This window comes from Polyangium sorediatum, from assembly GCF_029946465.1.
GTDB lineage: Bacteria > Myxococcota_A > Polyangia > Polyangiales > Polyangiaceae > Polyangium > Polyangium fumosum.
On sequence record NZ_JARZHI010000014.1, the window covers coordinates 1 to 57,671 of the forward strand.

General features: G+C 68.6%; 34 protein-coding genes and 3 pseudogenes (1 of these 37 running past the window's edge). 14 read left to right on the top strand and 23 right to left on the bottom strand.

Going from position 1 to position 57,671, the window contains the following annotated elements; all coding sequences use genetic code 11:
- From QHF89_RS17790 to QHF89_RS17800, 3 genes and pseudogenes are all read right to left on the bottom strand, one after another.
- Nucleotides 1-2,649 (bottom strand): annotated as a pseudogene (locus tag QHF89_RS17790) (hypothetical protein); the annotation flags it as partial.
- Between the two features lie 237 nt (nt 2,650-2,886).
- Nucleotides 2,887-5,937 (bottom strand): ATP-binding protein, encoded by a 3,051-nt coding sequence (locus QHF89_RS17795; RefSeq protein ID WP_284720624.1) that lies wholly within the window; start codon nt 5,935-5,937, stop codon nt 2,887-2,889.
- A gap of 181 nt (nt 5,938-6,118) precedes the next feature.
- On the bottom strand, nt 6,119-10,684 hold the full coding sequence (locus QHF89_RS17800; protein ID WP_136970763.1) for a HEAT repeat domain-containing protein: 4,566 nt from the start codon (nt 10,682-10,684) through the stop codon (nt 6,119-6,121).
- A gap of 171 nt (nt 10,685-10,855) precedes the next feature.
- Between QHF89_RS17800 and QHF89_RS17805 the strand changes: the two genes are divergently transcribed.
- Nucleotides 10,856-11,869, top strand: a complete 1,014-nt coding sequence (locus QHF89_RS17805; protein WP_136970762.1) for a zinc-binding alcohol dehydrogenase family protein — start codon at nt 10,856-10,858, stop codon at nt 11,867-11,869.
- Between the two features lie 2 nt (nt 11,870-11,871).
- Here the strand turns inward: QHF89_RS17805 and QHF89_RS17810 are convergent, their stop codons facing one another.
- Nucleotides 11,872-12,753: a LysR family transcriptional regulator gene (locus QHF89_RS17810; RefSeq protein WP_136970761.1), complete on the bottom strand. Its 882-nt coding sequence runs from the start codon at nt 12,751-12,753 to the stop codon at nt 11,872-11,874.
- 33 nt (nt 12,754-12,786) lie between these two features.
- Between QHF89_RS17810 and QHF89_RS17815 the strand changes: the two genes are divergently transcribed.
- Nucleotides 12,787-12,930 carry a hypothetical protein gene (locus QHF89_RS17815; RefSeq protein WP_284720625.1) on the top strand — a complete coding sequence of 48 codons (144 nt, stop codon included), beginning with the start codon at nt 12,787-12,789 and terminating at the stop codon, nt 12,928-12,930.
- A 26-nt stretch (nt 12,931-12,956) separates the two neighbouring features.
- On the opposite strand, the gene QHF89_RS17820 is transcribed toward QHF89_RS17815, so the two are convergent.
- Nucleotides 12,957-16,031 carry a PEP/pyruvate-binding domain-containing protein gene (locus QHF89_RS17820; protein ID WP_136970760.1) on the bottom strand — a complete coding sequence of 1,025 codons (3,075 nt, stop codon included), beginning with the start codon at nt 16,029-16,031 and terminating at the stop codon, nt 12,957-12,959.
- A 349-nt stretch (nt 16,032-16,380) separates the two neighbouring features.
- Here QHF89_RS17820 and QHF89_RS17825 point away from each other — a divergent pair, with 349 nt between their 5' ends.
- Entirely contained in the window at nt 16,381-17,262 is an 882-nt protein-coding gene (locus QHF89_RS17825; RefSeq protein ID WP_284720626.1) for an STAS domain-containing protein, read from the top strand.
- Between the two features lie 12 nt (nt 17,263-17,274).
- Here QHF89_RS17825 and QHF89_RS17830 read toward each other — a convergent pair whose 3' ends face one another.
- From QHF89_RS17830 to QHF89_RS17840, 3 genes are read right to left on the bottom strand one after another with little or no spacing between them, the layout of a single operon-like run.
- Nucleotides 17,275-20,340: an efflux RND transporter permease subunit gene (locus QHF89_RS17830; RefSeq protein ID WP_136970759.1), complete on the bottom strand. Its 3,066-nt coding sequence runs from the start codon at nt 20,338-20,340 to the stop codon at nt 17,275-17,277.
- The gene (locus tag QHF89_RS17835) at nt 20,337-21,590 is read right to left on the bottom strand and encodes an efflux RND transporter periplasmic adaptor subunit (protein ID WP_136970758.1); all 1,254 of its coding nucleotides are present in this window, start codon (nt 21,588-21,590) and stop codon (nt 20,337-20,339) included. The genes QHF89_RS17830 and QHF89_RS17835 overlap by 4 nt, the downstream gene beginning before the upstream one ends.
- Nucleotides 21,587-22,903: a TolC family protein gene (locus QHF89_RS17840; RefSeq protein ID WP_136970757.1), complete on the bottom strand. Its 1,317-nt coding sequence runs from the start codon at nt 22,901-22,903 to the stop codon at nt 21,587-21,589. Before QHF89_RS17840 ends, QHF89_RS17835 begins: the two co-directional genes overlap by 4 nt.
- A 144-nt stretch (nt 22,904-23,047) precedes the next feature.
- On the opposite strand from QHF89_RS17840, the gene QHF89_RS17845 reads away from it, so the two are divergent.
- The 3 genes from QHF89_RS17845 to QHF89_RS17855 all read left to right on the top strand — a co-directional run bounded on the left by QHF89_RS17845 (nt 23,048) and on the right by QHF89_RS17855 (nt 27,488).
- On the top strand, nt 23,048-24,412 hold the full coding sequence (locus QHF89_RS17845; protein WP_136970756.1) for a sensor histidine kinase: 1,365 nt from the start codon (nt 23,048-23,050) through the stop codon (nt 24,410-24,412).
- A complete protein-coding gene (locus tag QHF89_RS17850; RefSeq protein ID WP_136970755.1) occupies nt 24,409-25,674 on the top strand; it encodes a sigma-54-dependent transcriptional regulator in 1,266 nt (421 codons plus the stop codon). Before QHF89_RS17845 ends, QHF89_RS17850 begins: the two co-directional genes overlap by 4 nt.
- Nucleotides 25,675-26,615: 941 nt before the next feature.
- Nucleotides 26,616-27,488 (top strand): radical SAM protein, encoded by an 873-nt coding sequence (locus tag QHF89_RS17855; protein ID WP_284720627.1) that lies wholly within the window; start codon nt 26,616-26,618, stop codon nt 27,486-27,488.
- 5 nt (nt 27,489-27,493) lie between these two features.
- On the opposite strand, the gene QHF89_RS17860 is transcribed toward QHF89_RS17855, so the two are convergent.
- Together QHF89_RS17860 and QHF89_RS17865 are read right to left on the bottom strand one after the other, a co-directional pair.
- Nucleotides 27,494-27,688 carry a hypothetical protein gene (locus QHF89_RS17860; protein WP_136970753.1) on the bottom strand — a complete coding sequence of 65 codons (195 nt, stop codon included), beginning with the start codon at nt 27,686-27,688 and terminating at the stop codon, nt 27,494-27,496.
- The gene (locus QHF89_RS17865) at nt 27,685-28,086 is read right to left on the bottom strand and encodes a hypothetical protein (protein ID WP_284720628.1); all 402 of its coding nucleotides are present in this window, start codon (nt 28,084-28,086) and stop codon (nt 27,685-27,687) included. The genes QHF89_RS17860 and QHF89_RS17865 overlap by 4 nt, the downstream gene beginning before the upstream one ends.
- A gap of 108 nt (nt 28,087-28,194) precedes the next feature.
- Here QHF89_RS17865 and QHF89_RS17870 point away from each other — a divergent pair, with 108 nt between their 5' ends.
- Entirely contained in the window at nt 28,195-28,980 is a 786-nt protein-coding gene (locus tag QHF89_RS17870; protein ID WP_284720629.1) for an endonuclease/exonuclease/phosphatase family protein, read from the top strand.
- On the opposite strand, the gene QHF89_RS17875 is transcribed toward QHF89_RS17870, so the two are convergent.
- Nucleotides 28,977-29,885, bottom strand: coding sequence for a LysR family transcriptional regulator (locus QHF89_RS17875; protein ID WP_136970750.1), 909 nt, complete (start codon nt 29,883-29,885; stop codon nt 28,977-28,979). The genes QHF89_RS17870 and QHF89_RS17875 overlap by 4 nt on opposite strands.
- A gap of 90 nt (nt 29,886-29,975) precedes the next feature.
- Here QHF89_RS17875 and QHF89_RS17880 point away from each other — a divergent pair, with 90 nt between their 5' ends.
- On the top strand, nt 29,976-31,022 hold the full coding sequence (locus QHF89_RS17880) for an aldo/keto reductase (RefSeq protein ID WP_136970749.1): 1,047 nt from the start codon (nt 29,976-29,978) through the stop codon (nt 31,020-31,022).
- A 3-nt stretch (nt 31,023-31,025) separates the two neighbouring features.
- Here QHF89_RS17880 and QHF89_RS17885 read toward each other — a convergent pair whose 3' ends face one another.
- The gene (locus QHF89_RS17885) at nt 31,026-32,123 is read right to left on the bottom strand and encodes a LysM peptidoglycan-binding domain-containing protein (RefSeq protein ID WP_136970748.1); all 1,098 of its coding nucleotides are present in this window, start codon (nt 32,121-32,123) and stop codon (nt 31,026-31,028) included.
- A gap of 83 nt (nt 32,124-32,206) precedes the next feature.
- Here QHF89_RS17885 and QHF89_RS17890 point away from each other — a divergent pair, with 83 nt between their 5' ends.
- Nucleotides 32,207-32,692, top strand: coding sequence for a hypothetical protein (locus QHF89_RS17890; RefSeq protein WP_136970747.1), 486 nt, complete (start codon nt 32,207-32,209; stop codon nt 32,690-32,692).
- Nucleotides 32,693-32,698: 6 nt separating this feature from the next.
- Here QHF89_RS17890 and QHF89_RS17895 read toward each other — a convergent pair whose 3' ends face one another.
- From QHF89_RS17895 to QHF89_RS17920, 6 genes are all read right to left on the bottom strand, one after another.
- On the bottom strand, nt 32,699-33,907 hold the full coding sequence (locus QHF89_RS17895) for an NAD(P)/FAD-dependent oxidoreductase (RefSeq protein ID WP_136970746.1): 1,209 nt from the start codon (nt 33,905-33,907) through the stop codon (nt 32,699-32,701).
- Entirely contained in the window at nt 33,904-34,101 is a 198-nt protein-coding gene (locus QHF89_RS17900; RefSeq protein WP_136970745.1) for a ferredoxin, read from the bottom strand. Before QHF89_RS17900 ends, QHF89_RS17895 begins: the two co-directional genes overlap by 4 nt.
- A 44-nt stretch (nt 34,102-34,145) precedes the next feature.
- The gene (locus tag QHF89_RS17905) at nt 34,146-34,793 is read right to left on the bottom strand and encodes a TetR/AcrR family transcriptional regulator (RefSeq protein WP_136970744.1); all 648 of its coding nucleotides are present in this window, start codon (nt 34,791-34,793) and stop codon (nt 34,146-34,148) included.
- A gap of 96 nt (nt 34,794-34,889) precedes the next feature.
- Nucleotides 34,890-37,538 (bottom strand): Lcl domain-containing protein, encoded by a 2,649-nt coding sequence (locus QHF89_RS17910; RefSeq protein ID WP_136970743.1) that lies wholly within the window; start codon nt 37,536-37,538, stop codon nt 34,890-34,892.
- A gap of 9 nt (nt 37,539-37,547) precedes the next feature.
- Nucleotides 37,548-38,609, bottom strand: coding sequence for a hypothetical protein (locus tag QHF89_RS17915; RefSeq protein WP_136970742.1), 1,062 nt, complete (start codon nt 38,607-38,609; stop codon nt 37,548-37,550).
- Between the two features lie 46 nt (nt 38,610-38,655).
- Nucleotides 38,656-40,914, bottom strand: coding sequence for a glycoside hydrolase family 3 N-terminal domain-containing protein (locus QHF89_RS17920; protein WP_284720630.1), 2,259 nt, complete (start codon nt 40,912-40,914; stop codon nt 38,656-38,658).
- Between the two features lie 156 nt (nt 40,915-41,070).
- Between QHF89_RS17920 and QHF89_RS17925 the strand changes: the two genes are divergently transcribed.
- Both QHF89_RS17925 and QHF89_RS17930 read left to right on the top strand, forming a co-directional pair.
- Entirely contained in the window at nt 41,071-42,390 is a 1,320-nt protein-coding gene (locus QHF89_RS17925) for a hypothetical protein (RefSeq protein ID WP_136970740.1), read from the top strand.
- Entirely contained in the window at nt 42,387-45,245 is a 2,859-nt protein-coding gene (locus QHF89_RS17930; RefSeq protein ID WP_136970739.1) for a hypothetical protein, read from the top strand. Before QHF89_RS17925 ends, QHF89_RS17930 begins: the two co-directional genes overlap by 4 nt.
- A 200-nt stretch (nt 45,246-45,445) precedes the next feature.
- On the opposite strand, the pseudogene QHF89_RS49975 reads toward QHF89_RS17930, so the two are convergent.
- Nucleotides 45,446-45,778 (bottom strand): annotated as a pseudogene (locus tag QHF89_RS49975) (dihydrofolate reductase family protein); the annotation flags it as partial.
- Nucleotides 45,779-46,067: 289 nt separating this feature from the next.
- Here QHF89_RS49975 and QHF89_RS17935 point away from each other — a divergent pair.
- Nucleotides 46,068-52,298 (top strand): toxin TcdB middle/N-terminal domain-containing protein, encoded by a 6,231-nt coding sequence (locus tag QHF89_RS17935; protein WP_136970738.1) that lies wholly within the window; start codon nt 46,068-46,070, stop codon nt 52,296-52,298.
- Nucleotides 52,299-52,315: 17 nt separating this feature from the next.
- On the opposite strand, the gene QHF89_RS17940 is transcribed toward QHF89_RS17935, so the two are convergent.
- Nucleotides 52,316-53,152, bottom strand: a complete 837-nt coding sequence (locus QHF89_RS17940) for a hypothetical protein (RefSeq protein ID WP_136970737.1) — start codon at nt 53,150-53,152, stop codon at nt 52,316-52,318.
- 264 nt (nt 53,153-53,416) lie between these two features.
- A complete protein-coding gene (locus QHF89_RS17945) occupies nt 53,417-53,701 on the bottom strand; it encodes a hypothetical protein (RefSeq protein ID WP_136970736.1) in 285 nt (94 codons plus the stop codon).
- A gap of 928 nt (nt 53,702-54,629) precedes the next feature.
- Between QHF89_RS17945 and QHF89_RS17950 the strand changes: the two genes are divergently transcribed.
- Complete coding sequence (locus QHF89_RS17950; RefSeq protein WP_136970735.1) at nt 54,630-55,058, top strand: hypothetical protein; 429 nt, start codon at nt 54,630-54,632, stop codon at nt 55,056-55,058.
- A 345-nt stretch (nt 55,059-55,403) separates the two neighbouring features.
- On the opposite strand, the gene QHF89_RS17955 is transcribed toward QHF89_RS17950, so the two are convergent.
- Both QHF89_RS17955 and QHF89_RS17960 read right to left on the bottom strand, forming a co-directional pair.
- Nucleotides 55,404-55,607: a hypothetical protein gene (locus QHF89_RS17955; RefSeq protein WP_136970734.1), complete on the bottom strand. Its 204-nt coding sequence runs from the start codon at nt 55,605-55,607 to the stop codon at nt 55,404-55,406.
- Nucleotides 55,608-55,760: 153 nt separating this feature from the next.
- Nucleotides 55,761-56,136: pseudogene (locus QHF89_RS17960) on the bottom strand (hypothetical protein); the annotation flags it as partial.
- 682 nt (nt 56,137-56,818) lie between these two features.
- On the opposite strand from QHF89_RS17960, the gene QHF89_RS17965 reads away from it, so the two are divergent.
- Nucleotides 56,819-57,671, top strand: the beginning of a protein-coding gene (locus QHF89_RS17965) for a terpene synthase family protein (protein ID WP_136970766.1). Its footprint extends 1,391 nt past the window's final position; the window shows 853 of its 2,244 coding nt (coding positions 1-853); the start codon lies at nt 56,819-56,821; its stop codon lies off the right edge, out of view.

The window sequence follows — 57,671 nt, forward strand, 5'->3', positions numbered from 1 at the left end:
GCCCGCGCCACCGCTTCCGCCCGCGCCACCGCTTCCGCCAGCGCCACCGCTTCCGCTTCCGCCCGCGCCGCCGCTTCCGCCCGCGCCGCCGCTTCCGCCAGCGCCACCGCTTCCGCCAGCGCCACCGCTTCCGCCAGCGCCACCGCTTCCGCTTCCGCCAGCGCCACCGCTTCCGCTTCCGCTTCCGCCGGCCCCGCCAGCGCCGCCGCTTCCGCCGGCCCCACCCGCGCCGCCGCTGCCGCCGAGCGGATCCAAGAGCCTCGCATAGGCACGGCGCGCGCTGTACGGCGCCGGGGATTCGTAGCGCGTGTACGCCACCAGCACCCTGCCCCCGCCCGGCGCGAAGGCCACGGAGCCCTCATGCTCCGGCGCCATCGACAGCGGGAAGCTCGCTCCCACGCTGCCCTGGGGATCGATCTTCGCGGCGTACAGATCGAGCGACCCGGGATCGGCCGCGTTCGTCAGCGCGTGCCAGGCGAGGACGTAATCCGTTCCGTCGAACGCCAGCGCCGAGCTGTCGAAGCCCATGCCGGCGACGAGGAAGCCCTGCGGATCGAGGATCTGCCCCGCGGGGTCGACGCGCCCCGCCCGCACCTCGTTGCCCTGGTGCCAGACGACGAGGTGATTTCCAGCGCCCCCGCCGCTGACCTGCGCTGACTGAACGGGGTCGCCACCCGAGACGATCGTGAGATCCACGTTGTCGAGCAGCGCGCCCAGGGTGTCGACACGGCGCCCCGACACGCCGTTGTTCTGGTGCCAGATGACGAGGTAGTTCGTCCCATTGTAGGCGACCTGCGCCTGCTGGGGATAGTGCTTCTCATCGGCCAGCCCCAGCACCGGCGCGACCGGCATCAGGTCGTGGTCGAGCAGCACGCCAGAGAGGCCGATATTCTCGAGCTCGCAGCCGTTGGCGAAGACCAGCGTGCGAACGCCGTCGCTCGTGGCCGTCGCCGTCAACCGGTTGAAACCCTGGCCGCAGAGCGGGATCTGCACCGGGGTCGCGTCGAGCAGGGCGCCCTGGGGGCTCACGCGCACGGCCTGGTAGGGGTTGTTGTTGTCGATGTACTTGCGCACGAAGATCACCACGAAGTTCGCGCCGTCGAAGACCACGGTGGCCTCGTCGAAGGGCAGGCCCGTGATCGCGATCGGCGTGGCGTCGAGGACCTGCCCCGAAGGCCCCACGCGCACCCCGAAGAGGCCTTGGCCGTCGATGTTCGGCATGCGCGAATCGCTCCAGATGACGAAGGAGGTCTGCCCGTCCGAGGCCGCGGCGAGCACCTCCTCCGCGTTGCCGTGCGTCGAGAAGGCCCGGGGCTGCGTGTCGATCGGCAGGGCCATGCCCGAGCCGAAACGCCTGCCCACGACCGGCGTGCTGCTGGTGTCCGACGTCCACGTGGCCAGCACGCCCGCGCCGTCCGAGGCGAGGGCCACGTCCACGCCCCTGTCGGGCAGGAGCTGCGCAGGCACCGTGAGCGTGCCGTCCTGCGCGAGGCGTGCATACGCGACGCGCGTCCAGAAGTCTCCGCCATCATCCATGCCGTCGCGGCTCCACGCGATCCGCGTGCCCGCGCCGTCGGCGGCCACGTCGAGCCGGTTCATTTCTTCGAATTCGACGAGCTCCGCCGCGACCATGATCCCGCTGGGATCGACGACGGTGCCCTGCGGCGAGACGCGCGTGGCGAAGATCTGCTCCTCGCCCACGTCCCAGTCGAGGTCGTACCAAGCGACGACGTGGTTCTGGCCGTCGAAGCTCGTGGCCAGGTGGGGGGAGCGGCAGTCGACGGTCGGGAGGGAGTTCACCGCAATGCCCCCCGGATCGAGCACGGTGCCCTGGGGCGTGATGCGCGCGCCGCGCACCGTGGCGTCGCCCGAGGAGGTGGCCCAGACGACGAAATGGTTCGTCCCGTCGAAGGAGACATCGACCGGGCTGCAGACGTCGGCGGGCACGTAGATCCCGCCCGGATCGAGGACCGTCGCGTCGGGCGCGACGCGCGCATAATAGAGGCCGCCCATGGGATCGCTGTCGATCGCCACGCGGCTCCAGGCGACGAAGTAATTGGTTCCGTCGAAATCGACGGATGGAGGGCCCCTGAGCTCGAGCGGCATGCCTCCGATATCGAACCCACCAGGGTCGAGCACGGCCCCGGCCTGGCTGACCCGCACGCCGCGGACCTTCTTGTTCTGCACGGTGACCACCAGGTAATTGGTCCCGTCGAAGGCGACCGCCGGGGAATACGGCCAGCCGCTGTAGGGATCGCCGTACCAGTCGTCGAGCAGCCGAATGCCATACGGATCGAGCACCGTGCCGTCCTGCGCGACGCGCGTGCCATAGAGGATCGGGCGGGAGGTGCGCAGGTCCGACCAAGCGAGCAGCCATTGCCCACCCCCGAACGCGGCCTGCGCTCTCGCGCCCGGCGCGGGCGTGAGAACGGCGGGCACGTCGAGCGGGACCTCGGGGAGGAGAACGAGGTTCTGCGCAGGGGTGGGTACACGCGGCGCGTGCAGGACGTCGTCGGAAAGACGCCCCGCCGAGGGCGCGGCGGAGTTCTCGGAGGAGCCACAAGCCGTGAGCAGGCCGAGCAGGGGGACGAGGGAGCGGAGGTATGCGGAGGACGCACTTCGCGAGCGCCGGGACCTGGGCGGGATCATGAGCGCGACCCTACCAAGAATGGCTCTCCTGTTGAAAGAATCGGGCCGCCACATTCATGCTATGCCCGGGTGCATCCGACGCGTGGGAGCGCCCTGGCCGTGCGCCGGACGAGACCGACGCCGAACGCGGCGAGGAGCCGCAGGGGCCGCGGCGCGGGGGAAGGCCGTCTGGGCTGGCGCTCGGAGGACGCTCGGAGGACCCGCTCCCCTGCCCCGACCGCGCGTCCTCTTCGTCTGTCAACCTGGACGCGCCTGTTCTTCTTGCGGGCGGCCTTCGAGCGGGAGCGCGATCGCGAAGGTCGAGCCCTGCCCGACCTCGCTTTGCGTCCAGATGCGTCCGCCGTGCCGCTCGACGATGTCGCGGCAAATGTAGAGGCCGAGCCCGAGCCCGCCGTACGATGTAATGGGCGCGTTCCGCGCGCGGAAATAACGCTCGAAGAGCATCCCTTGCTGCTCTCTCGGGATCCCGATGCCGGGATCGGTGACGGACAGGACGGCCTCGCGGTCGCGCTTCGACAGCGCGACGCAAATCGTGCCGCCGGCGGGCGAGTATTTGATCGCGTTGTCGAGGAGGTTTCCGAGGACCTGCGCGAGACGGCCGCGATCGGCCACCACGACGAGGTCCTCGAAGGGCTCGACGATCTCGATCGTGTGCTTCTGCAAGCCCACGGCCGCATTCGCCACCGCCTCGCGGGCGAGATCCGCGAGCGCCACTTGCTCCGCCCGGATCGTGAGCCGACCGGCCGCGATACGCGAGACGTCGAGCAGGTCATTCGTGAGCGCCGTCAGCCGGCCGATCTGCGCGAGCGCCCGGACGAGTGGCTCCTTGTCCACGGGCTGCCCATCGCGGAGGCGGCGGGATATCTGCTCGAGGCGCAACGTCAGCGTGGCGAGCGGCGTCTTGAGCTCGTGGGACGCGATGGAGAGGAAATCGTCCCGCACGCGGATGGCCTCCTGCGCCTCCTGGTAGAGCTTCGCGCGCACCTCCTCGGCGCATTTCTGATCCGTCAGATCCACGACGACGACGCCCACGCCGAGCAGATCGCCCCGCGCGGTCCGGACCGGATAATAACTCGCGAGCCAGTGCCGGTCGTGGTCGGGATCCGCCGGGATCCGGGCCGAGATCTCCACGCCGACGAGCGGCTTTCCCGTTTCGAGGACGCGGCGAATGTAGGGCTCGACGCGCGCGGCGAGCTCCGGAATCGCCTGGTGGGGCGTCATTCCGATTTCCTCCTCCGGCGAACGTCGATGAATGCCCACCGCGAGGGCCCGGTTGCTCCGGACATACCGCATGTCCCTGTCGAGGAAGGCGAGCCCCACAGGGGCGCTCGTGAACAACGTGTCGAGCAGCGCCAGCGACTCTTCCTTGCGGCGCAGGGCTTCCTGCACTTCGCCATAAAGGCGCATGTTCTCGAGCGCCGTGGAGCACCGCCGGCCGAGCTCCTCGACGAGGGCTTGATCCTCCGGCGAGAAATGGCTGCCGAGGGGCCTCGCGCCCATCGCGAGCACGCCCATCGCGCGCCCCTGGATCAGGAGAGGCACGAGCATCCGCGGCGTGGCGCCGAGGGCGCGCAGGAGCACGAGGTGCGCCTCGTCGCGCGCGACGGCGAGGAGCGCCTCGTCGGGGACGATCGACGCGAGGAGGGGCTCGCCCGAGCGAAGCACCTGCGTGAAGCCCAGCGGATCGTCGGCGCCCGGAAGATAACGCCGGAGCAACGGACACAGGCGATCGTCGATCGTCGCGCTCTCGTGTGTCGCCGCCGTCGTGGGTCGGCCGTGCGCGCCGACGCCTTCGGGCAGGACGATCGCGCACCACCGGGCCAGCGCCGGGACGACGAGCTCGACGACCGCCGCGAGCGTCCGATCCATGTCGAGCGGCGCGGCGGCGAGCTTGCGGCTCGCCTCGGCGAGGAAGGCCATACGACCGTGCGCGCGCTCCGCGTCGGCCCGCAAGCGGCGCTCCTCGACCAGCAGCCGGTCGCGCTCCGCCTCGGCGCGAAAACGCCGCGAGACGTCGCGGAAGCTCCACACCCTGCCGATGACGTCCCGCCCGATCCGCTGCGGGCGCGAATAACGCTCGAAGAGGCGACCGTCCTTGAACGCGACGATATCGTAGCTCTCCTCCTCCGGCGACTGGTAGAGCCACCGCACCTTGGCATGGAACGAGGCCGGATCGGCGATTTGATCGAGGACGGAGGCCAAGGCCTGCTCGTCGCTCCCTTGCTCGAGGATGGACAGCGGCAGCCGCCACATCTCCACGAACTGCTGGTTGTAGGCATTGATGGTCGATCCGTCCGACGCCGTGACGAGGATCCCATCCGCGGTCGAATCGAGGGTCGTGCGCAGGAGCGAGACCGTCTTTTCGAGCTCCCCCTGCACGTCCTTCCACTCGGTGATGTCGACCATCACCCCGCGCAGCCTGGCGGGCCGGCCCTGGTCGAGCACCACGCGGACATAGTCCCGCAGCCATACGACCCGGCCGTCCGCGGCGATCATCCGGTACTCGAATCGATGGGGCTCCCCTCGGGCCGTCGCCTCTTTGCAGAGCGCGACGCACCAATGGCGGTCGTCCGGGTGGATGTGGTCCACCCAGAACGTCGGCTCCGCGAGCCACTGCGCGACGGTGTATCCGAGGATCTGCTCGGCGTGCGCGCTGACGTAGGTGAAGGAGAACGTGTCCGCGTCGACCTCCCACACGATGCCATCGATGTTGTCGATGATGTCCTCGATGCGACTCAAGCGGGTCGCGCGTCGGACGCTCAGAGGTCCTCCGGCCGCGTGCACGTCCCGCTGGCCGTCCTCGGCGCGGCTCCCGTGCTCGTGGGCCTCGTCCGCCGCGCCGTTCGGCCTTGGCGCCGGCGTTTGTCCGGGAGCGACAAGCCCCACGAAAGCGAGGGCCAGGAGCGCGTCGCCGCTCTCCGCTCGTACGGCGTGCACGTGGCCCGAAAGGGGGACGAGCTGTCCGCTGGCGGAGGCGATGCGGTAATCGACCGGGCGACTCGTGCCGGTCGCGGCGACGGCTTGGCATACGTCGCGGAGGTGCGCCCGATCGTCGCGATGAACCTGGCAGAGGACGCACGAAGAGGACTGCACATCGCTCCTCGTGAGGCCGAGCAGCGCGCTCGCCTGGCGGTTCAGGAAGGACAACGACAGCTCCGTCGCGTCGGCGAGCCAGACGATCGCCCCGAGGCTGTCCAGGAGCGAGAGGCCGCTCCCCTTCGGCCCGAGCATTTCGCGCAACGTGGCCCCTGCCCCCGGCGCGTTCAAGTCGCTCGTTCCATCGTGCACATCGCCAACCTTTCCCCTTCTACATACCTGACGGATGGAGCACTTGCAGCCTTGCGAAGGGGCCCCCGCGTCGGTTCGGCTGCTGGGGTCAGTCTTGGTTTGCCTCCTCTCCTTTTTTTCCTCGCGACCGCTCCGCCTTGCACATTCTGGTCGAGGTCGATTGTCCCGGCGAGTGGTGGGATCAGCGCGTGGTGTTTCCAGCGGTGAGGCGGCTCCGGATCTCGTCGAGCACGGCGTCGAGCGCCGCGCGGCGATCGGGCCGAAGGTGGCTGCGGGCGCCGAGCAGCGGCGGCACGGCCGCTTCCCCGAGCGCGAGCAGGCCTGCGCGAGCCGCGCGCGAGACGCCCGCGTGCGGATGAAACAAGCGAGCCGCGATAGCAGCGGCAGAGTCCGCATCCCCGCCGAATGCGAGGACGCGGATCGCAAGCCGGAGGGTCGTGGGATCGGGGTCGTCGAGCAGCGCGCGGGTGGCGCGGAGATAACGTTCGCGTGTGGCCAGCGTGCGTAGGAGGCGGTGGGCGTGGAGGCTCACGCGGCGTTCGGAGGAGCGTACGTGCCGTTCCAGCAAGGTGAGGACACGCTCGCGTTCGGAGGGACGATCGGCGCGACCTGCGAAATAGGTGAGCAAGCGGCGCGCGGCTTCCGGACCGGCCGTGGCGAGCGCCGTATCGAGCGCGCGCTCCACGGCGCTGCGTAATGCAGGGGCGAGGAGGTCGAGGAGGCCGGGCGATCGCGCCTCGGCTTCGGCGAGGAGCTGAAGGGCCAATGTATCGGTGGGACGAACGATGCCCGAGAGCACCCGCGAGACGAGCTCGGGGGGTTGCTCGCGGAGCGCTTCGAGAAGGGAGCCGAGCACGGCGTCGCGACGCGCGCCGGCGAGCGCCGGATCGAGGGCGCGGCAAAGCGCCCGCGCGTGGCGTTCGTCGTACCAATCGGCGAGGCGCGCGAGGAGGGAGAGCGCTGCCGCGGGAGACGGGGACGTCGAGGCCCACGCTGCGATCGTGGCTCCGAGGCCTCCGGCCGCATAAAAAACGCCGCCGTCCGCTGCGCGCAGGCCAAAGCGAACCCACGCCGCGGCGTCGTCCGACGTGCGCGCGAGGTCTGCGAGGCGTCTGGGGATGGCGCCCGCTGCGCCGATGGTATCGAGCAGGGAAAGATCCCCGGCGCGGAGACGGGGTTCGACATGCGGGAGGACGTGTGCTGCCGGGAGCGAGCGCAACGAATCGCGGGCCGCTCCAGCGACGCGCGGATGTGGGGACGAATGGAGCGCGAGCAGCAGCGGAATGCGGGAGCCCGGGGGCAATGCGGTCACGGGACCCAAGACGCGGAGCTGCTCGGCCTCGGTCGTCGCGTCGGCGACGGCCTTTGCAACGGCGGGCGTATCCTGCTCGTCGAGCGTCATGGTGAACGATGCGCGAATGGCGCCCGCGAGCCATGTGCCGAGCACGTAGGCGCGATCGTCGTGATCTCCCGCGTGGATCAGCGCAGCCGCCGCGGCTTCGCGGACGCCGGGGTGCGCATCGGCGAGCAAGGGCCGGAGGAATGCGCGGTCTGCATGGCGTGCGCGGAACAGCTCCGTGATCGCGCGCTGCCGGACCTCTCCGCGCGTCTCGCCCTGCGCGAGCGCGCGGAGCGCGGAGTTCGTGATTTCGCCGAGGAACGCGAGATCGACGAGGCTCGGCGTTCGCTCCGCGGGACGCGCGGCCGCCCATCGCTCTGCGAGCGCCCACGCCGCGGCGGCACCGGAGCGATCGGCGACGAGCTTTGCGACCTGCACGAGCGGCAGCGCGTCCCGGCCCTCCAGCGCCGCGAGGAGGTCGTTTTCGCGACCCGCATCGATCCAGGCTTGAAGCAATGCGGCTCGCTCGCTCGGAGGCGTGAATGCAAGTGTTCCCTCCCCTGCGAGCCGGAGCACGAGCGCCGCCTGGGCGCGCACGGCGGGGCGTGGATCCGCGCTTCGGGAACGCGCGGCCTCGGGGCCGCTTTGGCGGAGCACGGCAGCAAGCAGCGGCGCGTGGCGCGGGTCGATTTCCTCTTCAATGTCGACGAAAGGGAGCACGCGGCTGGAAACAAAGGGATCCGTCGTCGTGGCGAGCAGGGCGAGGGCGTCCTTGCGCGTCACAGCGTCGAGCTGCGGGAGCAGCGCAGAAAGGACACGCTGCTCGGGGACGGCGAGCCGCGCGCCGATCGTGCCCGCCCGTTCGGCTGCCGCTCGAAGGCTCGCGACGAGGTCGGGGGAAGGTTTGTCGAGGAAGGGGGCCTCGCGGATTGTCCTTCGCAGCTCCGTGATGCATCGCTCCGCCTCGGCACCCGCGAGGCCGGCCCGCAGCGGGCTCTCCGGCGCGACATCGGTTTCGTGCGGAATGCGATCACGAACGCCCTGGCGCCGGAGCGCGGCGTCCAGGTCGGCGGCATTCTCCGCATTTGCTGCATAGGCATGCAGAACCAGGACCTTCGGGAGATCCGGCCGGCGGGCGACGAGCGCGGCGAGCTCCTCCGGGGCGACATCACGCGCGATCGTGGACGCGAGCAAATCTTCGCAGCGTGGCTCCTTTGTCGCGGCGATCCTCTCGACGATCAGCGAGCGAAAAAAGGGACCCGCGATGGCCCGGAGCGCCCGCTCCGCGAGCTCCCGGAGCCCCGGCTGATCGTGCACTGCGAGCACGTCGACGAGCGCCGGGATCACGTCGGAATCGCGGCTCCGGGCGAGCGCCTCGGCGGCCGCTTTTTTCAAATTCATGTTGGGATGCGAGAGCCATGCGGCGATCGCCCCGCCGAGGCCGGGCACGGCTGCATTCCCGAGGGCGAGCAAGGCCTGACGCGCGACCGGGAGGGGGACGTCCCTGCTCAGCGAAGGGAAAAGCCAGGCCGCGCAAGCAGGCCCCGCGGCCGAAAGGCAGGCGATCGCGCGTTTGCGTATCTCGGGGTTGTCCCGGCGCAGAAGCGGACGAACCACACGAACGAGGTGCGGATGGTCGTACCCGAAGACGGCGTCGAGCAGGAGCGTCGTTTCGGCGACGGATTCGGACCGCCGACGCAACCTCCGCAGCGCCGCCTCCGCCACGAGCGCGGCGCCGGGATCCGTCGCCCCTTCCAGGCATGCGAGCGGCGGATCCGGAATGGCGAGGCGTTGTCCCAACGTGCGCAGCGCGGCCTTGCAGAGCGCGCGGATCTCTTCGTCGCCGTCCGTCAGCAGCGCGGCGAGCGGGTCGATCGCGAGGGGCCCGCCCGTACGGCCGAGCGCGCCGATCGCCGAGGCGCGAAAGGGATGCCCGGGGGCTCTTGCAATGGCAGCGAGCGCGTCGATTTGCTCGGCGCTCGCGTGTGCCTGCAATGCATCGAGCGTCTCGGCGGAGATCGCGCCATGTTCGGCCGCCGCGGCGAGCACGCTCGGGGACGGATCCAACCGAAAAAGAACACGCAGCCCGGCCGAGAGCCAGGGAGGCGGCGCGCCCTCGAGGAGGCTTCGCAATCGCTCTGCCGTGGCCGCGCCGCCGAGGCGACCGAGGGCAAACAGGCATGCTTCGGGTTCTGCGTCGAGCCTCGCGAGGATCACGGGTTCGGCCGATCGCTCCTCCAGCCAGCCGAGCTCGCGGATCGCAGACCGCGACAGGATCGGATCCGCAGCTTGTTCTGCCATTTCGAGGAGGCGCGCGAGGGTCCGCCGTGTCCCGAAGGCGGCGAGCAAACGTGCGGCTCGCGCCTTGGACGCGCCGCAGAAGATGCATTCGTCGATCGTCGCGACGAGCGCGTCGGCCCGGCTGCTCGTGCATTCCACGAGAGGCTCGATCGGCAAGATTTCGTAGCGGAGCGCGAGCTCGATCGCGCGGCGCGCCTGGTCTTCATCCGGCGAGATGCCGCGCCGCTTGAGGCCACGCATCGCCTCGATCACCTCGGGCCCCGCGCCGGCCGGATCTTCCTCGGCCAGCACGAGGAGCAGCTCGACATCCTCGACCTCGCCGAGCGCCGCGAGTGCCACGAGCGCCGCGCGTTGAACACTACGGGCCACATCCTCGCACGTCGCGAATCGCCGCACCCACGCCGTATCCCTGCGCGAGGCCGCGAGGCGCAGCGCCGCGAGCGCGACCTCCTCTCCGTGCAACCACGCGGCGAGCGGCGGACAGGGCAAACCCTGCGCCCAGGGCTCGGCGAGGAGGCCCAGCGCGCGCGTGGCCACGGCATCCGACGAGCGGCGCGCGATGTCCCAAAGCACCTCCGCTGGTTCGACCGGCGAGAGGATCGCACGGAAAAGCCCGGCGCGCGCGAAGGTAATGGCGTGATCGTGCATCGCGGGCCGTGCATGAGCAGCCGCGCGGATCCAGAGCCCCGACGAGAGGGCCCGTTCGACGGGCGCATCCGCGACGGCGTGGAGATCCAGCGGCGACGCCTCGTCGAGCGGCAGGCGCTCGGGGGAGGCGAGCAGCGCTGCGCATCGAAAACGGCACGCGAGCGCGGGCGGAAGGTCTGCGGGGAGCTTGGGAATCACAATGGGCAAACCCATGACCGCGAGCTCGGCGAGGACCCGCTGTGCGTCGTGTGTCAGCGCGAGGAGGTCTGCCGGCACGCACGCCGCGAGTGTTTGCGGGTCGTCTTCCCCTTCCCTCGCCCGCTCCGCGAGCGCATTTGCGGCCGCGAGCGCCTCGGCTGGATCCGTCGAGGCCAGGCGCTCCGCGAGAACGGCGAGCGGCGGTCGATACGTTTCGAGCATCCAGACGGAGGCTTCGGCGCGCATTCCATCGCTGATCACGAGGCCTCGTACCTCAGCTCGATGCTTGACACCAGCGCCTTCGCGGGCTTGTCACGACGTCCCCTTCGCGCCATGCGCTGGCGCATGGCCGGCATGCGCACACGGGCCTCGCGCGGCAGACCGGAAGGCCCAAAGATGCGCGGCACCTCCACGAACCAAGGAGTCGTCCCCATGAAGGCCGTCGGCACCCACCAACCTCTCCCCATCACCGCGGACCATTCCCTCGTCGACGTCGAGCTCCCCGAACCGAAAGCCACCGGGCGTGACCTCCTCGTCCGTGTCCACGCGGTGTCCGTGAACCCCGTCGACGTGAAAATTCGCGCGAGCTTCAAGTCCGAGGACGGCAGCCCGCGTGTGCTCGGCTGGGACGCGTCGGGCGTCGTCGAAGCGGTCGGGCCGGACGTGACTTTGTTCCGCCCGGGAGACGAGGTCTTTTATGCAGGCGCCATCGGGAGACCCGGCACGAATGCCGAAAAGCACCTCGTCGACGAACGGCTCGTGGGGCGCAAGCCGAAGTCCCTCGATTTCGCCGAAGCCGCGGCGCTCCCGCTCACCGCGATCACCGCGTGGGAGCTGCTTTTTGACAGGCTCGGCGTTCCGTATGGTCGCAAAGCGCAGGCGGGCTCGCTCCTCGTCATCAACGGCGCGGGCGGCGTGGGCTCGATCCTCATTCAGATCGCGCGGCGCCTGACGGGGCTCACGGTCATCGCGACGGCCTCACGGCCGGAGACGAAACAATGGGTCCTCGACATGGGCGCCCATCACGTCATCGATCACACGCAGCCGCTCGATGCTGGATTGGCGGAGCTTGGAATTCCACACGTGCCGTACGTGGCGGGGCTGACCGCGAGCGATCGGCACCAGGACGCAATCGCCAAAGCCGTCGCTCCGCAGGGACGCGTGGTGCTGATCGACGATCCGAAATCCTTCGACATCGTACCCTTCAAGCGCAAGAGCGTGATGGTCGGCTGGGAGCTCATGTTCACGCGGTCGATCTTCCAGACGAACGACATGATCGAGCAGCATCGCCTGCTCGAAGAAGTCTCGGCGCTCGTCGACGCGGGCGTCCTCCGCACGACGCTGACCGAGCGGGCCGGGCGTATCGATGCGGCGACTCTGAAGAAGGTTCACGCCACGATCGAGAGTGGCAAGGCGATCGGCAAGAGCGTGCTCGTCGGCTTCTGACGTCAGAGCGTCTTCGGCACGGAGGCGTGCACGTGGTCGGCGAGCGCGCGAAGGCGCGGGAGGCCCTTGAGGTCACGATGGTAGCCGAGCCAGATGGTACGGCCGGGCGGCTCTTCTCCGACGTCGAGGCGCACGAGCGGGAGCGCATCTCCGATGACCCTCGGCAAGACGGCGAGGCCGGCGCCGTGTACGCACGCGGCGGCCTGCACGTCACGGCTGTTGCTCCGCACGGTCGGGTGCGCGCCGGGGAACCGCGCGCGGAGCCACGCGACGTCGGCGAGCGCGTCGAATGCGCGATCCATCGTGACGATCGCGTGGCCCTCGCCGCCGTGCGTGTCGGGCGCGCCGCGCGCATCGAGGTACGCCTGCGCGGCGTAGAGGCCATACCGGATTTGCGTGAGCTTGCGCTGCACGATGTCCGCGCGGTCGAACGCGATGAAACGAAAGACCAGGTCGGCCTCTTGCCGATCGAGGTCGAGGAGGCGTGATTCGGCCACGACTTCGACGGTGACGCGGGGATGCTCGCGGCTGAACGCGGCGAGCACGGGGCCGAGGACGTGCCGCGCGAACCACTCGCTCGTCGAGATGCGGAGCACGCCGCCCGTCTCGCGCGTCTCGCCGAAGAGGCGTCGTTCGAGGGCCACGGCTTCGTGCTCCATGCGCTCGGCGTGACGGAACATCGCCTCCCCCGCTTCCGTGAGGCGAAATCCGCGCGGCGTGCGCTGGAAGAGCGTGACGCCGACGGATTCTTCCAGCGCGCGGAGCCGCCGGCCCGCCGTGGGCTGCGTGAGGCCGAGCCGCGGTCCGGCAGCGCTCAGCGTGCCGGCCCGCGCCACGGCGAGGAACAAATGAACGTCGTCCCAGGCGACCCGCGGGTCTTTCACGGGGCGCCTTCGACACAGGAGAAGGTCATGCGCATGAAAACGAGTGCGATCGGTGCGGCTCGGACCGGGATCCTCATGACGGCGTGTGGTGGAGCCACGATCGCGCCTGCCACGCCCGCGAGCAAGACCGAAGATGCGATCGAGGTGGCGACGTATTTCGTCGCGCCCGCGCGCTGATCACGCGCGGGCGCGGAGGGCCGCACTCAGAGCGGCTTGACCTGTCCGGCAGGGTCGATCGTGCCGATCGTGGTGCCGAGCACGTAGATCTGACGAATCCCCTTCGCCGTGAGCTCGGCGAGCACGTTCGCGGGCAAACCCTCTTCGAGGGCCGGTTCGAACATGAAATCCTCGCTGAAGTTGTGGTGCTGCGGCCGGTACGTCTGCGAGAAATGCCCCTTGAGCACGATGGGCGCCGCCGTGAGGCCCTCGATCCGCGTCTCCTCCCAGCGCAGGAGCGGGGCGGTGTAGCCGGCGACGACGCCGGTCGGCGGCGACGGCCAGTAATACTTCGTCACGATTTTCACGCCACCCGCTTCAATCGTCCGCGTCTGCAAGGACGCGCCCGACGGGAGGGGTCCCTCGTCCATGCACGTGGTGAGGCGAATGGCCTCGTCCCGCGTGCGTTTCGCCGGCACGCCATCCCAGTCGACATAGGGGACCGGCGTCGTGTACTCCGCCGCGAGCTGGATCTCCAGGTCACGAAGCGCGAGGATCGGGCCGTCGGACGGCGGGAGCAGCGTGGGCACGGAGCCCGTCGAGAGCTCGAGGGTCCGCGCGTCCGCGCCGCTGCCCGACGTGAAGAGGTCGAGCGTCTGATCGCCCGCGAAGCTGTGCGCAGCCGAGGGCCACGTCCCCGGATTACCCGTGAGGGTCGAGACGCCATTCGCGGAGAGGTAGGTGAACGTGACGTCGCCGTACAATGTCTCGGCCGCAAGGCTCGCCGCGTCGACGAACCCCGTACGCGCCCGGAGCGAAGCGCGCAGCTTCAGCCGATGGAGGGCAAAGACGTCGCTTTGCTCGCCCTGGAGCGTGCAGAGCACGCGGGGCCCGGGGACGAGGAAGGGCGTGAGCGAGGCTTTGTCGTCCGGCAGCGGCAGCTCGCGCACTTGCTTGATGAGCAGCGCCCCGTTGGGTTTCATCTTCTTGTACTCGTAATCGAGCGCGAATGTCGTCTTGCTGGGATGGACCTCGGCGAACCGATCCGCCACCTTGCCGAGCAACCCGCCGAGCTTCACGTAATCGTTGTCCCACTCCATGACGTGGCCCCCGAGCGGCACGAGGCTCGATCCGGCGATGGTAGCGAACGAGTCGCCCCACTGGGAATGGAAGCCGTGGACGACCTCGGGGAGCGCGCCGCCCTCGGGGTTCGTCACGCTGAGCGCGCCGACCTGCGAGACGATTTTCATGTCGTCGATGGGATCGGTGCGGCGCACGTTCGTCGCCACGCCGTTCGCGAGCTCGTCCTCGTCCGGATAGGAGTAATGGACGAGCACGCCCATGCCGATCTCGCTCTCGTTCACGCCGTAGAGCAGGCGCGCGATGAAGGCGTTGTCGTTGTAGAAGCTAGCGTACACCTTCTGGAGCGCGCGGAACACGCCGCGCTCCTTGGTTTGGGACGCCTCGCAATGGCTCGGGCCCGTGGTGTCCGCGTCGGTGTCGTCGGCGAGGCAGCCGCTCGCGCTGTCGTAGAGCCCGGCGCCCGTGAATGCGTCGCTGTCTTCGACGTTGGTCGAGCTGCGGAAGCGGATCTTGCGCGCGGGATCGAACGAGGCGAGCGCGGCGACGACCGCTTGCCGCTGGGCATCCGAGAAGGTCGTGTCGTCCTCGATCCGGGCGCGAATGGCGGCGAGATCGACCTTGAGGGCAGCGAGGTTCGGCGGGTACTGGTAAGTCGCGAGCCGCTCGCCGATCTCCTGCCGCAGCGTCTTTCCGCCTGGCATGGTCTGATCGAGGAAGCCGTCCCAGAGGTCGAACGAGAGGGCGAGGGCCTCCTGGGAGTCGTTCGGGATCGCGTCGCGGAGCAGGCCGTAATTGGCCGCCTTGCCGCCGAAATGGACGATGTCGGCCGGGCCGAGATCGTCGGTGTTCCGGACGATCGCGCCGAGCGTCTGCTTGGGCGAAAAGGCGAGAGGCGCCGGCTTTTTCTGCGCGAGCAGCGCGTCGCGATCGGCGGCCGTGAGCGCGCCGTCCATGTCGAAGAGCGCGGCGTCGCAGCGGCCGTACTGGTTCTTGGCGCGCAGGATGATCTCCTTGCCGTCGAGGGACTTGGCCTGCGCGCGCTCCGCCTCGCTCGCGAGGTACACGAACGGGATGTTAAAGGAGGTCGCGAGGATGGCGGTGTGCGCATTCGGCGTCGACGGCGAGAGGGAGACGATCCCCGCGAGATAAGGCAACTCGGCGGGGATCGCGTCGGTGAGGAGGATGTCCTCTGATTTCAACGTCCCGTTCGTGTAGGCGGCCTCGATCTGATCGGTCGGCACGTACCGGAGCTTGCCGAGCGCCCAGCCCATCGCATAACATTGGTTGCCCCCGACCCACCGCTCGACGCTGCTCACGGGGAAGCCCGCATTGGCGAAGAAGCCTTTGTTCTCCTGCGCCGAGGCGTTTTGCTCGTACGTGGGGAAATAGAACGGCGTCACCGGCGCCTCCGCCACGACGTTCTTTTTCACGAGATCGAGGACGACACGTGCCATCTCGGGGTCGTAGGCGTCCTGCCGGACGAGCTGGATGCCGTACTCCGGGAAGCGCGCCGGATCGGGCGGGATGAGCACGGCGCCGAGGATGGCCTTCTGGCCTTCGGCGTGCAGCGAGGCGTCGTTGTATTCGGCGATCGACATGCCGAAGAACGGATCGAGGCGCTCGACGGCGAAGGGCGCGTGGAACGGGTACGCGTAGCTGTCCTGGAAATACACCTTCGTCGGGTCGTGCATCAAGACGGTGAATTTGATCCACCGGACGCCGCCATCCAGGCTGTTGCCGTTGGGCTCCGAGAGGAAGGGGTCGTAGGGGTACGAGATCTGGTTTTTCCAGGTATCGGACGGCGTGATCGAAATGGGATAGGTATCGACGGGCCAGGCGAACCCGCCGGTCCCGCCCTGTCCGCCGCCGCCCGGATCCCCACCGCCGGGGCCCACGCCGCCCTGGCCACCGCCGCCCTGGTCTCCGCCGCCGGAGCCGGGGTTTGGATTGCCGCCACTATCGCCACAAGCCCAGAGCGCCGAGGCGCTCGAGGCCGAGAGGAGCAAGAAAGCGGCGTGCCGCAGAAGGCTACGTTTCATGCCGGTCGGACGAGCAACGGCCGTGCCCCGGGGAATCTCCGCCGGGCAGGGGCGGCGCGCCTCGGGGGGCGCGGCACGGGCGCCAGGCGTGGCACAGATTGGATCAGCGTGGGAATCGTGCTTGGAGCGCCTTGGACAGGCGTGGAGGGGCGGCAACCGGCGGCATTTCGGGTGCCGAAAAGGGAGGGCGTGATGGCTCCGTGGCGCGGCAAAGGAGCCGTCCCGACACCTCCCTTCACGATCCTTCACACGGGCATCAAACCAGGTTCACGGGGATATGCTGCAATATCCCTTTCCGCGCCGATGTCCCTGGTCGGCAGGCGACCCGCGGATCGCGGACGGGAGGCCCGTGTCGAACCACGATCTGGAGCAGGAGTGCAAGGCGCTGCGGGCGCGCGTGGCGGAGCTCGAAGCGCGCCTCGCCAAGGTGGCGCCCGACGAGGCGCCGCCCTCCGAGGGGCCCAACCACAAGCTCGCGATGGCGCAGGTGCTCCGTGTCCTTCTCGATCACCTCGATATCGTGGTGTGGGCCGTCGACGCCCAAGGCACGTTCACCTTCCACGACGGCAAGGCGCTCGACCAGGTCGGGCACCAGCGCGGCCAGTTTCTCGGTCAAAACGTGTTCGAGGTGCTCGCGGGGAGCAGCCCCGGTCTCCGAAAAGCCCTCGCCGGCGCGCCGGCCCACGAGATCACGGAGGCGCATGGGATCGTCTGGGAAAACTGGCACATGCCGACGCACGACGGCCAGGGGCGCGTGACGGGGGTCGTCACGCTCTCCTTGGACGTCACGGAGGCCATGCGGACGAAGGCCGAGCTCACCACCAAGCTCGCGCTCATCGAGCGGCAGCAGGACGTCATCCGGAATCTCGAGACCCCGATCATCCAGGTATGGGATCGCGTGCTGACGGTCCCGATGGTCGGCGTCGTCGACAGCCGCCGCGCGGCGCGCGTGACGGAGGATCTGCTCGCCGCGGTGTCGCGTACGCAAGCGCGCTTCGCCATTCTCGATCTCACGGGCGTCGACGTGGTGGACACGGCGACCGCAGGCCACATCCTGAAGATCCTCGGCGCGGTTCGCCTGCTCGGCGCCGAAGGGCTCATCACCGGGATCCGGCCCGTCGTCGCGCAGACCATTCTTTCGTTGGGGCTCGATCTGTCGCGCGTGCGCACGCTCGCGACGCTGCGCGACGGGCTCGCCGTGGCCATTCGAAGCCTCGGCGAGCGCGCCTGATGCGCCGTCGGTTCAGCCGGAGGTCTGCTCCTCCACCGCGGGCGCCGCTTTCGGGCGTAGCTTCTCTTTGAGGTCGTCGGCGACCCGGTAAAACGCCGGCACCACGAGCAGGCTGAGCAGCGTCGACACCGTGAGCCCGCCGAGCACGACGACGGCCATGGGGCTGCGTGTCTCCGTGCCCGGCCCGATGCCGAGCACCGCCGGCACGGCCGCCATCATCGTCGCGATCGTCGTCATCAGGATCGGCCGCAGCCGCAGCGGCCCCGCTTTGCGCATGGCCTCGCGCGCAGACAACCCCTCGTGCTCGCGCACCTGATTGGCGTACTCCACGAGCAGAATGGAGTTTTTCTTGACGATGCCCATGAGCAAGAGCACGCCGATCATGCTGAAGATGTTCAGCGTCTTGCCCGTGACGAACAAGCCAATCGCCGCCCCCGAGAGCGCCAGGGGCAAGATCGTCAGCACCGTGACGGGGTGCAGGAACGAATTGAACTGGCTCGCGAGGACCATGTACGCGACGAGGATCCCGATCACGAGCGCGAAGACGAGGCCCCCCGTTGTCTCGTCGAACTGCGAGGCCTGGCCGCCGGCCACGGCCCGGTAGCCGAGCGGCAGCGCCTTCGAGAGATCCTTCACCGTGTTCATCGCCTCGATCTGCGAATGCCCCGGCGCCACGTTCCCCGAGATGCGGATCGCCCGCTCCCGATCGACGCGGTTGATCGATTGCAGCACCGCCGTTTCGTTTTGCGAGACGACGAGCGAGAGCGGAATCGTGGTCCCATTCTGCGCCCGCACCCGGATCTCGCCGAGGTCCTCGGGGCGCGAGCGTTGCGTGGCGAGGAGGCGCACGCGGATGTCGACGCGGCGGCCCCCGGTGGAGAACTTGCCGACGATGTTGCCGCCGACGAGCGCGCTCACCGTGTTCGCGAGATCGCTCACCGGGACGCCGAGATCCGTGGCGCGGCGGCGATCCGGGACGATCTGCACCTCGGGCGCGCCAATCTGGTAGTCGGTCGTCACGTCCGTCACGGTGCCGCTCTTTTCGAGGTCGGTCTTGAGCTGCATCGCCGCCGTGACGAGCGTGTCCCAGTCCGCGCCGCGCACCGTGAAGTCGACGGGATACCCGCGCTGCGCGCCGAAGCTCTGCTGCGAGGGATCCTGCACCGACGCGCGGATGCCCGCGATCGACTGCAATTCACGGCGGATCTGGGCGGCGAGCTCCTGCGCCGAGAGCTTGCGTTCGTTCGGCGGGACCAGGGTCAAGCTCATCACGCCGCGCGAGGCCGAGAGCGTGGTGAGGACCCGCGTGACCTCGGGCCGCGCCGCGAGCTTCTGCTCGGCCCGCTGCAAGAGCGGCGCGGCGGCCTGCACGCTGGTGCCGGTCTCCGTCTGGATGCGGACGTCGAGGCGGCTCTGGTCCTGCGCGGGGACGAACTCGGTGCCGAGGCGCGGGACGATGAACGCCGTGGCGCCGAGGAGGAGCGTCGCGCCGAGGAGGACCTTCCAGGGGTGCGCGAGCGCCTTGCCGAGCACGCGTCCATAGCCGCGTTCGAGCGCGGAGAAGCCGCGATCCATGGCCTTGCCGACGGCGCTCCGTCCCTCGCGCGAGGTGTCGAGGATCTGCGCGCAGCGGGCGGGCGCGAGCGTGATCGCCTCGAAGTACGAGAGCATCACGGCGACCGAGAGCGTCACGCCGAACTGGAAGAAGAAGCGACCGATGACGCCGCCCATGAACACGACGGGGAGGAAGATCGCGATGACGGCGACGGTGGCCGCGAGCGCGGCGAACGTGATCTCTTTGGTGCCGTCGGCCGCGGCTTTGGCGCGCTCCTTCCCCATCTCGGCGTGCCGGTAGATGTTCTCCATGACCATCACGGCGTCGTCGACGACGAGCCCGACGGCGAGCGAGAGGCCGAGCAGGGTAAAGGTGTTCAGCGTGAAGCCGAGGAAGTAGACGACCGCCACGGTGCCGAGCAGCGACATCGGGATCGCCAGGATCACGTTGACGGTGCTGGAGAGCGAGCCGAGGAAGAGCCAGCAGACGAGCGCCGTGAGGATGAGCGCGAGGCCGAGCTCGATCTCGATTTCGTGGACCGACTCCTCGATGAAGGTCGTCGTGTCGAAGAGGACCTCGACCTTCATCCCCTCGGGCAAGCTGCGCTGGATCTCCGTGACCTTCTCGCGCACCGCGCTCGCCACGGCGACGGCGTTCGTCCCGCGTTGCTTGAGCACGCCGAGCGCCTGCAAGGGGATGCCGTCGAGCCGCGCGACGGAGTTCACGTCCTCGAAGCCGTCCTCCACGACGGCGACGTCTTCGAGGTAGACGGGCGTGCTATTCACGTGCCGCACCACGAGCTTGCGCAGCGCGTCGACGTCGAGCGCCTCGCCGAGGAGGCGGACGTTGAGCTGCCGGCCGCCTGCTTCGAGCTGGCCGCCCGGGACTTCGACGTGCTCGCGGCGGATGCCGTCGATGACGTCGCTCGCGACGACGCCTTTTTCCGCGAGGCGGCTCGTGTCGAGCCAGATGCGGATGTTGCGATCGAGGTAGCCGTTCAGCGTGATCTGACCGATGCCCGGCACGGTCTGGAGTTTTTCCTGGACCTGGTAGCGGGCGACGTCGGCGAGGAGCTGGCGCGAGAACGGGCCAGAGACGCCGACGGTGACGATGGGCGTGTCGTCGGGGTTCGACTTGGAGACGGTGGCCGCAGGCACGTCGCGCGGGAGCTGCCGCTGGGCCTGCGCGACCTTGGCCTGCACGTCCTGGAGCGCGAGGTCGACGTTGCGCGAGATGTCGAAGCTCGCCGTGATCCGCGCCGAGCCCTGCCGCGCCTGGGACGAGATCTCCTTGACGCCTTCGACCTGCGCGAGGGCCTGTTCGAGCGGCTCGACGATCTCGCGCTCGACGGCCGATGGAGACGCGCCGGGCCAGGAGAGGTTGACGCTGATGTTGGGGTAGTCGACGTCCGGGTACTGGCTGATGCCGATGCGCGTGGCCGCGACGATGCCGAAGAGGATCGTGCACGCCATGAGCATCCAGGCGAAGACCGGGTTCTTGATGGAGATGTCGGTGAGATTCACGGCCGCACCCCCGCGCTGGCCGAAACGCTCGGCGTCGGGGGCGGGCTCGGCGCGGGCTCGCCCGAGGCAGGATCGGCCGGGGGCTGCGCGCTCGAAGCCTGGGCGCGGGCGCTCGGGGCGGTGGCGGTGAGCAGCGCCTCGGGCGTGATGGTCGTGGGCCGGACCTTGGCGCCGTCGGTGAGCGCTTCGGCGCCCCGCACGACGAGCACGTCGCCCGCGGCGAGGCCGGAGCGGACCTCGACCCAGCCGTCCTGCGTGCTCATCCCGAGCGCGAGCACGCGCTCCTTGGCGACGCCGTTTTCCACGACGTAGGCGACGTAGCCGTGGTCGGTGGCGCGCGCCGCGAGCCGCGGGATCGTCACCGCCTCGCGCTGGGCGCCGATGTCGACGCTGACGTCGCAGAACGATCCGGGGCGCAGCCAGTACTTGTGCCCTTCGTCGTTCACCTCGCCCGTGACCGCGACCATGTGCGTCGTCGGGTCGGCGGCCGCCGCGATGAGCGTGATCTTCGCGGTGAACTTCCGCAGCGTCTCGCGCATCGTGAACGTCGCCGTCATCCCGACCTTGAGGCGCGGCGCTTCGAGCGGCTCGACCTGGAAGCGCAGGAGGAGCGGATCGCTCTGGAGGAGCGTGGCCATCACGTACCCTGCCTGCACGTATTGCCCCGTCTCGACGGTGCGCGTCTGGATCGCGCCGACCATGGGCGCGCGCACGGACGAGTCGCGCAGGTTGAGCTGCGCGCTGCGGAGCGATTGGAAGGCGATGTCGCGATCGGCCTTGGCGGTGAGGACCTTGCTCTTGTAGCTGTCGAGCTCCTCGCCCGGGATGAGGCCGGGGTTCATGCCGCTCGCGCCCTCGCGCCGCGCGACCATCGCCTCCATGTCCCGGACCGAGGCCTCCGTCTTGGCGAGCGCCGCCTTGGCGCCGTTCACCGCGAGCAGGTACCGTTCCGAGTCGATGACGACGAGGACGTCGCCCTTCTTGACCTCTTGGCCCTCCGTGAAGGCCACGCGGTCGACGACGCCGGCCACGCGGGCCGTGACCTGGACGCGCTCGAAGGCCTCGATCGTGCCCGGCGCGTTCACCGTGTAGGTGACCTTCTTGGCCTCCACGGGCATGACGTCGGCGGCGAACGAGAGGCCTTCGCGGCCGGGCTTGCCTCCGCCGGAGGCGCCGCCTTCGGTCGGCTTGCCTTTGCAGGCGACGGCGAGGGGCAGGCAAAGCAAAAGGAGCACACGCGCGAGCTTCATTGCGCACCTCCATCCGCCTGGGCAACGCGTTCGGTGTCGTCGTCGGTGGGCCCTTGGCCGAGCGCGAAACGCAGCTCCAGGTAGGCCTGCTCCATCGCGAGCTTCGCCGTGGCGAGGGCAACCTCGGCCTCGTAGCGGCGGGCGTTCGCGTCGACGAGCTCGATCGCCCGCGCGAGCCCCTGCTGGTAGAGGATCTCGGTCTCGGCCGTGTTCTTCTTCGCCGCCGCGACCGCCTCCTCGGCGATGCGGTAGCTCTCGCGCGAGGCCTTCAGCGTGGCCCGCGCGATGCCGATGTCGGTCGCCACGGACCGCCGGATCTGCCGCTCGTCGAGGGCCTGGCTCTCGGCCTGCGCGACGCGCGTCTTGCGATCGCCGTAGCGCGCGCCCGCGTCGAAGATGGGCCACGTGAGGTTCAATTGCAGCGTCTCGTCGTGGGTCGTGTCCGGCGGGGCGGGCGCGGGGTTGAAGCGCACCTGCGCCGAGAGCGTGAGCGTGGGCGCGAGGCGATAGAGCGGCTCCTGGGCCGATGCGCGCAGGGCCGCGGTGCGCTCCTCGGCGGCGCGGAGATCGGGCCTTCGCGCCTCGGCTTGCCGGACCTCGTCCTCGGCCCGAACGCCCCCGCTCTCCGCAGCGCGCGTCGTGCGGTCCGGCGCCGAGAGCGGCCCCGTGACCGGGCTTCCCACGAGAAACCCGAGCTCCAGGTAGGCCGTGCTGACGTTGCCCTCGGCTTGCGCGACTTCCCGCGCGGCCGCCGTGGTTTCGAGCAGCGCGCGCGTCACGTCGTTCGTGCTGGCGAGGCCCGCCTGCGCGCGCGCGTCGGCGTTCTGCTGGTTGGCGCGGGCCCGTTCGAGCCTTCGTGTCGCCGCTTCGAGCACGCGCTCGCGCGTGAGCACCACGAGGAACACGCGCGCCGTGTCGAAGGCGAGGCTGCGCCGATCCTCGACGGCGCCCCAGCGCTCGGCCGCGAGCTGGCGCCTGGCCTGCGTGTACTGCGGGATCGCAGACGGGTTCAAAAGGGGCTGCGTGAGCGTGAGCGTGCCCGTGCCGAAGAGCTGGCGGCCGATCCGATCCTCGGTCCCGCGCAGCGTGGCGTTCGCGCCCGCGACCAGGCTCGGCAGGAACGACGCGCGTGCGCGGTCGAGCTGGCCTTCGGCGGCCTTCACGCGGAGCGGCGCCTTGCCGGCGCGCTCGTGGCTCGCGAGCGCCTGCCGCACGGCTTGCTCGAGCGTGAGCGAGCCGGCGCGCGCGCCGCGGGGGAAGAGCAAAAGAAGCGAGACGAGCAGCGTGGGGAAAAACGACCTTCGGACCGTCATCGAGCGTTTCCTCGCCCTCCCCCTCTACCGCCTCCCCGCGGGCCGAGGCTCGGCCCGATCGAGGCCGTCCCCTGCTTCGTCACGGGCCATGACACCTGTCAGGATTCGGGACATCATTCGTCCGCCCTGATGAGGCTCCCCCGTGTGTCGTTGAGGTGGCTGCTCGGAGCCGTCACGATCCTGGCCTCGCTCGTGTTCGGGGTCTCGGTCGTGTCGGTGAATCGCCTCATCCGCATGTCGAGCGAGCAACGCCTGGAGCGCGGCCGTGATCTCGTGCAACGCGAGCTCGCTCGCTGGGCCGAGGCGCCCGACGCGGACGGCGGCGCCGCGCGGTTCACCGTGCTCGGGCTGCGCGGCGGCACCGCCCAGGATCCGGCCGTCCCGGGAGGGCCGATCCCGATCCGCTCGGGCCTCTCCGGCGAGGCCGATCGCGCGCTCTCCACGCTCGCGGCCGTGGCGCCGCGGGATCGCGCCGAGGTCGGGGCGCTCGACGTCGAAGAAGGCACGCTCTTCCTCGGCGCGCGGCGGAGCGCCGACGGTCGTTTGCTCTGGGTCGCCTACACCGTGTCGATGTCCAAGCTCGTCGGCACCTGGCGCCTCATCGCAGGCCTCCTCACGTCGGCGACCGTGCTGCTTGGCGGGATCGCGCTCGGCACCGTGATCGCCGCCACGCGCGGGGCACGCGGGCTCAAGCGCTCGCTCGCGGCGCTGGAGGAGGATCTCACAGCCGAGGTGCCGCGCCCCGCGCTCGCCGAGCTTTCGAGCGTGGCCGAGGGCGTCGCGAGCCTGGCGGCGAGCCTCGCCGCGGCCGAGCGCGAGCGGGAGCGGCTCGCCGAGGAGCTCGGCCGCAAGGAACGCCTGGCCGCGCTCGGCCGGGTCGTCGCCGGCGTCGCGCATGAGGTCCGCAATCCACTCGCGTCGATCAAGCTGCGCGTCGACATGGCGCGCACCTCGGAGGGCGTCCCGGCCGAGGTCGCGCAGGAGCTCGACGCGGTGGACGAAGAGATCACGCGGCTCGATCGCCTCCTCACAGATTTCCTGGTCGTCAGCGGCCGCCGGATCGGCCGGCGCGTGGACACCGAACTCCGGGACGTGGTCGATCGGCGGCTCGTGTTGCTCTCGACCTGGGCGAAGGAGCGAGGCGTCTCCCTGGCCGTGAGCGGCCGCGCGCGCGCCGTCGTCGACCCCGACGCTTGCGCGCGCGCCGTGGACAACCTCGTCAAGAACGGCGTCGAGGCGTCGCCCGCGGGGGCCGAGGTGCGCGTGCAGATCGAGCGGCGCGGGGGCTTGTCGGTGCTGACGGTCGAGGACGACGGCGACGGCGTCCCCGAAGATCGCGCCTCCGAGCTCTTCGAGCCGTTTTTCACGACGAAACCCGAGGGCACGGGGCTCGGCCTCGCGGTGTCGCGGGCCATCGCGGTGGCGAGCGGCGGGCGGCTCACCTACCAGCGCGAGGGCGGCGTCACGCGGTTCGAGCTCTCCGTTCCGGCCGAAGGAGGCGCGGCATGAGCACCGTGCTCATCGTGGACGACGAAAAAGGCATCCGGCTCGGGCTCGCGACGGCCCTGGCGCGCGTGGGTCACACGACCGTCGCGGCCGCGAGCCTGGCCGAGGCGCGGACGCGGCTCGACGAGCCGAACACGTTCGACTGCGCCCTGGTCGACATCCGCCTCAAGGACGGCAGCGGCCTCGAGCTCCTGCGCGAGCTCCGGACGGGCAAACACCGCGATCTGCCCGTGATCGTGGCCACCGCGTACGACGACGGCGAGCGCACCATCGAGGCGATGCGCGACGGGGCCTTCGATTACCTGACAAAACCCTTCGATTTGCAGCGGCTCGTCGCCACCGTCGCGCGCGCCGTCAAGCAGCGGCGCGCGCCTCCGGCGGCCGCTCCGGCGCACGCGGAGAGCACGCCGCTCGTGGGGCGGAGCGCGGCCATGCACGCGGTCTGGAAGCTCATCGGCCGCGCCGCCGGATCGCAGGCCCCCGTCCTCGTCAAGGGCGAGCCCGGCGCCGGCAAGGAGCTCGTGGCCCGCGCGATCCACGAGTATTCGAGCCGCGCCAGCGAGCCGCTCGTCGTCGTGCGTGTCGATCCGTCGACAGACGCCGCCGAGCTCCGCGGGCTCCTCGCAGGCGCGCGGGCGGGCGGGACGTTGCTCGTCGACGGCACCGGGGATCTCGCGCCGGCAGCGCAAGGCGCGTTCGCCGCCTGGCTCTCCGAATCGCCGCCGGTCCGCGTCGTCACGCTGGTGCGGCTCGCGTCCGGCTCACTGGAGGTCCCTCTGATCGCGGAGCTTTATTACCAGCTCGCGGTCCTCGAAATCACCGTTCCACCGCTGCGCGAGCGCCGCAGCGACGTGCCGCTGCTCGTCTCGCGGGCGATCGTGGGGACCCGTGCACGCGCGATCTCCGAGGAAGCAATGGCCGCGCTCGTGCGTCACGACTGGCCGGGCAACGTCCGTGAGCTGTTCCTCGTGGTCCGCCGCGCGGCCGAGATGTGCCACGGCGAGGTCATCGACGAAGGCGCCCTCCCGCCCGAGCTCGCGACCCCCGCGTCCCCGACCGAGCCCATGAACCGCTACCTCGGCCTGCCGCTGCGCGAGGCCGTGGCTCGGCTGGAGCGGGACTTGCTCGCGTCCGCGCTCCAGCGAGCCGACGGCAACCGCACCCTGGCCGCGAAGCTCCTCGGCATTCCGCGCCCGCAGCTCTACGCGAAGCTCGAAGAGCACGGTTTTTCCGAGAAACGATCGGGCACGCCGTCGGGAAAGTAGGCTGCTCTACGGGCTGAGCATGGGTCTCCGCTGGGAAGTGTCGCGCCCGGGGCGCTGCCCCGGACCCCGCGGGGGGCTGTCCGCCCCCTCGACCCCGGACCAGCGAGGCGCTGGACCCAGGGTTGAAAAACTGCGCGGTGCGCAGTTTTTCAAACAGGCCGACGAAGAAGCCGGGGGGACAGCAGAAGCCGCAGCGCGGCTGTCTTGGTGGGGAACGCCGCCGCCGGTCAAGGCCAGGGATGAGCCTGCCTACCAAAGGCCGCAGCGCTGATAGGTCGGCGGCCAACGTCTCGTCGCAGGACGTCGTGGCGTGACGTGGTGGCCTCACGTTCCAAACAGCACGGCTCCGTCCCTCCACGTGATGGGGCCGTAGGTCTTCGGGCGATGAGCCGATGGTCTCCTGCATCGTGACCATCTCTCGACGCCACGAGCCCGTCGCCCCTTCCATCGCCCCCGTTCCTCCAAGGCACGGCCTCGTACCTCCGGAGGGTCGACGGCACGCCCCAGAGACACGTCCCCGTTCCTCCAAGGCACGACCTCGTGTCTCCGGAGACTCGACGTCGTCTCTTCGGACACATGCCCCCATCCCTCGCACACACGTGCCCGTCACTTTTGGGCTCGGCCCCCAAGCTTGAAGACACGGCCTCATCGATGAACTGCGTATCGCGCAGCCCATCGAACCAACGCCAGCAAACCCCCCCATGGTCTTGCCACCGGCCCGCTGGACGGCTGCGCGCCTGTCTCGGTTGGCAACGTTGCTGCCGGTCTTGACCGGGGGCCTGTTCGATGAACTGCGCATTGCGCAGTTCATCGACCTCGGGTCCAGCCCCTGGCTGGTCCGGGTGCAGGGGCGGATAGCCCCTGCTGGGGCCTGGGGCAAAGCCCCAGCGAAGCGGCTTCACGATGAGATTCCGCCTCGCCATGGTAGGCTCCTCGCGGCCATGCGTTACGAAGGCAAGCTCTACCGTCCGCCCAGCGAGGCGCACTCGTACATCTTGCAGGCCACGATCGGCTGCTCCTGGAACAAGTGTACGTACTGCGACATGTACCGGGACAAGACCTTTCGGATCCGCGACCTCGCCGAGACGCTGGACGACATCACGTCCGCGGGCGCGGCCTTCGGCGACCACGTGGAAAAGGTCTTCGTCGCCGACGGGGATGCCCTCGTCCTGCCCCTCGACCATTGGCTCCCCCTCCTCGACGCCTGCCGCCGCGCCTTTCCGAACCTCCGGCAGGTGAGTTGTTATGCGATGGCGACCAATTTGCTGGAGAAAACCAGCGACGAGCTCCGCACCTTGCGCGAGCGTGGCCTCGCGCTTCTTTACATCGGCCCCGAATCCGGCGATGACCTCGTGCTCAAGCGAATCGCCAAGGGCTCCTCGTTCGACGATCACGTCGAGGCGGCGCGCCGCGCCCGCGCCGCGGGCCTGAAGACCTCGGCGATTTTCCTCCTCGGCGCAGGCAGCACCGAGCGCACGGACGAGCACGCGCGTGCCTCGGCGCGCCTCGCGACCGCGATGGATCCCGATTACCTCGCGGCGCTCACGCTGACCGTCGTCCCCGACACCCCCCTCGCCACGCTGGAGCGACGCGGCCGCTTCGTTTTACCGGACGTACACGGCTTGCTTCGCGAGCTGCGCACCTTCGTCGCCGAGGCCACGCCCACGGAGGCGCTTTTCCGGACGAATCACGCGTCGAACTACCTGCCCATCGGGGGACGTCTCCCGCACGATCGCGCGCGGATCCTCGACGTCATCGACGCCGCGCTCTCCGGCCGAATCCGACTCCGGCCGGAGCACACGCGCGGGCTTTGAACGTCTCATCGGCGACGCTCGAGCCGCCGCAGCACGACGGCTTGCCACGCGACGACCCCGAGCAGCACGACCGTCACCACGGGCCAGAGCACGAAGAACAGGAAGGCGTTCGCGTCGCGGTACGTCGCCCCCGCGAGCGCGGCCGCGCGAATCATGAAGTCCACGCACGCGGCGTACATGGCGATCCCGAGGTCTCTCACGGCGCACCTCGCCGGAGCGCGCGAATCTTGCGCCGTTGCGCGAGGGCCACGAGGTAGAGCGCATACATGATCCCCGGCCACGCCACACAGAACACGGCGAGGTTCACCACGCCGTAGCCCACGTGGGGATCCTTGGGCACGACGGCCTTCCCCGCGGCCTTCAGGCCTGCGATCGTCGCGCCGTACACCCCCTCGTCACCCGCGAGCGCGCGCGGGAGGTGCGGCGCGTGGGTGCAGCCGTGGTTGTGGCAATGCCACGTGCAGTGACTTCGCGCGTGGGCCTCGATGGGAATCGTGGCGCGGAGGACGGGCGATCCCGTGGCGAGGACCGCGGTGAACGCCGCGGGGACCACGACGAGGGGAGCGATGGCCAGGAGAAACCAAACGAAGCGCTTCATCGTGGGCACACCCGAGGGGTCGAGCGTCGCACAAGTCGAGCGGCAGGTCGAACATGTCCGGAATCGTGTCCTGGTCGCTGCGGCCGCGGGGCCCTACGGTTGCGCTCGATGACGACGACCTTTTCGGCCACGACCTACAACGTGCTCGCCCAGTGCTACATGCGGCCCGATCGCTACCGGGACTCGCCGGCGGACGCGCTCGATCCCGCGACCCGCCGCGCCCGCCTGCTCGCGCGCATCGACGCCCTCGGGTCCGACCTTTGGTGCCTGCAGGAGGTCGAGCCCGACCTGTACGAGGCGCTCTGCGCCCGCCTCGACGCGACCCACGCGAGTGCGTACGCGCAGCGGACCGGCCGCCGCGAAGGCTCGGCCCTGTTCGCGCGTCGCACGGTCTTCGCTTGGCACAGCCACGACGTGCTGCATTTCGAGGCGCACCGGCCGGGCGACGACGACCTCGCGCTCATCACGCGCCTCACCGTGGATTCCCGGCCCCTCCACGTCGCGACGACCCACCTGACATGGCAGCCCGACAGCACGCCGACTGACGAGCACCTCGGGTACCGCCAGATGCGCGAGCTCCTCGCCTCCCGCGACGCCGCCCCCGCCGACGTCACCTGGCTCGTCGCCGGGGACTTCAATGCGACCTCGCAGAGCGTGGTGCTCGCCGCGGCCTACGAGCGTGGCCTCGCCGAGAGCTGCCGCGCGCAGCGACCGTGGGACACGACCGCGATCAACGGCCGCCCGCGCAAAATCGATTATCTGCTTCATTCCGCTGGCCGGCTCGACCCACGCCCCGGCGCCCTCCCGCGCCTCCGCCGTGATACCGTGATGCCGTCCGCGAGCGAGCCGTCGGACCATTTGCCATTGACGGTCACCTTCGCGCTCGTCTCCTAACCTTCCCTACCGACCGGCGCGGGGTACCGGAGCGCCTCGATCAACGCCCGCAAGGCCGGCGTAAGCTGGCGGCGGCTCGGATAATAGAGAAAGCTCCCCGGAAACGGCGGACACCAATCCTCGAGCGTTTGGACCAACGCGCCCGAACGCAGGTGCGGAAACGCGACCGACTCCATCACATAGGCGAGGCCCATCCCTGCGAGCGCCGCCGCGAGCAGCGCGTCACTGTCGTTCGTGATGAAGACCGGCGGCGCCGCGACGCGCACGGATCGCCCCCGTTTTTCGAGCTCCCACCGATAGAGGGGCCCCCCGGGCGAGAGCCGCGCGCAGAGGCAACGATGCTTGGCGATGTCCTGGGGCTTCTTCGGCGGAGGAAACCGCTCGAAATAAGCCGGCGAGGCGACCACGATGCCGCGCTCGTCCGGGCCGATGCGCACGGAGACCATGTCCTTGTCGACGAGCTCCCCGAAACGAACGCCGGCGTCGAAGCGGTGCGCGACGATATCGGTCCTCTCGTTGTCGACCGTGATGTCCACGACGACGTCGGGAAAAGCGCGGGCAAACGCGGGCAAGCGCGGCGTGATCGACCGCATGGCCAGCGAATGCACCGTCAGGCGCACGTGCCCGGCGGGCTTTTCACGCAGCGTCCCGAGCGACTCCACCGCCGACGCGACGTCGTCCAGGGCCGGCTTCAACGTCGCGAGGAGCCGCTCGCCCGCGTCCGTCGGGGCGACGCTGCGGGTGGTGCGGGTCAAGAGGCGCACGCCGACGCGCTCTTCGAGGGCGCGCATGGCGTGGCTCAATGCCGACGTGGACACGCCGAGGCGCGCCGCGGCCCGCGTAAAACTCTGCTCTTCGGCGATGGCCACGAAGGCCACGAGATCGGGCCAGTCTTCTCGTCTCATCGTTGAACGTGGCTCATGAGCCTTTTCCGATCGTGAAGTCTACTCGAAAGGTAGGCGCACGGCTATACCCTGCGTCGGAGGTCGCGATTCATGCGCTACAACAAGCTTGGGAGCACCGGTCTTTACGTTTCGGAGCTTTGCTTCGGCACCATGACGTTCGGCGGACAGGGGCCCTTTGGTTTCCTCGGCCAGGTCCAGCAAGCGGAGGCGGACGCGCTCGTGGCGAAGGCGCTCGAAGCCGGCGTCAATTTCCTCGATACGGCGGACACCTATTCGGAAGGTCATTCCGAACGTATCACGGGCCAGGCGCTCAAGAACCTCGGCGTCCGGCGCAGCGAGATCGTCGTCGCCACCAAGGTCTTCGGCCCGGCGGGTCGGGGCCCGAACAGCCACGGCTCCTCGCGGGGTCACATCCTGGACGCCGCCCGCGCGAGCCTCGAACGGCTTCAGCTCGATCACATCGATCTGTATCAACTCCACGGCTTCGATCCGGCCACGCCCATCGAGGAGTCGCTCGAGGCCCTCTCGGATCTCGTGCGCCAAGGGCTCGTCCGTTACATCGGCGTCTCCAACTGGGCGGCCTGGCAAATGGCCAAGGCGCTCGGCCTCTCGGCGTTGCATGGATTCGCGAAGATCGCCTCGGTGCAGGCATATTACACGATCGCGGGCCGGGATCTGGAGCGCGAGATCGTGCCGATGTTGCAAAGCGAGGGCCTCGGCCTGCTCGTCTGGAGCCCGCTCGCCGGGGGGTTCCTGAGCGGCAAATACACCCGCGCGCAGCGGGAGATCGAGGGCAGCCGCCGCACGGCGTTCGCGTTTCCGCCCGTGGATCCCGAGCGCGGGTACGACATCGTCGACGCGCTCGCCGCCATGGCGACGCGCAAAGGCGTCACCGTGGCGCAGCTCGCCATTGCATGGCTCTTGCACCAGAAGACCGTCACGAGCGTCATCCTCGGCGCCAAACGTGTCGATCAGCTCAGCGATACACTCGCCTCCGTCGACGTGACCTTGGACGCCGAGGAACGGAAGCTGCTCGACGAGGTGAGCAAGCTGCGCGCCGAATACCCGGGCTGGATGATGGATATCTGGAGCAAGGCGCGCGTGGAGCAATTCGCCGCGCAACGCCACCCGCGCTGACAACTATCGTTTGCTCGGGTCGGGCAGCCACACGATATCGGAATCGTGCGAGCGACCGAAGACCGCTTCTCCCTTCGGGACCTTGCTCGGAACAAGGCCCAAGGGGAGCACGCGCCCAGTGCTCGCGTCGCCGAGGCGTGCATTGGGCAGGATCTTCGTCCCCGAGGCCGTGCGAATTTTGATCGTCGTGCCGACGTCTTCGCGGAAGATCTTGACCACCGTGCCCGACTGCGTGGGCAGGGTGCGTGGGGCGAGCGGATCAAAAGGAAGCTCGTAGATCTTGGCTTCGCCGGCGCGAATCCCCGTGATCTCGCGGTCGACACGGAGGTTCGTCGGGTCGAACGTGCGCTCCACGAGGTGAAGGGCCGTCCCTTTGAGGGGATGGGTCACTTCTTCCCAGTGGGCCGTGGCGAGGTGGCACTGCTTGCCCACGCGCACGAGCGCCGTCTTCGCGGTGAACATGCCGCTGTCGTAGCGCAGCATTTCCTGGCCGTCGCGAACGACGATGAGCGGGCGATACTCCTCGCCGAGCCCATTCGAGACCGTTCGCAGCACCGAGAGCATCACCTCGGGCGAGCCGTCACCGTCGAGATCGGCGGACGCCACGTCCACGAAGCTCGATCCCCACGGATTGAAGTAGGAGACGTCCATGGGCAGGCGCAGGGACTTGCCGTTCGTGGTGAGGACCATCGACGTATCGCCCTGATCGTCGCGGCACAGGCACGCTCGCCCGCCGTCGGGGCCGGTCCCGCAAAAGGCATCCGTACAACCCTTCCCCGCGGTGGCCGCGACGAACTTCCACGGCGTGACCGGGCACGCCACGCGCTGGCGTGCCGGCGTCCACGGCACATAACGCGGCAGCTTTCGGGTCGAGGGGACGTCGGGCAAGACGAGCCCGTACCGATGAAAGTTGTCCTTGTTCTTGATGCCGTTCAGCCGCGCGATCTCGTCGACCGAAAGACCGAATTTCGCGGCCACGTGGGAGAGCGTGCGCGGATTCGCGTAATACGCGAGCCCCGCGCGAGGCTCTTTCGGCGCGGCGTCGGCCGAGGCCAGAGGAGCGAGCGCGAGGGCGAGCATCGAGCCGAGAAATCGCCGCATGAGATGTCGTCCGTACCACGATGGGAGAGAGGTACACAAAGATGTGAACGCGCCGACCGGTTTCGGATAACGTCCGCGGTACGATGCGTCTTCCAGCGACCCGCCTCTTCTTTGGTCTCGCCGCCGCGGCCCTGCTCGCGACCCTTGGCCTCGGCTGCGAGAAGCCCAAGCCCGGCACGCCCGTCACGTTCGAGAACGTCTGCAGCGCCGAGTTCGACCCCACCATGGAAAAGGGCCTGAACGTCACGAAAAAAGTGGCGATCGAGGGCTACGTCGGACCGCTGCGAAGCTCGGTGAAAGTTTGCAGTGACACGTGTGACTTCAACCTCTTCGCCGAGCCCGACGGCAAGGGCAAACGCGTCAACGCCGACGTGCCCGTCGGCGACAGCAAGAATCAGATGGAGCGGCTGCCGAAGAGCTTCTCGGACAAGGACCTCAAGCTCCACACGAGCGACGGCAAGGTGGTGGGCGTGGGCGCGAAGGTGCGCATCACCGGCGGACGCTCGCCGGCCGGGGGCAAACGTGAGACCTGCTCGCTTTGGAAAGTGAGCCTCATCGAGGCGCTCTGACCTCTTTCAGGTCGAGGTCATCCGCGCCGCGGCGGCCACCTCGCTCCACGCCGTCCCCTCCACCACGTGCTGCCGGTGCTGCCGGGTCTGCTTCACCATGTTCCACCCGACCAGCCCGGTGACCTTCCCGCGGCTCCCGTAAAGCGCGACGAACTGCCGCAGCGCGGGATCCCCTTCCACGATCGCCACCTCGGCGTCGGCCGGCAGGAAGCCGTGCACCTGGATCTTGGCGTCGAATTGATCGGTCCAGAAATACGGCACCGGCGTGTACGGCCGGTCCTTGCCGAGGATGTTGGCCGCCACCACCATCGCCTGCTCGACGGCATTCGTTCGGTTCTCCAGCCGCATGCCCGCGCCGAACCCCTCGTGGTGCCAGAACGCCACGTCGCCGACCGCGTAAATGCCCGCCGCCGCCTGGCACCGTGAATCACACACGATTCCATCGCCCAGCACGAGCCCGCTCCCCGCGAGCCATCCCGTCGCCGGGCGCGAGCCAATCGCCACCACCACCACGTCTGCGGGCAGCACTTCGCCGTTCGCCAGCCGCACTCCGGAGACCCGCCCCGCCGCGCCGACGAGCTCCGCCACGCCGATCCCGAGCCGCAGCTCGACCCCTTGATCCACGTGCAGCTTCGCCAGATACCCGCCGACCTGGGATCCGATCAGGCTCGCAAGCGGCGCCGATTGCGGGCCGACCACCGTCACCGTGAGGCCCATGCCGCGCGCGGTCGCGGCGATCTCCGTGCCGAGCACGCCGTCGCCCGCGACGACGACCCGCGGCCCCGCGAGCAGATCGGCCCGCAAGGCGAGCGTTTCGTCGACCGTGCGCAGCACGTGCACGCCGGCCCAGGCCTCCTGCCCCGGCAGCCGGCGCGGCTCGAGGCCCGTGGCCAGCACGATCACGTCCGCGCGCAGGCCGCGCCCCGAGGCGGTCGTGACCTCGCGCGCGCCCACATCGAGGCGAACCGCGGGGTCGCCGAGCACGAATTCGGCTTCGAGCTTCGCGAGCGCGCTCTCGGGCCGGAGCTGCGTTTGCTCGGGTTTCCAGGCGCCGCCCAGCACCTTTTTGGAGAGCGGCGGCCGGTCGTAGGGCAAGTGCCGCTCCGCGCCGAGGAGCGTCAGGCTGCCCGTGAACCCTTCGCGCCGCAGCGCCTCCGCGACGGACAAGCCGCCTGCGGAGGCGCCCACGACGAGCACGCTCGTCGGCGACGTCATTCGTTCTCTTCCAGCCTTATCGCAGCCGCGGGGCACACGGTCGCCGCCTCGCGCACGACCGTGTGCAGCTCCTTCGCGGGTGATTCGTCGAGCAGGATCACGATGCCGTCGTCCCGCTGGTCGAACACCTTCGGCGCGAGCAGCACACACTGCCCTGCCCCGCAGCACTTGTCCTCGTCCACGATTACGCGCATGTCGATGTTTCCTTTCCCTTGGTTTGTCGTGCCAGGTCGCTCGGTCATTTCGTCGGGGTGAAGGGAGCCTGCCACAACCCGACCAGGGCATCCACGAGCCCCACCGCGGCTTCTTCCCATGTTGCGCGCGGCGTGGCCGTGCCCGCTTGCAGGGCGCGCTCGCGCTCGGCGCACATGTGCACGATGAGCTGCCGGCCCATGTCGGCGCGCTCCTCGCGCACCTCGGCGGGCAGGACCGGCATCATCCGGTCGAGCCCCTGGATGATCTCCTGCATCGAAGACGAGGCGATCGCCTCGTCGATCACGAGCTGCCGCAGGGTGGGATCGGTCGTCACCTGGGCGATGAAGCGGGCATACCAGGTCGGGCTGCCGAGCGCGGCGAGGTGCTCGGTCGTGGGCTGCACGAGGCAGGAGACCCAGTCGCGCAGCTTCGACGACCCCTTGATCGCCGCGATCATCGCCGCGCGCCGCAGCTCGATCGAGGGCGCGTGCCGGCGCACGATGGCCAGCACGAGGTCGGCCTTCGTGCCGAAGTGGTACCCGACGGCGAAGTTGTTCGCCTGCCCTGCCGCTTCGCTCACCTGCCGGTTCGAGACCGCCGCCACGCCGTGCTCGGCGAAGAGCCGCTCGGCGGCGGCGAGGATGACCTCGCGGGTCTCATTTCCGTGCGTCTGCTTCCTCGGGCTGGCCATGATCCGATCCCCAACGTACCAGAACTTCGGCGAGAAGATTCAAGGCGACTGACTTACAAAGTCAAGCGACCTGAACCGAGCGGCCCGAGGCGGCGATCAGCGGGACCTGACCCACTCGGGATCCCGCACCTCGACCCCCCGCTCGTAAAAGCTCCGCCGGACGGGCTTGCCGTCGACGAAATCGGTCCACGTCCCGTGGCGCAGGCCGCCCTGGTATTCGCCCTCCTCGGAGAGCCTGCCCTCCTCGTCCCAGCTCCGGTAGGGGCCGACATGCAGCCCGTGCGCATACGATCCCTCCTCGTCTTTCTGGCCATTCGCATGAAACCGCACGTAGGGGCCGTGCTCCCGACCCTTTTCGAAGTGCCGTTCGAACGTCAATCGCCCGCTCGGGTCGTAGTCGCGCCAGATGCCGTCGAGGGTGTCGCGGGAGAAGCCGACCTCGTGGTCCTTGGAGCCGTCTTCGCGGAAAAACACGGTCACCCCTTCGCGCAGCCCGCCCACCTGCGGCTGCTCGGACCGCGGCTTTCCATTCTCGTAGAACTCCCGCAGCGTCCCCGTGCCTCGCTGGTAATGCCCCTCCGCAACGCGCTTGCCCGAGGGATACAGCGCGGTCCAAGCGCCGTCGCGCAGGCCGTCGCGATACACGCCTTTTTCGTAGGGCTTGCCGTCCGGGTGCCAGGACTCGTACGGGCCGTCGATCGCGCCGCCGCGGAACGAGAACACGGCCGCCCGCGCGCCGTTCGCGTGGAACCGCGTGAACGTGCCGTCCGGTTTGTCGCCTCGATACTGGCCGACCATGGCGCGCGCGCCGTTCGGGTGGAACGTCTCGACGGCGCCTTCGCGGAGGCCGGCTTCGTAGTGCGCCACGCGCGTCTTCGTCCCCGCCTCCTCGTCGTATTCGACGACGGTCCCCTGCCGGAGGCCCCGGACCCAGGTCTCTTCCCGCGCGACCTTCGCCCCCTCGGGCGTGTACGTCGTGGAGCGCCCGGACCGCTCGCCCCGCTCGTGCGCGACGACGGACGCGCGCCGGCCCAGCATGTCGAAATGCGTCCACGTGCCGGCCGGCGCACCGGCGGCGAACGCGCCTTCGGCGAGCCGCTCGCCGCTGTCATAAAAAACCGAAAATGTCCCGTCGAGGACGCCGTCCCGGTATTCGAGGCGCATCCACGGGAGGCCCTGATCGTGGTGGTACGTCCACGTGCCGTGCCGTTTCCCGTTCCGCAACGCGCCCTCGGCGAAGACGTGGCCGCTCGGGTAGCGGCTCTGCACCTGGGCTCCGGCCTTGGGGATCGGCGGCAGGTCGCGCACGCACAGGGCCCGGAAGCGCGCGTGGTCCTCGCCCTCCATCGCGAGCGCGGGCGGCCCGACCGTCGGCTCGGCCCAGGACTGCGCCGAGCAGAGGCTTCGCACCCGGAACGCGTGGCTCTTGTCCGCGGGATCGAGCGTCGACGTCCAGAGGCCATCCTCCCCCTCCGGCTCGTCCTTCCAGAGCTCCTCGCAATCGTACACTTCGGACAAGGTGACGAGCTCGCGCACCGTGGGCAGCCGGAAATCGTCGTGGCCGGCCTCGACCTTCGCCGCGCAGAACGTGTTCGCCTCCGCCCAGCGCATGGGCGCGGCGATCGCCCCCGAAAACGCGAGCCGCTGGAGGGCGTCCTCGACGAGCCCCCCCGCGCGCCGGTACCGCGCGAAGGGGAGCGCGGCGCGCAGCGAGGGGCCTTCCGCGGAGCGCACGCAGCGAACGTTGTATTTCCCGTACGGGCTCGGATCGTCGTAATGGGTCGAATGAAGATTGCCATCGGCGACGTCGAGGACCCAGGGGGCGCCCGCGTCCTCGGTGCTGGCCCAGAGCAGGCCTTCGGGCGGACCCCGAAACACCGCGGGATCGAGCGCGGGGCTGCCGCGGCCGTGGTCGACGATGGAGGCGAGCTCGAAGGAACGAGGCAAGCGCCAATCGTCATGGCCCCCGAGCACGAGGTTCTCGCAATGGCGCGTGGACGCGACGATCCCGAGCTCGGTCTTCGCGACGTCCCGCTGCCACGCGAGGCCCGTCGCGGCGTCGATCGCGACGTCGCCCTGGACCCGAAAGGACGGTTTTCCCGCGAGGGGCGCGAGCTGCGCGTCGGTGACGAGCGGCCCGCGCTGGCGCACGATCGCGGGGATCTCGTCCACGTCCGCGACCCCGAGCAGGTCGTCGCCGTCGAGGGAGGGATCGTGGAGGCCCTGCGCATGCCATCGCGGCGCGGGGAGCGCAGGATCACGCTCCGCCTCGCGGCGCCCGCCCACGAAAAAGACGAGGCGCTGCCCGACGGCGAAGCGCGACAGCGCGGGGGCGCCGCGATACCTGAGCGGGCTGCGCTCGCACCCCTCCTTCTCCGCGGCCCGGGGGAACGAAACGAGGAGCCGGCGCTGCTCGGGTCCCCGGGACACCTCGCCGAGGAGCTGCATTTCCGGGCGCACGTCGACGACGAGGTCGACCGCGCAAGGACGCGTCATAGCGTGGATGTCGGAGACCGTGCCGACGACGATGCCGCGGCTCGCCCGGAGGACGTCTGCGAGCGAAGCGGCCGGGCCCGCGGCGGCCGGGAGGTCGAACGTCGGCCGTGGCAGGAGCGAAGCCGCCGGCAGATCCCCGGGCGTGGCCTTCGCGGAGAGAGAGGCGGATCCGGCGGAAGGGGCCGAAGGCGAGGCGGGGGCGCCGCCGCACGCGACGAGCGCGAGGAACCAGAACGGAGCACGTTTCATCGGACGAACCTAGCCAATCCTACCATACGGCTCGCCATTCTCGTCCACGCCGGTCCCGAGCCCCGCGTCCGGATCACTCGAACCCGCGAACGGGCCCGCGCCCGGGAGGCTCGGCGAGGGCCACGGCGTGACGGTCGGGCGTACGGCGCGTTTTTGTGTGACCGCCGCCGTGAGCCCTTCCTCAGGCTCGGTGAGCGTGTTGGTTTCGAGGAAAATCGCCGCGGCGAGCAGGAGCACCACGCCCGCGGCGACGGCGATCACATCGTACGCCCATTCCACGAGCGGCAGTTGCAGCAAGATCTGCGTGAGCACGCCGAGCGCCGCGACAACCCCGATGCCGACGCCCAGCTCGCGCACGCGCCGTCGCTCGGCGGCGCCGGGGATCGGCCGCTGGAAAGGCTGCCGCGTGATTCGCATGGTTTTGCCTTCCGGCGGACCGAGGACCCACATCGGCGGCGGCTCGTCGGCGACCTCCTCCCGCTCCCGTGGGGCCGCCGCGCGATAGCCGCCGCCCTTCCTCTCCGGCTCCGGCTCCGGCTCCGGCGGCCGGGGCCGCGGCTCGGGCCGCGACAGCGTCCCCTCGATGTACACCTTGTCCCCCGGACGCAGCCGCGCCTCGAAGGTGCAGAGGTGCTCGGTGTGCTCGACGCAGACATCCATCTTGCCGCGAAACTTCACGTTCGGCGGCGGCTCGACCCGGACGCGCTCGCCGTCGGCGCGCCGCACGAAAAAGGGACGCGCCACGACCTCCTCGCCCACCGTCTCCCACTTCATGTAGTGCACGCGGCGCACATCCCGCACGTTCTCCTTCGGCGAGTAGAAGATCGTTTTGGGCGCCCCTGTCTGCGTGATCTTCACGTCGAGCGGGAGCAGCTCGTCGGGCGCGAGCTCGACCTCGCCGCCGATGCTGGCGGCACCTCGCCGAAGGGGACCGCGGCCCGCGACGATCGCGTCGATGCGCTGCACCGGCCTCCGCGCGAGGATCCACGCGACGAAGAGCACGAGGCAAAGCACGAGCGAGAGCGCCCCGACGCCGAGCGTCGACCAGGGGAGAGCGAGAAGGCGATCCACGATGCCAGGCTACACGAGCGGCAGGCCCGTGGGTCGTGGATCGAGGTCACTTTTGCTCGACGATCCACGACCCGCGCAGGCCGCCGATCGACACCTCGAACGTTCCCGGCTCCACGACCCGCTCCATGCGCCGATCGTGCACGGCGAGCGACGCGAAGGGGATCCGGAACTGCACGACTTGGCGTTCCCCCGGCGCGAGGTGCACCCGCTGAAAGCCGCGCAGCGCGCGCACCGGCCGGGTCACGCTGGCGACGACGTCGCTTACGAACAGGAGCACCACCTCGTCGGCCGCGCGCGCCCCTGCGTTGCGCACGACGACGGAGATCACGACGTCCTCCCCTCGCCTCGTTCGCTCGGGCACCCGCAGGTCCGCATACACGAACCGGGTGAAGCTGAGCCCGTGACCGAATCCGTAGAGCGGCTCGAAGCTCTCGTCCACGTAAGGGCTCTCGGCCGATCGCGGGTGATCGTAATGGACGGGCAACTGCCCCACGCTTCGCGGAATCGAGATCGGCAGCCGGCCGCTCGGGCTCACATCGCCGAAGAGCACCTCCGCGACGGCCTGGCCGCCGGCGAGGCCCGGCTCGAAGGCTTCGAGCACGGCGGGGACATTCGAGGCGATCCAGGGGATGGCGAGGGGACGGCCGTTGACGAGCACCACGACCGTCGGCGTTCCCGTCTCGACGATCGCGCGGACGAGATCCATTTGCCGCCCCACGAGCGTGAGATCGGCGCGATCGGCGCCCTCGCCGCCGGTGCGCTCGCGCCGCCGCCGATCGAGCACGCCGCGGTCGTCGTAGCGTGTCTCGTTCTCTCCGAGCACCACGATGGCCACCTCGGCGCCGCGGGCCTCGTCCGCCGCGCGCTGGATCGCTTCGTTCGTCTCCTCGAACACCCGCCCCGCATCCACGAAGTGCACCACCGTCTGCGGCGAGACCGCCGCGCGAATGCCTTCCAGCACCGTGATCACGTTCTCCGCGGGCTGGGGCGCCGTCCAGTCGCCGAGCAAGGCCGTATTGTCGGCATTGGGCCCCGTCACGAGGACCTTCTTCAGGTTCTTGCGCAAGGGCAAGAGGTCCTGCTCGTTCCGCAAGAGCACGATCGATTTCCGCGCCGCCTCCAGGGCCACCTTGCGGTGCCCCGGCGACGCGAGCACGGAGCCGGCGCGCGCCGCGTCGACATACCGACGCTCGAACAAGCCGAGCGCGCGCTTGACGCGCAGGATACGCCCCGCGGCCTCGTCGATTCTCCAGGCGCCGACCGCGCCCTCGCGCACGAGCTCGACGAGCGGCTCCGAAAACCCCTCGCCATGCATGTGCATGTCCACGCCCGCGAGCACCGCCTGCCGGATCGCGTCCTTCTGCGACGCCGCCACGTGGTGCGTCGTGTGGAGCATCTCGATGCCCTCCCAGTCGCTCACGACGAACCCCCGAAACCCCCATTCGTGCCGGAGGACGTTCGTGAGCAGCTCCTCGGAGACGTGGCTCGGCACCCCATTGACGTCGTTGTACGCGGCCATCACGGAGAGCGCCCCCGCCTCCACGCCGGCCTGGAAGGGCGGGAGAAACGTCGAGCGCAAGGCGCGCTCCGAGACCTCGATGGGCCCCATGTTCCGGCCGCCGAGCGGCAACCCAGGCCCGAGGAAATGCTTGAGGCAAGCGAGGACCCGGAGATGCGCGTGATCCGGGCCTTGCAACCCGCGGACGAGGGCGCTGCCCATGGCCGCGACGACGAACGGATCCTCGCCGAACGTCTCCGCCGTCCGGCCCCACCGCGGATCCCGCGCCACGTCGAGGACCGGGGAAAACGCCCAATGCATCCCCGTCACCCGCATCTCGTGCGCCGTGACCTCGCCGCTGCGCTCCATGAGGTCGACGTCGAACGTCGCGGCCATGCCAATCGGCGTCGGGAAGATCGTCGCGCCCCGCACGGGGGCGAGGCCGTGCACCGCGTCGATCCCAAAAATCAGCGGAATCCCGAGCCGCGCGCGTGAAGCCTTCTCCTGGAGCGCGTTCGCCTCGCTGGCATCCGTGACGAACAAGAACGATCCGACGAGCCCCTGCGCGAGCAGAGGGTCGATCTTTCCGGCGGGATCGGGGGAATCGAGGCTCTGCGCGTAGATCGGCGCGATGTACTGGTTCATCTGGCCGACCTTTTCTTCGAGCGTCATGCGATCGAGCAGCGCGCGTGTCCTCCGCTCCTCCACGGATCCCGACGGAAACACCCCGTTCTGCGCGCCGTCGCCGCACCCGAGCAGGGAGGCGAGGAGCACGAGCCCGATTCCTCCGAACGTCCGCCGCTGCATGTCGCCCCCCTTGGCCCGTACGCCGGCGCCTGGCCCTGACCCTCCACCACGCTTGGTCATGGCTCGCGCCCGGTCGGACGTAAATGCCTCGGGCCGGGGGGGCCTCACGAGCGCATTGACGAAACTTCGGGGATCGTCGACCTTCCTGTTTTGCCCATGGCGAATCCCTTAGGTCCAACGCCCCCGGCGCGCGTCCTCGCCCCCTCCCTCCTCGTCGCGCTCTTCGCGTGCAGCGGCTCGCCCCGCCCTGCCCCGGCGGAGCGGCCCGCGCCCAAGCCCGACCCCAAAGCCGAAGCGCCGAGCGCCGCGCCAAAAGGCGGAAGCCTCCTCGACGACGACGAGCTTCCCGCCCTCCCCCTCGACCTGTCCGCAGGCGTGATCTCCGCGTTCGCGGGCCGATTCGAGCCCGTCGTGCTGCCGCCGAAGACGCCCACGATCGTCGACGCGGCCGGGCGCGACGAGCGCGACGTGTGGATGCTCGCGGGCGACGGCCGTGTCTTCTGGTGGGACGGCGCGCGCCTCGCCGATCGGGGCGCGCCCCGATGTTTCACCGATAGCTGCTGCGGCACGCTCGTCGACTGCGCGAAGCAACCTGCGATGTGCTCGAAACAGGCGGTCGAGCGCTGCCAGCCCTTCGGCCCGAGCTGCGCGCTCCCGGTCACGACGTGGTCCTCGATCCGCGTCACGCCCGACGACGTGATCGTCCGCGCCTTCGTGGAGACCGGCGGCATGCGCGCGAGCATGGTGGAGTCGCGGCTCGGCAAGAAGGGGCGCTGGTCGTGCGAGCAAGGGTCGGAGGACCTCGTCTACCCCGGCTCGGCCGGGCGCGGCGACGGCCCGGGCGCTCGCGAGCTGACCGTCGACGGCGCCTCGCTCCGCCTCGAAGGCCCCGCCGTGCTCGTCAATCGGTACGGCGGGACCCTGCTCCTCATCGACGGCCGCCGCGTGCCCCTGCCCGAGGACGTGCACCAGGGGTATTCGGCCGGCGCGGAGATCGCGGCGCGTTCGCCCGGGGATCTCTGGCTCTGGACGTACGACGGCTTCGTGTGGCGGGGCAATGGCCTCGCCTGGACGCCGTGGCCCTCGGGGCTCACGTCCATGAACGAGCTCTGGGTCGACCCGAACGACGGGGTGTGGGCCCTCGGCGCGGTCGAGGAGAACCAAGAGGAGCTCCTCCGCTGGGACCCCGACAAGGGCTCTGGGCAGCGCTTCGAGACGCCCGGCGCCACGTCCGTGCGGAGCGACGGGCGCGGCTTTTGGCTCTGGGGCCTGAAGGCGCTCTACCACTGGGATGGCGCCGCGCTCCGCCGCGCCGCGCCGCCGCTCGCCATCAAGAACGTGTGGCGTGGCCCCTCGGGTGAGCTCTGGGCTGTGGGCTCCGACCGCTCGGTCGTGCTGCGAAAAGCCACGGACAGCGACGAAGAGGATGTGTACGCGGGCGCCGTGTTCCGCGTGTCGGGAGGGCAAAAACCGTGAAGCGCGTGATCGTCCCCCTGCTCCTCGCGAGCGCGTGCAGCGCCGCGCCGCCGTCGCCCCCGCCTGCGCCCACGCTCGTGCCGACCGCAGCGCCCGTGGCCGCCCCCGTGGCCGCGCCTCCCTTGCCGTGGATCGAGCTCACGGGCACCGAGCGAAAAACGGTGGTCGTCGGGTACGGCCCCGACGGCAGCAAGCTGTACGAGGTGCCTCTCGACGAGGTCGTCGCGGTCGTGGGCGCGCCGGATGGCGGCGCCTTCGCCGTCGTGAGGATGCCCGGGCCGAATTACTCCTCCAAGATCGCCGCCCTCCGCCTCGACGAGCAAGGCCGCGAGACCTGGAGGACGCCGCTCGAAAGCAGCAGTTTCACCTGGCGCCTCTTCCTCCCGGGCCCCGCGGGGACGAAGCCCGCGTCGCCGGGGACGGGCGGCCCTCGCCTGTTCGCGTTTGATCTCTCGCAGGCCAAGGGAAAACAGCGCCTGCACGAGCTCGATCCGGCCGATGGAACCCACCTGAAGGAGCGCCCCCTGCTCGACATCTCCGAGGCCGACGCGCGCGGCGGCGTCGTGGCCGTCGTGGACGAGGACCACGTGACCCGGATCGGAGCGGAGGACAAGCCCGCGTGGAGCGTGCGCGTCCGCCGCTTCCCTTCGCTTTCGCCGTCGTCGGGCGTCTACCGCAAGGTCGCGGTCGGCATCGACGGCACGGTGCTCACCGGCGCCTCCGACGGCTCCCTCCTCGCGCTCGACGCTGCGGGAAAACCCCTCTACCAGCTCGGCGTGCGTGGCTCCGTCGACCGCATCGAAGCCCAAGCAGGGGGCGGCTTCCTCGTGCGCACGAGCGAAGGGGCCGTGGCCGTGGACCGCGGCGTCGTGCGGGAAGGCGCAAAAGCGGAGCCTCCCGCGGGCGTGCGGGTCCTCGACAAACGGAAGGGCAAAGGGGCCGGCGAAGACCCGCCCGCGCCGCCGCCCTGGAAGCCCACGGTGGCCCATCGCGCAGCGCGCGAGGGCCTCGACGCGACCGAACCTTTTCACCACGTCCTTTCCGTCGTCGCGACGGGGCCCCGGGACGTCTGGACCCTCGGCCGTGCCGAGAAGGGTCCGACCAACGACGACCGGCTTTTTCGTTATGACGGCAAGGCCTGGTCCGACCTCGGCGTGCCGTCGATGTCGTTCCCCAAGGAGGTCTTCGCCGAAGGCGAGCCGGCACGCCCGAGCAGGTTCTTCGCCCAGAGCCTCTCGCGCAGCCCGACGGGCGCGCTCCTCGTGCTCGGCGTGCGCGCGGGCGGCGGCGTGGCGCGCCCGAGCGTGCTCGAGCGTGACGGCGCGGCCTACCGCGAGCGGCGCGAGCTCGTCGCGACGTTCGCGAAGGTCGAGATCGAATACGGGACGAAGTTGTTTCATGGATCCGGCGCGGGCGGCCGCGAGGTCCTCTGCACCAGCGAACCCGAGGTCTGCGTCGCGTTCGGCCGCGGCGTCACGCCCCGGATCCTCCCGGACGACGAGACCCTGGAGGCCTCCGCGCTTGCGCACAGCGAAGGCGCCGACGTCGAGCCCCCCGAGGGCCCCCTTCCCGCCCTGTCCACGTGGGCCAGCGGCCGCGACGACGTCTGGACGACGGGCTTCCTCGGCGGCGTCGCGCACTTCGACGGCGCGCGCTGGTGGCGCATCCTCGGGATCGACCCGACGGAGAAGCTCACCGTCACCGGGAGCGGCCGCGGCGACGTGTGGCTCTTCGGCGAGGCCGGCCTCTGGCACGTCACGCCCGAGCCGCGGGCCGCGGCCGATCTCGAAGGCACACCCGCGCCCCCTCCGCCGGCCGCCGCGCCGAGCGTCGTGCTCCCCGTGACGGGCGTCGACACGTCGTATCGCCTGGAGCGCGTGGTGCTCGACCTCGACGGCCAGCGGCCGCTCCGCACGGCCATCGGCATTGCCGAGGGCCCGGGCGGGGTCGTTTGGTTGCACGAAGGCGCGCGGATCGTCGAATACGACGGCGCCCGCGCGCGGCTGCTCTACGAGGCGCCCAAGCCGGGGCCTTTTTTCTGCTGGTACGCGCCCGAGCCCGACTGCAACCTCTGCGCGCAATGCACCGAGCGCAATCCGAAGACGCTCGGCTGCCAGCACTGCCTCGCGCCGGTCGCCGCGGGCGAGGGCGCGGCGCTCGCGGCGGAGGGCTTTCTGCGGCTCCAGGGCGGCCGCGCGGCCTCCGAGCCCATGCCCCTGCCGGACCTGCTCGCCGTCGCGGCCGCGCCGTCGGGCGCGGTATGGACCGTCTCTGCGGCCGACGGCGACCTCCCCCGCGCGATGACCTGGGGCCCGCGCGGCGTCCGGCTCGTGGCGGGCCTCCCGCCGGCGGCCTACGCCGACGTGGCGGCCCGCGCCGACGACGACGTATGGTTCGCGGGTGGCCTCACGACCGTCCTGGTGGCGGGCCGCGTGTCGCCCGAGGGCGAGGGCACGCTCGTGCGCTTCGACGGCCGCGCCTTCACGCACCACCGCGGGCCTGACGGGGCGCTGCTCTCCGTGGCGGCCGTGGGGCCCGGCGAGGCGTGGGCGGTGGGCCTCGGCGGCGCGCTGCTGCACGCAAAAGCGAGCACGGTGGAGGCGTTCCACCTCGGGCGCGAGGGCGGCGGGCGGCACCCGGTTGTCCTGCGCGGCGTCTCGGCGACCGGGCCGAACGAGGTGTGGATCGTGGGCGACGGCTCGACGCTCCTGCGCTGGGACGGCAAGGCGCTGCGCCGCGTGGACACGGGCGCGGTCGGGCCGGAGGCGGCGCTCGCGGCGGTGATCGCGCCGGGGCCGAAGCCTGGATGGGTGGTGGGTCCCGCTGGGATCTGGCGGATCGTGGCGGCGCGGTAATCGCGCCGCCCTGGCCTCGCCGCTCAGCCGTCCTGCGCCGTCTCCTCGGCCCTTGTAAAGCCCCGACAGCTCGAATGCGGTCGCAATCGCCGGCTCCTCGAGCTCCCGCGCCGCCACGTCCGACGAGCAATCGTCAAGACCTGTGGATCGGTTTGCCGTTGGCTGGCGTGTCCCTTCTTGTGCTCGCCGGGACGAGTCGGCTAGCGGGCCACGCGGTAGCGGAGGTAGACCACTCTCGAATTGAGGGTACGGGACACGATGAGTTCGAGGTTCACCCGGTCCTCGCGTTGGGGAAAGAAGGGACGGCCACCGCCCACCAGCACCGGCAAGACCCTGAGCGGATACTCGTCGATGAGACCCAACGCGGCCGCCTCGGTGGCGAGCGTCGCGCCGCCGATCGCGATGTCGCCCTCCGCCGCTTCGGCTCACAAACGCTCGATCTCCTCCTCTAGACCGCCGGACGCCAGGCGGGCGTTTCCCTGTACCGCCGACAGCGTGGTGGAGAACACTATCTTCGGGAGCGCCCTCCAGATCCCCCCTCTTTGACATCGGAGTCGGCGAGCACGTGATCGGAGTCCCCCTCTTCGACATCGGAGTCGGCGAGCCCGTGATCGGAGTCCCCCCTCTTTGACATCGGAGTCGGCGAGCCCGTGATCGGAGTCCCCCCTCTTCGACATCGGAGTCGGCGAGCCCGTGATCGGAGTCCCCCCTCTTCGACATCGGAGTCGGCGAGCCCGTGATCGGAGTCCCCCCTCTTTGACGTCGGAGTCGGCGAGCCCGTGATCGGAGTCCCCCCTCTTCGACATCGGAGTCGGCGAGCCCGTGATCGGAGTGATGTTCCACCACTTCCCCGCGCTCGGCGAGGATCCCGTGCTCGTGCGCTCCACCGATTTCACGTATGCCGAGGGGCCGGCTCTCGCCCGGCTCGTGTCGGTCACACAGTCGGGTTACATCAAGACGGAGAGCGGCTCCTCCAAGAAGTCGCTGCCGCCGCTCGAACTCGGTTATTCGCTGCCCGCGTTCCAGACGGCCGTCCAATCGCTCGATCCCCGCAGCCTCGAAGATCTGCCCGGCGGCGTGGATGGACAGACCGCGCGCTGGGTGGACCTTGACGGCGAGGGGATTCCCGGCGTGTTATGCGAGCAGCAGGGAGCGTTCTACTACAAGCGAAACCTCGGCGACGGGCACCTCGCGCCCGCGCGCCTGCTCGCGAGCCTGCCGGCCATGGCATCGAGCGGCGGCGCGCAGCTCCTCGATGTCGGGAGTGAAGGCCGTCAATGCCTCGTGGAGCTCACGTCGGAAGGCACGTCCGGCTATCACGAGCGCACGCCGGAGGGCGGTTGGGGGCCCTTCGTGCCGTTTCCTTCGCAGCCGAATGTCAACTGGAACGATCCGCGGGTTCGATTCATCGACCTTTCGGGGGATGGGCTCGACGACATCCTGGTCACGACGGATCACGTGCAGCTCTGGTATCCGTCGCTCGGCAAGGGCGGGTGGGGTCCGCCGCGGGTTCTGCCGAAAACCTACGACGAGGACAAGGCTCCGACGCTCGTGTTCGCGGACATGACGCAGGCAATTTTCGTGGCGGACATGAGCGGCGATGGGCTGCCCGATATTGTGCGTGTCCGCAATGGGAGCATTTGCTACTGGCCCAATCTCGGGCGGGGGAGGTTCGGCGCCAAGGTGCAGATGATCAAGGCGCCCTTCTTGGATGACTCGCATAGGTTCGACCCGCGCCGGATCCGGCTCGGGGATATCGACGGGACGGGGACCACGGACATCGTGTACGTGGCCGGCGAAGGGGCGGTCCTCGTGTTCAACCAGGCGGGGAATGGCTGGAGCGAGCCAGTGCGAATGCCGGGGTTCCCGACGGCCGATTCCATGTCCACCGTGGGCGTGGTCGATGTGCTCGGGTCCAGGACGGCGTGCCTCGTGTGGTCGTCGCCGTGGCGGGGCGTGGCGAAGCCGCCGATGCGGTACATCGATCTCTTGGGCAGCACGAAGCCGTATCTGCTCACGTCGGTCAAGAACAACCTCGGGGCAGAGACGAAGCTCGAGTATGCGCCCTCGACGAAGTTTTACCTGGAGGACCTGAAAGCTGGAAAGCCGTGGGTGACGCGGCTGTCGTTTCCCGTGCACGTGCTTGCGCGCGTGGAGACGTTCGACGCGATCAGCAAGGCGCGGTTCGTCAGTACGTACAAGTATCATCACGGGTACTACGACGGGGCGGAGCGCGAGTTCCGGGGGTTTGGCCTCGTCGAGCAATTCGACGCGGAGTCCTTTTCGGCCGAGCGCGGGAAAGGGCTCTTCGCGGAGGCTCCGCCGACGGAGGAGGAGTTCCATCTCCCGCCGGTGCTCACGAAGACGTGGTTCCACACGGGCGCGTTCATCGACAGGAATCGGATCACGAAGCAGTTCGAGAAGGAGTATTACGCGGGCGACGAGCAGAGACCGGAATTGCCCGATGCTGTGCTGAAGACGGGATTGTCGCCGCGGGACTTGCGTGAGGCGTGCCGGGCGCTCAAGGGGCAGATCCTCCGCACGGAGGTCTACGCGCTCGATGGCTCAGAGGCGGAATCGCATCCGTATGTCGTAACGGAGGTTTGCCCCGCCATCGTGCGGGTGCAGCCTTCGACTGCGAAGGCGTATGGGTCGTTCTTCGCGTACGCGCGTGAGTCCGTCGAGGTTCATTACGAGCGTAATCCGCACGATCCGCGCGTGGTGCATACGCTGGCGCTCGAGGTCGACCCGTTCGGTCACGTGGCGCGCTCGGCGAGCATCGCGTATGCGCGGCGGAGCATCCCGCTGGACATACCCGAGCAGGGGCTCTTGGCCACGCTGACCGAGACCGACGTGGTCAACGAGGATCAGCAGGCGAGCTGGTACCGCCTCGGTGTGCCCAAGGAGACGCGAACGTACGAGCTCACGGGGCTCTCCACGACACGGAGCACGTTGTTTTCGTTCGGCGACGTGTTCAGCGCTGTGAACGCCGCTGTTGCTATCTCCTATGAGGCGACGCCCAACGGCACCACGATGCAAAAGCGTCTGGTCGAGCAGGTTCGACAGGTTTATTACAACAGCACGACGCTGTCCGGGTCTTCCCCCGCGGCGCTGCCCTTCGGTACCATCGACGCGCTCGCGCTGCCTTACGAGACATACGCGCTTGCCTTCACTCCTGGGCTCTTGACCGCGGCTTATGGCACGCGCGTGACCTCGACCATGCTCACCGAGGGCGGGTACATCGAGGAGAACGACGATTATTGGGTGCGAACCGGCCGCCAGGTGTTCGACCCGGACAAGTTCTACTTGCCGGTCGAGATCCTGGATCCGCTCAGCAATTCCACGACCATCACGTACGACACTTACAATTTGCTCGTGACATCTGCCGAGGACGCGCTCGGCAATACTGTTACCGCGACGAACGACTACCGCGTCCTCGGGCCCACGCTCGTCACCGACCCGAACGGCAATCGTAGCGCCGTGAAGCTCGACGAGCTCGGGATGGTCGTGGCGACGGCCGTGATGGGCAAGGTCGGCTCGAATGACGGAGACACACTGGAGGAGCCAACCACGACGTTCGAGCACGATCTCGACGTTTGGCGCATGACGGGCAAACCCAACGTCGTGCATGCGGCCGCGCGCGAGCGGCACGGGGATGCGCTGACGCCGTGGCAACACAGCTACACGTACCTGGACGGGCTCGGGCGTGAGATCCTGAAGAAGGTGCAGGCCGAGCCCGGTCCGGCGCCGGTGCGGGACGAGAACGGGGGGCTTGTCAAGGACGAGAACGGCGCGGTAGTGTTGGCCACCGCCTCGCCGCGATGGGTGGGCACGGGGCGCGTGGTCATTGACAACAAGGGCAATCCCGTCAAGCAGTACGAGCCGTTCTTCACGGCCACCCACGAATACGAGGACGAACAGGAGCTGGTCGAATGGGGCGTGACGCCGATCCTGCGTTACGACCCGCTCGGCCGGCTCATCCGAACGGACCTGCCGAACGGGACGCATTCGCGTGTGACGTTCACGCCCTGGGAGCAGGCGAGCTGGGATGGGAACGATACGGTGCTCGAAACGGGCAACCCCTGGTATGCCGCGAGGCAGCCGAGCGCGACGCCGACGCCTTCCGCGCAGGAGCAGCGGGCGGCGGAGCTGACCGAGGAGCATGCGGAGACGCCGGCGCTGGTGCATTTCGATGTGCTGGGCAGGCCGGTGCGCGGGGTCGAGGACAACAAGACCGCAGGGGTGTACACGACGAAGGCAGTGCTCGATATTGAGGGGAATCCGCGGGCAATCATCGATGCCCGTGGGAATACCGCGATGGAGTATGTCTTCGACATGCTCGGGCGGACGCTGTACCAGAAGAGCTGCGATTCTGGAGAGCGGTGGACGCTGGCGAATGTGCTCGGGAACCCGACTCGGGGGTGGGACGGCCGGGGGCACGTGGTGCGCTCGGTGTACGATGCGCTGAATCGGCGGACGGGGCTGTGGGTGCAGAAGGGGTCGGATCCGGAGGTGCTCGCCGAGGTGACGGTGTATGGCGAGGGGCAGACGGATCCGGAGGACGCGAATCTGCGTGGGAAGGTGGTTCAGGTGAAGGATGGGGCCGGGGTGGTTACCTCGGTCGAGTATGATTTCAAGGGGAATTTGCTGGAGGGCCAGCGGCAGCTCGCGCAGAACTATTCGACGCAGCTCGATTGGTCGGGGTCGGTGGCGCTCGAGACGGAGGTGTTCACGCAGACGACGGCGTATGATGCGCTGAATCGGCCGACGAGTCTGACGACGCCGGACCAGAGCGAGATCAAGCCGACGTACAACGAGGCGAGTCTGCTGGAGAAGGTGGAGGCGCGGATTCGGGGTGCGAGTGGGTGGACGACGTTTGTTGATGACATCGATTACGATGTGAAGGGGCAGCGGGAGAAGGTTGCTTACGGGAACGGGGTGGTCACGGAGTACAGTTACGACCCGCTGACCTATCGGTTGACGCGTCTCAAGACGACGCGGATCTCGGACAGTGAGCTGTTGCAGGACCTGCGGTACACGTACGATCCGGTGGGCAATATCGTCGAGATTGCCGACTTGGCGCAGGAGGGGCTCTACCACAACAGCGAGCTGGTCGAGCCGGTATGGAAGTACGAGTATGATGCGATCTACCGGTTGATCGAGGCAACGGGGCGGGAGCATTCGGGGCAGAACTCGGACATTCAGCAGGACCAGAACGGTTTCCCGCTGATGAATGCGGCCAATCCGAATGATCCGCAGGCGATGCGGAACTACGCCGAGAGCTTCGAGTACGATGCAGTCGGCAACATCTTGAAGATGATTCATGCCGCGCAGGGCAGCACGGGGAGCTGGACGCGGCGGTACGACATCGCGGAGATGAGCAATCGGCTCCTCGGAACGAGCTTGCCGGGGGATGATGAGGCCGAGTTCTCGGCGACGTATACGTACGACGAGCACGGGAGCATGACGTCGATGCCGCATCTGGCTGGCATCGAGTGGGATTTCAAGGACCAGAAGTGTGAAGTCGACAAGGGCGGCGGGGGGACGGTCTACTTCACGTACGACGCTGGCGGGCAGCGGGTGCGGAAGGTGTGGGAGCATAGCGGCATTGTCGAGGAGCGGATCTACCTCGGGGGCTTCGAGGTCTACCGACGGCACGAGCTCGGGAATGTCGTGCTGGAGCGAGAGACGCTCCACGTGATGGATGATGCGCGGCGGATCGCGATGGTGGAGGCAAAGACGGTTGACGCGAACGCGCCGCCGTTCACGCCGACGCCGCGGGTGCGGTATCAGCTTGGGAATCACCTCGGATCGGCGGCGGTCGAGCTCGACGAGGCCGGGCTGCTGATTTCGTACGAGGAGTACCACCCCTACGGCACGTCGGCCTATCACGCGGCGGCGAGCGGGGTGGAGGTCAGCGCGAAGCGGTATCGGTATACGGGGAAGGAGCGGGATGAGGAGACGGGGCTGTATTACCATGGGGCGAGGTATTATGCGCCATGGTTGGGGACATGGACATCCTGCGACCCCAAGGGGCTTCGCGGCGGTCTGAACCTATATGCGTACGCACGGCAGAGTCCGATCGCACTCGTAGATCCGGACGGCAGAGACCCCGTACCTCCCGATGCAACGAACGCACAGAAACGATTTCGGCAGATTTCCGAGGCGCAGAACGACGCGGCTCGGACTTTGGTCGAAGCTTTCAAAGACAACGGTTTTGTGGACGAGAAAGCTCCCACAACGGCCGCAGCACGATTAACGACACTGCTACAAGCTACGCAAACGAAGAAAGGCTCGCTCACAAACTTTGCTTGGCCTGCTCTTATCGGCGACAAAGGGTTCAGAAGGGAGTTCAGGGACAGCGTCAAGTATTACAACGATAAAAGCGGCAAGGATGTGCCACTTCATCCCTCCAGCTCGAACCAAGTCGGGCACTTCCTGACAGCGGTAGGCTTGGGCTTCAGAGTGGGCAAAGACTTGGCGTCGGAATTGCAGACTCCATCAGCATCCGTTGCGCTACCGGGATTCGTTGGGCCTGCTGCGATTACAATGTTGTCCCAAGCCGCTTTGCGAGCCGCCACTGAAAACGTGTACCTCAGGGCCATCGTGGGGCACGAGTTGGTGCCTGACGCACTTGAGGCGTCCATGAGCACCGTCAATCACGCATCAGGAGTAATTGGTGCCAGTCAGCAGCAAGTGGAGGACTTCGAAAATGATAGGCTGAACAAGATTCGCCTCGACGATAGATATCGAGGAAACAGCTACCAGGACCTATACCTCTCGAGGGTCGGGTATCAATTTGGGAAGAATGTAGGACTAGGAATCATCCAAACGCGGGAAGATGCTGCGGAGTGGCTTCAAATGGCATTGACGCCCGTCGACCTGAAGACCATTGCGCCGTCTCACAAGTTCTATCAGGATGCGCAATGGCTGAATGGTATACTGGAGCAGTTCAAGACAACTCAGCGTCCACCGGGCGACGTACCGGACTCCGATGCGTCACCGGGGTCCAAGTTGCCGGATACGTTCGGCAACCACCCGTGGGAATTCTAACGCGCTCCAGCTCATTCTCATTGTGCGAGGGCGACGACGCCGCGTAGGGATTGCATCCCGAGAGCTACTGCGCGCATCCGCAGCGCGTCGAGTAGCATCGTAGGTCCGCCATACGTTTCACCGGCTTCGCGAGACAGATGCGCAATCGTTACTCCCTGCACCTTCGTGGGGGCGGCGCACACGAATCTTCTCTCTTTGTAGCTCCACACCCATAGCGTTCCCTCGAGCATACCGAGATCCCATCGCTCACCGTCGAGCCACTTTGGCCATGACACTTTGCTGATTAGCAGTGTCGCGTCGAAGTCCCAAGCGCTCACGCCGCTTAATTCGCGCACGCGGTTTCTCGCTCGTTCTGCCGTCATCCACGGCGTGCCCGCCGAGGTCATCGCGTCCCATTCGCGAATGGTCTTCAGGTTGGCAAGGGCATGGGAGCTTCGTGGCCCAATGAATGGTCCTGTGGTCTCCTCGGTGGTCACCACACCCAATCCTTGGAACGAAGAAATATGCTCCCAAGCTCGACTGAATTTGACTGCATCATCGAAGCTGGTTGGTGTCGATGAGAAGCTGCTCCACGAGCTCCAGGCGCTCACCGCGGCGTCTGCTTCGCAGGGCTGGGACGTATGTACCGGTGTACGTCCCTCCACTATTTCCTTGAATGCGATTCGGCGAACCGCGTCGATGTCTTCGACCCGCCTGAAGGCATCTTCGATATCCCTGGCGATTTCTGCCCGCACGGAGGCGTGACTATCTTCTATCGAGGTGCGTATTGCGATGCCGGTCAAGCCAGCGACAACGATGGCGCCTGCAACTAGAAACATTCGTACGCGCGACCGAGTATCGTTCTTCGCAGCCATTCACATCACCCATTCCCACACCAACATGTCCGCTCGTTCGACCACCCGCTTCACTGGCTTCAGCTTTCGCCCTTCGGGCCATCTCAGCTTCCCGTCCGATCAATCGTCTCCGTCTACTCTCACGACCTTGCCTCGAACCCGAGTGCCGCTGCGTTCTCCGACATTGTACGCTTCGTCGAGTCCGCTGCCGCCTCCGGAAACGCGACTCGTAGACCGCCCGTGATCTGATGCAGGGGCGGGTCCACGTTCACGTGTGCACCGCCATTATCGGGTCTCGAACAGGAAGGCGAGACCGATGCATTTCGCCTCCGCGGTGAGTTGAAAGGCGGCCCCGTCACCGTCGAACGACGACGAGCGCGCGACGGGCGCGAGCTTCAGCCAAGCCTCCTCGGGGCGCGAGAGAAGGCGCTCGCGCAGCGTGCCGTCGGGGAGGCGGTAGACGATCTGGAGCGAATCGAGAGGAATCGGGATCGCGGCGACGACCATGACGACGCGGGGCGGCTCTACGCCTTCGAGGCTCGCGCCGTTCGTGACTTGTTCAAGCTTCACAGGTTCGGGGAACATACCGCGAGAAGGGCGCGCGTCGAGGGGGATGAGCCTGATCGCAAGAACGATCGTCCGGGGTACGTACAAGATCCTAGATCTCCCGCCTCTGTCAACCTGAACAGGGTCGAGACTCGCAGCGACGCTCACGCGATCGAGCGCGCGACCGTTCACCACCCTCGGCCCGTTGCCTGCCGCATTCATGTCCCGCTTCGAGACTTCAACGGCTGGCATCGACGGGCGGTGAACGACTCCGCAGCACTCGGCCCGTTCTCGGGCAGTTCGCACGCCGGCCGCTGACCAACGTCGCTACCGTGCGATGACGGCAGCCATCCCGGTGCCTGGGTGACGAGCGAATACAAGGCGACGGCGTAGCCCACGGCCCCATGCTCTTCGGCAACCGGCACGGCACCCGCCAGTTCGACAAACCGGAAACGACAAGTCCCAGGGGAACCTCGCATCACCCGACGCGCCCGGGAACGCCGGTTCAGCCGCGACCAGCCATCGCGGGGGATGGTCGTGGCGACGGCCGTGATGGGCAAGGTCGGCTCGAACGACGGGGACACACTGGAGGAGCCAACCACGACGTTCGAGCACGATCTCGACGTTTGGCGCACGACGGGCAAGGCGGTTCAATCGGGACTCGCAAGCCTCGTCTTATCCGAGAGTTACGAAGAAAACTACCGAGCGAGTACCGAGGATCCGCAGATGCAGCGCGTTGAGTCAGGTCCAACGCTCCCGATGACAGATGCCATCGTTAACCGGACCCCAGAGGTATCTGGCATACTCTGGCTCGCTTTCATAGGTAGTGCGCGTACAGGCAGTGGTGCGCCGCAACCCGGCCTGAACAATGTACTAGCGGAATCCAAAGCGAGCGCCGAGGGCGGGGGGGGGAACATTCGATAGAGGGGTTGGAAGTCGAGGGATTCGAAATGTGGACCCACTTTCCGCCGAGCAGCAGGTACAGGTTTTTCTGCAGATTGATGAGCTTGGTCTTCAAAGATCGGACTTCTCGATCCATTCGCGCATTTCCGCGTACTCCGACATGCTGGATCACGTTTTTCTCGGCCCCAACGTGTTTCCTGCGAGTCCGGAGTTGCGCATTGGGGGAACCGTCTTTGAACGCCTTACATCACGAGCCGTGATCGCACATGAGGCCGGTCACATGCTCACAACGCGAGCAGGCATTGCCTTTGAAGCGGGTTCAGTGATGGATGAAGTACAGGCGAGTCTTGCTGGGCGCCGCTTGCCGGGCCTTTCAGCTCTTGAGAGATACCAGCTCTTGCGTGACGCTGCCGAAAGAGCAAGGGCGTCAGGAACACCATTGCGCAAATTGCTGCAGCAGCAAAGGAGGACCCAATGACCAAGACCGAACGGCATCCTATTCGAGACGACCAAGCGATCAAGCTACTCAGTTCGGCGCTAGATGAGTTCGCCCGAGACGGGAAGGTCACCACGATCCGATGTGACGTCTGCAAAAGCATCATCCAAGTCCAAGCTATCAGTGACGCAGCATACTTCGCAAATTGCAATTGCGGTAAATTCCGTGGAGCCCTGAGAGGAATTTGAGACGGGGATCCCCACAGGCTTCCCGAGCTCCTTGCGGGGTCCCACCGTGCGCCTACGATCCCGTCCGTGCATCAGTTGTCATTCGCAACCCCAACAGCACCAGCGGTGCGCTGCGCGCATGAAACGACGGCGGCGAGGGTTACCCATGTGAGAATGCCGTCGAGTGCCCGCTCGTCGAGGATCCGCTCGGCAATACCGTCACCGCGACAAACGACTCCCGCGTCCTGGGGCCCGCGCTCGTCACCGATCCGAACGGCAATCGCAGCGCCGTGAAGCTCGACGAGCTCGGGATGGTCGTGGCGCCGGCCGTGATGGGCAAGGTCGGCTCGAATGACGGAGACACGTTGGAGGATCCAACCGCGACGTTCGCGTACGACCTCGACACTTGGCGCACGACGGGCAAGCCCAACGTCGTGCATGCGGCCGCGCGCGAGCGGCACGGGGATGCGCTGACGCCGTGGCAGCACAGCTACACGTATCTCGACGGGCTCGGGGTGTCCGTCGGCGCGCGCGGGCGGGCGGCGAACGTGGTGGCATCCTTCTGCCACGGCTCGGTCAACCGCGTGATGGTGGCGGCCGACAGCCCCTGGCTGGTGCCCAGGAACTGGCTCAACGCAGGGGCGAAGTCCGAAGACGACAGGCGACAGGCCGTGCAGGTACAGCAGCGGCAGCACCTCGCTCCCCTGCGGCGACTTCCTGGCCCAAGCCGGCAGGAGTTACCTCCCGTCGGCGTGGTAGCCGTTGCGGACTACCAGCCAGTGGCCGTTCTCGTCGAGCTCGTCACGGAACGCGTCGATGTAGGCGGAGACCTCGGCTTGCAACGCCGCCGCGAGCATCTGCCGGGCACCGTCGCGGACGATCTCGTCGAGCAGCGAACAGCTCGCCGATCCGCTCGTCGCGTTGGGGTCGGACTCGTCTCGCGGGAGACGGTCAGGTCGACAAGGCCATGACGGCGCTTGGCCCGAGGAGAGGTGTCCCCGCCCGAACTGAGCCCCATTCAGGAGTGAATCGCCATGCAGGCTCCCAGTGAAAAACCTCAACCTTGCTGGTCCTGCCGGAAGCGGGAGGCGACGGGTACGTACACACATGCGGGACGCACCGTCATGGTGTGCGCAACCTGCCTCGACCGGCTGGAGGTACAAGAGGCATTCACGAAGCGCTTGCGCGCTGGGATGCGTTCGAAGACGTCAATCGCCGTCGCGATCATGATGGATGGCTGGCTCGAAGCGTCGCCCGTCAGCGCGAGTTCATCCGGAGGCATTCAGCCATCAGGATCCGAGATACGCATCGGCCATCGAGATGCCCGTCCGGGACTCCCTCGGAGAGAGCATGCGCGCGCTCGCGCAGATGACCCAAGGGATGCCGTCGAAGAGGGAGAGGGAGTGGAAAGCAAGACAGGGCGGCGGAGCCGACAGGGACGAACCGTGAATCGAGCGCCGGGAGGCTTCGGCGCTCTCTCCGCCAACGGGCGCTCACCCGAAGACGGGCGGCGCGGGTGCGGGTGTTGACGGGACGTGATGGCAACTGCTACGGAGCCCGTGAGGTGTGATCGTGGTGAAAGCGGAAGGCGAGCAGCAGCCCTTCGAGTTGCCGGATTTCTACGTCCCCTGGCCTGCGCGCTTGAACCCCAACCTCGAGGGCGCCCGAGCCCACTCGAAGGAATGGGCGCGGAAGGTGGGGATCTTGGACCCGCCGCCCGGCGAGGCCGATCCCAACATCTGGAGCGAGGCGAAGCTCGACGCGATGGACTACGCGTTGCTCTGCGCCTACACCCACCCCGAGGCACCCGGCCCCGAGCTCGACCTCATCACCGACTGGTACGTCTGGGTCTTCTATTTCGACGACCACTTCCTCGAGACCTACAAGCGCCCCCAGGATCAGGTGGGCGCCAAGAAATACCTCGACCGGCTCCCCTTGTTCATGCCGGTCGACCTCGCCACCACCCCACCCGAGCCGACCAACCCCGTCGAGCGTGGCCTCGCCGACCTCTGGTATCGCACGGTTCCTTCCAAATCCGTCGCCTGGCGCCGGCGCTTCTTCGAGAGCACCAAAAATCTCCTCGACGAGTCCACGTGGGAGCTGTCCAACATCAGCGGGCAGCGTGTCTCCAACCCCATCGAATACATCGAGATGCGACGAAAGGTCGGCGGTGCCCCCTGGTCCGCCGACCTTGTCGAGCACGCCGTCTTCGTCGAGGTCCCTGACCGCATCGCCGCCTCTCGCCCGATGCTCGTGCTCAAGGACACCTTCTCCGACAGCGTCCACCTGCGGAATGACATCTTCTCTTATCAGCGGGAGATCCAGGAGGAGGGCGAGCTCTCCAACGCGATCCTCGTGATGGAGCGCTTCCTCGACGTCGATACCCAGCGCGCCGCCGATCTCGTCAACGATCTGCTTACCTCCCGCC

What these genes read in the sequence shown, in the direction of transcription:
- QHF89_RS17905 (WP_136970744.1), bottom strand. Translation starts at nt 34,793, where the DNA reads ATGGCCAGCCCGAGGAAGCAGACGCACGGAAATGAGACCCGCGAGGTC.
- QHF89_RS17900 (WP_136970745.1), bottom strand. Translation starts at nt 34,101, where the DNA reads ATGCGCGTAATCGTGGACGAGGACAAGTGCTGCGGGGCAGGGCAGTGT.
- QHF89_RS17920 (WP_284720630.1), bottom strand. Translation starts at nt 40,914, where the DNA reads ATGCAGCGGCGGACGTTCGGAGGAATCGGGCTCGTGCTCCTCGCCTCC.
- QHF89_RS17835 (WP_136970758.1), bottom strand. Translation starts at nt 21,590, where the DNA reads ATGAAGCTCGCGCGTGTGCTCCTTTTGCTTTGCCTGCCCCTCGCCGTC.
- QHF89_RS17870 (WP_284720629.1), top strand. Translation starts at nt 28,195, where the DNA reads ATGACGACGACCTTTTCGGCCACGACCTACAACGTGCTCGCCCAGTGC.
- QHF89_RS17840 (WP_136970757.1), bottom strand. Translation starts at nt 22,903, where the DNA reads ATGACGGTCCGAAGGTCGTTTTTCCCCACGCTGCTCGTCTCGCTTCTT.
- QHF89_RS17885 (WP_136970748.1), bottom strand. Translation starts at nt 32,123, where the DNA reads ATGCGGCGATTTCTCGGCTCGATGCTCGCCCTCGCGCTCGCTCCTCTG.
- QHF89_RS17895 (WP_136970746.1), bottom strand. Translation starts at nt 33,907, where the DNA reads ATGACGTCGCCGACGAGCGTGCTCGTCGTGGGCGCCTCCGCAGGCGGC.
- QHF89_RS17940 (WP_136970737.1), bottom strand. Translation starts at nt 53,152, where the DNA reads ATGGCTGCGAAGAACGATACTCGGTCGCGCGTACGAATGTTTCTAGTT.
- QHF89_RS17855 (WP_284720627.1), top strand. Translation starts at nt 26,616, where the DNA reads ATGCGTTACGAAGGCAAGCTCTACCGTCCGCCCAGCGAGGCGCACTCG.
- QHF89_RS17805 (WP_136970762.1), top strand. Translation starts at nt 10,856, where the DNA reads ATGAAGGCCGTCGGCACCCACCAACCTCTCCCCATCACCGCGGACCAT.
- QHF89_RS17875 (WP_136970750.1), bottom strand. Translation starts at nt 29,885, where the DNA reads ATGAGACGAGAAGACTGGCCCGATCTCGTGGCCTTCGTGGCCATCGCC.
- QHF89_RS17815 (WP_284720625.1), top strand. Translation starts at nt 12,787, where the DNA reads ATGAAAACGAGTGCGATCGGTGCGGCTCGGACCGGGATCCTCATGACG.
- QHF89_RS17880 (WP_136970749.1), top strand. Translation starts at nt 29,976, where the DNA reads ATGCGCTACAACAAGCTTGGGAGCACCGGTCTTTACGTTTCGGAGCTT.
- QHF89_RS17850 (WP_136970755.1), top strand. Translation starts at nt 24,409, where the DNA reads ATGAGCACCGTGCTCATCGTGGACGACGAAAAAGGCATCCGGCTCGGG.
- QHF89_RS17890 (WP_136970747.1), top strand. Translation starts at nt 32,207, where the DNA reads ATGCGTCTTCCAGCGACCCGCCTCTTCTTTGGTCTCGCCGCCGCGGCC.
- QHF89_RS17925 (WP_136970740.1), top strand. Translation starts at nt 41,071, where the DNA reads ATGGCGAATCCCTTAGGTCCAACGCCCCCGGCGCGCGTCCTCGCCCCC.
- QHF89_RS17820 (WP_136970760.1), bottom strand. Translation starts at nt 16,031, where the DNA reads ATGAAACGTAGCCTTCTGCGGCACGCCGCTTTCTTGCTCCTCTCGGCC.
- QHF89_RS17910 (WP_136970743.1), bottom strand. Translation starts at nt 37,538, where the DNA reads ATGAAACGTGCTCCGTTCTGGTTCCTCGCGCTCGTCGCGTGCGGCGGC.
- QHF89_RS17865 (WP_284720628.1), bottom strand. Translation starts at nt 28,086, where the DNA reads ATGAAGCGCTTCGTTTGGTTTCTCCTGGCCATCGCTCCCCTCGTCGTG.